This window comes from Desulfoferrobacter suflitae, assembly GCF_022603395.1.
Lineage (GTDB): Bacteria > Desulfobacterota > Syntrophobacteria > Syntrophobacterales > Syntrophobacteraceae > Desulfoferrobacter > Desulfoferrobacter suflitae.
Genome location: NZ_JAIBKA010000005.1, coordinates 173015 through 230685, shown reverse-complemented (window position 1 = coordinate 230685; position 57671 = coordinate 173015). Strand labels below are relative to the sequence as shown.

54 protein-coding genes are annotated in these 57671 nt (G+C 53.6%); 24 read left to right on the top strand and 30 right to left on the bottom strand.

The window, feature by feature from the left end; translation table 11 throughout:
* Positions 1–98 precede the first annotated feature (98 nt).
* From K1V27_RS10775 to K1V27_RS10765, 3 genes are all read left to right on the top strand, one after another.
* Positions 99–1022, top strand: a complete 924-nt coding sequence (locus tag K1V27_RS10775) for a GGDEF domain-containing response regulator (protein WP_258929998.1) — start codon at positions 99–101, stop codon at positions 1020–1022.
* A gap of 126 nt (positions 1023–1148) precedes the next feature.
* Positions 1149–1880 (top strand): SIMPL domain-containing protein, encoded by a 732-nt coding sequence (locus tag K1V27_RS10770; RefSeq protein ID WP_258929997.1) that lies wholly within the window; start codon positions 1149–1151, stop codon positions 1878–1880.
* Positions 1881–2125: 245 nt separating this feature from the next.
* On the top strand, positions 2126–2473 hold the full coding sequence (locus K1V27_RS10765) for a YMGG-like glycine zipper-containing protein (protein ID WP_258929996.1): 348 nt from the start codon (positions 2126–2128) through the stop codon (positions 2471–2473).
* A 117-nt stretch (positions 2474–2590) separates the two neighbouring features.
* On the opposite strand, the gene K1V27_RS10760 is transcribed toward K1V27_RS10765, so the two are convergent.
* The 3 genes from K1V27_RS10760 to K1V27_RS10750 all read right to left on the bottom strand — a co-directional run bounded on the left by K1V27_RS10760 (position 2591) and on the right by K1V27_RS10750 (position 4622).
* A complete protein-coding gene (locus K1V27_RS10760) occupies positions 2591–3211 on the bottom strand; it encodes an MliC family protein (RefSeq protein ID WP_258929995.1) in 621 nt (206 codons plus the stop codon).
* A gap of 110 nt (positions 3212–3321) precedes the next feature.
* Complete coding sequence (locus K1V27_RS10755; protein WP_258929994.1) at positions 3322–3693, bottom strand: DUF2304 domain-containing protein; 372 nt, start codon at positions 3691–3693, stop codon at positions 3322–3324.
* Between the two features lie 77 nt (positions 3694–3770).
* Positions 3771–4622 carry a glycosyltransferase family 2 protein gene (locus tag K1V27_RS10750; RefSeq protein WP_258929993.1) on the bottom strand — a complete coding sequence of 284 codons (852 nt, stop codon included), beginning with the start codon at positions 4620–4622 and terminating at the stop codon, positions 3771–3773.
* Positions 4623–4705: 83 nt separating this feature from the next.
* Here K1V27_RS10750 and K1V27_RS10745 point away from each other — a divergent pair, with 83 nt between their 5' ends.
* From K1V27_RS10745 to K1V27_RS10710, 8 genes are all read left to right on the top strand, one after another.
* Entirely contained in the window at positions 4706–5491 is a 786-nt protein-coding gene (locus K1V27_RS10745) for an ABC transporter permease (RefSeq protein ID WP_258929992.1), read from the top strand.
* 20 nt (positions 5492–5511) lie between these two features.
* Positions 5512–6756, top strand: coding sequence for an ATP-binding cassette domain-containing protein (locus K1V27_RS10740; RefSeq protein WP_258929991.1), 1245 nt, complete (start codon positions 5512–5514; stop codon positions 6754–6756).
* A gap of 88 nt (positions 6757–6844) precedes the next feature.
* On the top strand, positions 6845–9637 hold the full coding sequence (locus tag K1V27_RS10735; RefSeq protein WP_258929990.1) for a polysaccharide pyruvyl transferase family protein: 2793 nt from the start codon (positions 6845–6847) through the stop codon (positions 9635–9637).
* On the top strand, positions 9634–10692 hold the full coding sequence (locus K1V27_RS10730) for a glycosyltransferase family 4 protein (RefSeq protein ID WP_258929989.1): 1059 nt from the start codon (positions 9634–9636) through the stop codon (positions 10690–10692). The genes K1V27_RS10735 and K1V27_RS10730 overlap by 4 nt, the downstream gene beginning before the upstream one ends.
* Positions 10693–10769: 77 nt before the next feature.
* Complete coding sequence (gene wecB, locus K1V27_RS10725; protein ID WP_258929988.1) at positions 10770–11885, top strand: non-hydrolyzing UDP-N-acetylglucosamine 2-epimerase; 1116 nt, start codon at positions 10770–10772, stop codon at positions 11883–11885.
* Between the two features lie 37 nt (positions 11886–11922).
* Positions 11923–12843 (top strand): glycosyltransferase family 4 protein, encoded by a 921-nt coding sequence (locus K1V27_RS10720; RefSeq protein ID WP_258929987.1) that lies wholly within the window; start codon positions 11923–11925, stop codon positions 12841–12843.
* Positions 12836–13939 (top strand): glycosyltransferase family protein, encoded by a 1104-nt coding sequence (locus K1V27_RS10715; RefSeq protein ID WP_258929986.1) that lies wholly within the window; start codon positions 12836–12838, stop codon positions 13937–13939. Before K1V27_RS10720 ends, K1V27_RS10715 begins: the two co-directional genes overlap by 8 nt.
* Before the next feature lie 9 nt (positions 13940–13948).
* Complete coding sequence (locus K1V27_RS10710; RefSeq protein ID WP_258929985.1) at positions 13949–15070, top strand: glycosyltransferase family 4 protein; 1122 nt, start codon at positions 13949–13951, stop codon at positions 15068–15070.
* A 119-nt stretch (positions 15071–15189) separates the two neighbouring features.
* Here K1V27_RS10710 and K1V27_RS10705 read toward each other — a convergent pair whose 3' ends face one another.
* The 22 genes from K1V27_RS10705 to K1V27_RS10600 all read right to left on the bottom strand — a co-directional run bounded on the left by K1V27_RS10705 (position 15190) and on the right by K1V27_RS10600 (position 36892).
* Positions 15190–17136 (bottom strand): S-layer homology domain-containing protein, encoded by a 1947-nt coding sequence (locus K1V27_RS10705; RefSeq protein ID WP_258929984.1) that lies wholly within the window; start codon positions 17134–17136, stop codon positions 15190–15192.
* Positions 17137–17236: 100 nt separating this feature from the next.
* The gene (locus K1V27_RS10700) at positions 17237–17662 is read right to left on the bottom strand and encodes an OsmC family protein (RefSeq protein WP_258929983.1); all 426 of its coding nucleotides are present in this window, start codon (positions 17660–17662) and stop codon (positions 17237–17239) included.
* Positions 17663–17842: 180 nt separating this feature from the next.
* Positions 17843–18451: a dihydropteroate synthase gene (locus tag K1V27_RS10695; protein ID WP_258929982.1), complete on the bottom strand. Its 609-nt coding sequence runs from the start codon at positions 18449–18451 to the stop codon at positions 17843–17845.
* A gap of 171 nt (positions 18452–18622) precedes the next feature.
* Complete coding sequence (locus K1V27_RS10690; protein WP_309574012.1) at positions 18623–19381, bottom strand: amino acid ABC transporter ATP-binding protein; 759 nt, start codon at positions 19379–19381, stop codon at positions 18623–18625.
* A 100-nt stretch (positions 19382–19481) separates the two neighbouring features.
* The gene (locus tag K1V27_RS10685; protein ID WP_258929981.1) at positions 19482–20570 is read right to left on the bottom strand and encodes an amino acid ABC transporter permease; all 1089 of its coding nucleotides are present in this window, start codon (positions 20568–20570) and stop codon (positions 19482–19484) included.
* Between the two features lie 4 nt (positions 20571–20574).
* Positions 20575–21771, bottom strand: coding sequence for an amino acid ABC transporter permease (locus K1V27_RS10680; RefSeq protein WP_258930114.1), 1197 nt, complete (start codon positions 21769–21771; stop codon positions 20575–20577).
* 250 nt (positions 21772–22021) lie between these two features.
* Complete coding sequence (locus K1V27_RS10675; RefSeq protein ID WP_353740563.1) at positions 22022–23038, bottom strand: amino acid ABC transporter substrate-binding protein; 1017 nt, start codon at positions 23036–23038, stop codon at positions 22022–22024.
* A gap of 181 nt (positions 23039–23219) precedes the next feature.
* Complete coding sequence (gene ybgF, locus K1V27_RS10670; protein WP_258929979.1) at positions 23220–23996, bottom strand: tol-pal system protein YbgF; 777 nt, start codon at positions 23994–23996, stop codon at positions 23220–23222.
* A 79-nt stretch (positions 23997–24075) separates the two neighbouring features.
* Positions 24076–24642, bottom strand: a complete 567-nt coding sequence (gene pal, locus K1V27_RS10665; RefSeq protein ID WP_258929978.1) for a peptidoglycan-associated lipoprotein Pal — start codon at positions 24640–24642, stop codon at positions 24076–24078.
* A 136-nt stretch (positions 24643–24778) separates the two neighbouring features.
* Positions 24779–26113, bottom strand: a complete 1335-nt coding sequence (gene tolB, locus K1V27_RS10660; protein ID WP_258929977.1) for a Tol-Pal system beta propeller repeat protein TolB — start codon at positions 26111–26113, stop codon at positions 24779–24781.
* A gap of 201 nt (positions 26114–26314) precedes the next feature.
* On the bottom strand, positions 26315–27253 hold the full coding sequence (gene tolA / locus K1V27_RS10655) for a cell envelope integrity protein TolA (RefSeq protein ID WP_258929976.1): 939 nt from the start codon (positions 27251–27253) through the stop codon (positions 26315–26317).
* An 80-nt stretch (positions 27254–27333) separates the two neighbouring features.
* The gene (gene tolR, locus K1V27_RS10650; RefSeq protein WP_258929975.1) at positions 27334–27777 is read right to left on the bottom strand and encodes a protein TolR; all 444 of its coding nucleotides are present in this window, start codon (positions 27775–27777) and stop codon (positions 27334–27336) included.
* A gap of 7 nt (positions 27778–27784) precedes the next feature.
* A complete protein-coding gene (tolQ, locus tag K1V27_RS10645) occupies positions 27785–28588 on the bottom strand; it encodes a protein TolQ (protein ID WP_309574011.1) in 804 nt (267 codons plus the stop codon).
* Positions 28582–29343, bottom strand: a complete 762-nt coding sequence (locus K1V27_RS10640; RefSeq protein ID WP_258929974.1) for an SIR2 family NAD-dependent protein deacylase — start codon at positions 29341–29343, stop codon at positions 28582–28584. Before K1V27_RS10640 ends, tolQ begins: the two co-directional genes overlap by 7 nt.
* A 99-nt stretch (positions 29344–29442) precedes the next feature.
* Complete coding sequence (locus tag K1V27_RS10635) at positions 29443–30564, bottom strand: lytic transglycosylase domain-containing protein (protein ID WP_258929973.1); 1122 nt, start codon at positions 30562–30564, stop codon at positions 29443–29445.
* 125 nt (positions 30565–30689) lie between these two features.
* Positions 30690–31106 (bottom strand): nucleoside-diphosphate kinase, encoded by a 417-nt coding sequence (gene ndk / locus K1V27_RS10630; RefSeq protein WP_258929972.1) that lies wholly within the window; start codon positions 31104–31106, stop codon positions 30690–30692.
* Positions 31107–31762: 656 nt separating this feature from the next.
* Positions 31763–32065 (bottom strand): cytochrome c3 family protein, encoded by a 303-nt coding sequence (locus K1V27_RS22785; protein WP_353740562.1) that lies wholly within the window; start codon positions 32063–32065, stop codon positions 31763–31765.
* Between the two features lie 198 nt (positions 32066–32263).
* Positions 32264–33583, bottom strand: a complete 1320-nt coding sequence (locus tag K1V27_RS10620) for a (Fe-S)-binding protein (protein ID WP_258929970.1) — start codon at positions 33581–33583, stop codon at positions 32264–32266.
* 78 nt (positions 33584–33661) lie between these two features.
* On the bottom strand, positions 33662–34321 hold the full coding sequence (gene tmcC, locus K1V27_RS10615) for a TmcC family electron transfer complex membrane anchor subunit (RefSeq protein WP_258929969.1): 660 nt from the start codon (positions 34319–34321) through the stop codon (positions 33662–33664).
* Between the two features lie 153 nt (positions 34322–34474).
* Positions 34475–35578 carry a tRNA guanosine(34) transglycosylase Tgt gene (tgt, locus tag K1V27_RS10610; protein WP_258929968.1) on the bottom strand — a complete coding sequence of 368 codons (1104 nt, stop codon included), beginning with the start codon at positions 35576–35578 and terminating at the stop codon, positions 34475–34477.
* Positions 35579–35622: 44 nt separating this feature from the next.
* Complete coding sequence (gene queA / locus K1V27_RS10605) at positions 35623–36702, bottom strand: tRNA preQ1(34) S-adenosylmethionine ribosyltransferase-isomerase QueA (RefSeq protein ID WP_258929967.1); 1080 nt, start codon at positions 36700–36702, stop codon at positions 35623–35625.
* Entirely contained in the window at positions 36692–36892 is a 201-nt protein-coding gene (locus K1V27_RS10600; protein ID WP_258929966.1) for a DUF2065 domain-containing protein, read from the bottom strand. The genes queA and K1V27_RS10600 overlap by 11 nt, the downstream gene beginning before the upstream one ends.
* A 113-nt stretch (positions 36893–37005) precedes the next feature.
* On the opposite strand from K1V27_RS10600, the gene alr reads away from it, so the two are divergent.
* The 11 genes from alr (at position 37006) to K1V27_RS10545 (ending at position 48259) form a co-directional block, all read left to right on the top strand.
* The gene (gene alr, locus K1V27_RS10595; RefSeq protein ID WP_258929965.1) at positions 37006–38133 is read left to right on the top strand and encodes an alanine racemase; all 1128 of its coding nucleotides are present in this window, start codon (positions 37006–37008) and stop codon (positions 38131–38133) included.
* 280 nt (positions 38134–38413) lie between these two features.
* The gene (gene argS / locus K1V27_RS10590) at positions 38414–40087 is read left to right on the top strand and encodes an arginine--tRNA ligase (RefSeq protein ID WP_435051667.1); all 1674 of its coding nucleotides are present in this window, start codon (positions 38414–38416) and stop codon (positions 40085–40087) included.
* Positions 40088–40190: 103 nt separating this feature from the next.
* Positions 40191–40979 carry an SPOR domain-containing protein gene (locus K1V27_RS10585; protein WP_258929963.1) on the top strand — a complete coding sequence of 263 codons (789 nt, stop codon included), beginning with the start codon at positions 40191–40193 and terminating at the stop codon, positions 40977–40979.
* Positions 40980–41084: 105 nt separating this feature from the next.
* The gene (locus tag K1V27_RS10580) at positions 41085–41525 is read left to right on the top strand and encodes a Crp/Fnr family transcriptional regulator (RefSeq protein ID WP_258929962.1); all 441 of its coding nucleotides are present in this window, start codon (positions 41085–41087) and stop codon (positions 41523–41525) included.
* A gap of 15 nt (positions 41526–41540) precedes the next feature.
* Positions 41541–42032 carry a hypothetical protein gene (locus tag K1V27_RS10575; protein ID WP_258929961.1) on the top strand — a complete coding sequence of 164 codons (492 nt, stop codon included), beginning with the start codon at positions 41541–41543 and terminating at the stop codon, positions 42030–42032.
* A gap of 74 nt (positions 42033–42106) precedes the next feature.
* Complete coding sequence (locus K1V27_RS10570; RefSeq protein ID WP_258929960.1) at positions 42107–43231, top strand: sodium ion-translocating decarboxylase subunit beta; 1125 nt, start codon at positions 42107–42109, stop codon at positions 43229–43231.
* A gap of 407 nt (positions 43232–43638) precedes the next feature.
* Positions 43639–44835, top strand: a complete 1197-nt coding sequence (locus K1V27_RS10565; RefSeq protein WP_258929959.1) for an ABC transporter substrate-binding protein — start codon at positions 43639–43641, stop codon at positions 44833–44835.
* A 129-nt stretch (positions 44836–44964) separates the two neighbouring features.
* Positions 44965–45840, top strand: a complete 876-nt coding sequence (locus K1V27_RS10560) for a branched-chain amino acid ABC transporter permease (protein WP_258929958.1) — start codon at positions 44965–44967, stop codon at positions 45838–45840.
* Positions 45841–45854: 14 nt separating this feature from the next.
* Positions 45855–46835 (top strand): branched-chain amino acid ABC transporter permease, encoded by a 981-nt coding sequence (locus tag K1V27_RS10555; RefSeq protein ID WP_258929957.1) that lies wholly within the window; start codon positions 45855–45857, stop codon positions 46833–46835.
* Between the two features lie 2 nt (positions 46836–46837).
* Positions 46838–47551 carry an ABC transporter ATP-binding protein gene (locus tag K1V27_RS10550; protein WP_258929956.1) on the top strand — a complete coding sequence of 238 codons (714 nt, stop codon included), beginning with the start codon at positions 46838–46840 and terminating at the stop codon, positions 47549–47551.
* Positions 47552–47554: 3 nt separating this feature from the next.
* Positions 47555–48259, top strand: a complete 705-nt coding sequence (locus K1V27_RS10545; RefSeq protein ID WP_258929955.1) for an ABC transporter ATP-binding protein — start codon at positions 47555–47557, stop codon at positions 48257–48259.
* A gap of 108 nt (positions 48260–48367) precedes the next feature.
* Here K1V27_RS10545 and K1V27_RS10540 read toward each other — a convergent pair whose 3' ends face one another.
* Both K1V27_RS10540 and K1V27_RS10535 read right to left on the bottom strand, forming a co-directional pair.
* A complete protein-coding gene (locus K1V27_RS10540; protein ID WP_258929954.1) occupies positions 48368–49060 on the bottom strand; it encodes a CBS and ACT domain-containing protein in 693 nt (230 codons plus the stop codon).
* Positions 49061–49202: 142 nt separating this feature from the next.
* On the bottom strand, positions 49203–50525 hold the full coding sequence (locus tag K1V27_RS10535) for a CCA tRNA nucleotidyltransferase (protein ID WP_258929953.1): 1323 nt from the start codon (positions 50523–50525) through the stop codon (positions 49203–49205).
* Between the two features lie 159 nt (positions 50526–50684).
* Between K1V27_RS10535 and K1V27_RS10530 the strand changes: the two genes are divergently transcribed.
* Together K1V27_RS10530 and K1V27_RS10525 are read left to right on the top strand one after the other, a co-directional pair.
* Positions 50685–50828 (top strand): hypothetical protein, encoded by a 144-nt coding sequence (locus tag K1V27_RS10530; RefSeq protein WP_258929952.1) that lies wholly within the window; start codon positions 50685–50687, stop codon positions 50826–50828.
* A gap of 360 nt (positions 50829–51188) precedes the next feature.
* Entirely contained in the window at positions 51189–52700 is a 1512-nt protein-coding gene (locus tag K1V27_RS10525) for a 2-isopropylmalate synthase (protein ID WP_258929951.1), read from the top strand.
* Between the two features lie 775 nt (positions 52701–53475).
* Here K1V27_RS10525 and K1V27_RS10520 read toward each other — a convergent pair.
* The 3 genes from K1V27_RS10520 to K1V27_RS10510 form a co-directional block, all read right to left on the bottom strand.
* Positions 53476–54621 (bottom strand): AI-2E family transporter, encoded by a 1146-nt coding sequence (locus K1V27_RS10520; protein WP_258929950.1) that lies wholly within the window; start codon positions 54619–54621, stop codon positions 53476–53478.
* A gap of 25 nt (positions 54622–54646) precedes the next feature.
* Complete coding sequence (locus tag K1V27_RS10515) at positions 54647–55051, bottom strand: tetratricopeptide repeat protein (protein ID WP_258929949.1); 405 nt, start codon at positions 55049–55051, stop codon at positions 54647–54649.
* A 281-nt stretch (positions 55052–55332) separates the two neighbouring features.
* Complete coding sequence (locus K1V27_RS10510) at positions 55333–57600, bottom strand: PBP1A family penicillin-binding protein (RefSeq protein WP_258929948.1); 2268 nt, start codon at positions 57598–57600, stop codon at positions 55333–55335.
* Positions 57601–57671 lie beyond the last annotated feature (71 nt).

The following is a 57671-nucleotide window of genomic DNA, read 5'->3' as shown; positions in this document are numbered from 1 at the left end:
TTTCAGCCTGGTTTTCGTTGTGGAAAAATGCAAATGGAGATTCCAGGAAATACCTCACCGGAGTGGCGTTGTGGAGTTATCCGAGGGAGTACCCAGATGTGAAGCAGCAATCTGTCAAAGTCTTACTCGTCGAGGACAACCCGGAGGACGCTCTCCTGGTCGAGGAAATGCTGGTCGAGAGCCCCTTCGTTCAATTTGAGATTGCGCGGGTCGAGAGGCTTGCGGAGGCATTTGATGTGTTGCAGCGACGCAGCTTTGATGTCCTTCTCCTGGATCTCAATCTGCCCGACAGTCACGGTCGAGACACGGCAAGGTCTGTGCACATCCGCGTGCCCAACGTACCGATCGTTGTGCTCGGCGAAATGAATGATGAAGAACTGGGTGCCAAAGCAGTCAAGGACGGCGCGCAGGATTTCTTGATCAAAGGGGAGATCAACAGCCCCAAGCTGGTTCGCTCGATACGCTATGCCATTGAAAGACAGGCATTGCGCACAGAGCTCATCACTTTGTCGTTGATTGATGAATTGACAGGCCTGCACAATCGGCGCAGCTTCATGGCACTCGCCACGCAGCACCTGCATTTGGCGCGGCGAATGGCAGCCGAATTTCTGATCCTGTTTGCCGATGTCGATAACATGAAAGAGATCAACGATAATTTTGGGCACCTTGCGGGCGATGAGGCATTGAGAAGAATTGCCGATATCCTTCGCAATACGTTCCGCAAATCGGATATCATCGCGCGCGTGGGCGGAGACGAATTCATCATCCTCGCGAGCGGAGCCTCATATCTGCATGTGGCAGATATCTTGAAACGGCTGCTGATCAAGTTTGAAGAGGAAAACGCGAGGGGCGAGCTACCCTGCCGGCTCTCAGTGAGCCTGGGGATAGCGCGCTACGATCCGAACCAGAATCAAACCCTGGAGGATCTCATAGAGCAGGCGGATCGCTCTCTGTACCAAAACAAACGCAGCAGGAAGCTAAGCCCATGGGAGTCTGAGGACAACACCATTCACCTGAAATGAATGCATTTGTTGCCTCTAATCCTGTTTGAACGAAGCCATTGGCTCAATAGTCCCATGGCGAGGCATTGGGATGTCGTTACGATTTCATGACCACAGACACACCTGGCCTGAAAGGGAGTTGTTCAGATGAGTAAGCTGCCGTATCTGTTTGCGCTGTTGTTCCTTTGTCCGGTCGCTGTCCCGGCCCAGGAGGGCGGGAAGGGAGACGCTGCCAATCCGACCTTGGCCGTGACGGGTCACGGTGAGATCCTCGCCGCTCCGGACCAAGCCATCGTAAGGCTGGGAGCCGTTATTCAGGCAAGAGAAGCAGCCGACGCTCAGCGCGAAGCGAACAAAATAGTTGCTCAAGCGCTTGCCAAGCTCAAGCAATTGGATATCCCGGCGGAGCGCATTACAACCGTTGGGCTGTCACTTTCCCCGGTATTCTCGAGGCCGCCTCAGAATGCGGTTGAGGAGCCGCAGGAGCCACGTATTGCAGGCTATCGGGCGCACAACAGCATCCAAATAGTGATCGACGCTATCAACCAGGTGGGCGCGGTGATCGATGCCGGGGTGAGTGCCGGCGCCAATCAATTGGAGGGGCTTTCATTTGAAATTAAAGAAGACGGCGAATACAGAGAGCGGGCACTGCGTCTGGCGGTTGCCGAGGCCAGGAGAAAGGCGAACGTTATCGCCGAAGCGGCTGGCGTGAACATTGTCGGTGTGAATGAAATATCTGAAGGGGGTGTCCATCTCGTTCGGCCGCAAATGCACATGGCAAGAACCTTTTCAGACGAGGCGGCAACCCCTGTACAACCTGGACAGGTGAGCGTCCAGGCAAGTGTTACGGTGCGCTTCCATATTACCCCGGCCGATTAGCCGAACGAGAAGCCATCGGCAACATAGTGCATACGGTGTTCACTGAAATCCTGTTTCTACTGATTCCCAGGCTCCAGCCTGGGATCCCCCCCCTCACCCCGACCCTCATGAGAAAAATCCTTATTCTTCCCACATTCTCTTCATAATTTTTCCACAATCGTAGGCTACCTTACGGTCAACAGCGGAACCAAACGAACAAATTGACTCAATAGGCTGACGATAGATCGGCCGGTGGAGGTTTTGCGATGAAGAAGGAACGTGGAGCACATGGTTTTGTGGTCTTGGGTTTCCTGATGCTTTTTCTTGTGGCAGGGTGTGCCGGTATGAATCATACGGAGCGCCACGTTTTAACCGGTGCTGCCATAGGCGCGGGCACCGGTGCGGTGGTGGGAGAGGTCGCCGGTGGCATGCCCGGTACAGGTGCTTTACTCGGCGGGGCGGCGGGAGCACTGGGAGGTTACATTTATGACCAGTCTTACAGGGGCGATGGGCGCTACTACCACAATGGATATCGCTACGATAATCGTAATTATGGCAATCGTTACCGTGGCAAGTACGACAGGTACCAGTATCAGCGCCCTTACCGGTATTAGGCGGGTGGACCTTATGCGTTTGCGACGGATTGGTGATGCAGCCTCCTGCAAATGCTCGTCGGGGAAAACCCCAGGGGATCGGTTCGATAAGCGTCGCTCACCAATCCGTCAAAAACCTCAATTCAACGCTTTTCCACACCCCCTGAAATCCTTGCCATTCAGCGTAACGGTCACAGCTGCCTCGAATGTTTGACCACTCTCGGGATCGCGGCATTGCTGCTCGGCGATTGAGACAGTCAGAGTCTGATCAGCCGTTTTGGTTTGATAGGTGGCTGCCGCAACACCAGCACCCGTGCTGCAGGGGGGGACATACGGAAACTCGATCCATTTGTGGTGATCACCTGTGGAGAAGGCCACTCTTTCATGGTCTCTTATTTCAAGGAGCCATTGGGGATTGTGGCCAACCGCTCTAAAGCTGACTCCTTCCAATTTTGCCTGTTCCCAAGCCGCTTCTCTTGGGTTGTTGACGCAGTTCCCCAGGGGCTTGCCCCCCAAATTCAAAATGGCCTGTTCCCCTCTGCGCCAGACCGTGGACTTGCCGTCGCTGTATTTGGCTCCGGAAACGCTCGGAACATGCGGAAGTGCAACAAACCCCATGGGCAGGAAAACCTGTGCGCTGTTATGTTCAATGCGCACGGTGTATTTTTCTTTATTGAGGCACTCAAAAACATAGGTTTTTGAGGACGGGATTGAAACACCCGTCTGCTTGGTGTTCTTCGCACAGGAACAAGGGAGCATGAGACAACTCATTGTGATGAGCAGCAATGAGAACCTGTGAGTCATGGACATGGAATCCCTCCGCCAAGGATTGAACCATTTATTGGTGGAATTCTGGACTGGCAGCCGCCTCATCCCAGTTGCTTTTCGGATATATTCGATCCCGCCTGATCCAAAAGTGCCCGTTTTTCGTTGATAGAAATGGCTCGAACGAGGTTGGTGAGGTCCTGCCGCGTTTCCTCCAGCTTGACATAAAGCCGGAAGCACAAATAGCTTAGCAGCAGGATTGCGCCAAAAAGAAAAAAATCCGCCCCGCGCCCGATGCCAAAGAACAGAGAAATGCTGCTGGTCCAGTTCTTGAAAAAGACGGCGCCGACGATAACAATCCAGAGACCGACCCAAAAGATTGCGATGGGCAGCGTCAGCAGTCTTTCTCTATATCTCAGGTAGCTCCTGCTGACCGCAAAAGCTCCAAACAGCATGATGATGATTTCTAATACCATCGCCAGTTCCTTATGAACAGCGGCAACGCCCTGCCTTGCCGATAACGCAACTCAAAACGGTGCCGCACGGCAGGCTTCTAGTGGATCAACCTCGAAACGAGGAACCTGAGGGCAAGAGAGAAAGCCGAACTGGTCTTCTGCCCCTTCCTGAGGGAATGCTCCGTATAAATGACCTTGACCGGGACCTCTGTGTACTTCAGTTTTTCACGGGCAATCTCGTCAAGTATTTCCGATGCGTGGGCCATACGGTCCTGTTTGATCTGGATGCTTCGCGCAGCCTTTCGGGAAAGGGCCCTCAATCCATTCTGACAGTCCGAAACCCGGATTCCCGACACCAGCCAGGTGAATATTGCCCCCAGCTTCAGAATCAGGTAGCGGTCCTTGCGAATTCCTTCGGGCTTGTACTTGAGAAAACGATTGCCCAGTACGACATCTGTTGACCCCAGGATGATCGGTTTTGCCAGCTCAAGGATATCGGTGGCGCGATGCTGGCCATCCGCATCGAAGGTGACGATGATGTCCGCTCCAAGCTCCAGCGCCAACTCGATTCCCGTGGCGATTGCCGCCCCCTGGCCGCGGTTGATGAAATGCCGGAGCACGATTGCCCCGGTCTGTTGAGCGACGAGATAAGTGGCATCGGAAGATCCGTCGTCGATCACGATAATGTGCTGTGCCGGCACCACCCTTGCCAAATCAGCAATCACTCCCGCAATAGCCGACTCTTCATTATAGGCGGGAACGACCACGTAAATCGTAGCGGCTTCGTTACAACCGTTTTCCTCTCCCCCGGAGTGCAGGGCCAGTCGGTTCATGCAACTCTTTTCGGCGCTTTCGGTCATATCATTTTCTTGCCTGGAAAAAATCGCCAAATTCAGGTAAAAAGTATGTCTAATTTTTTTGCATTCTTCAAGCAGTGTTTTTGCTGCCATGGCAACGATCTTCCTGCATCATAAAGGGATCATATTTGAACGGGTGCGCGGGACTAAAATCGATTCTGCCTTCGGGCAAACAAATGGGTGAGTCCGTCAGGGAGCTTAAAGAACTGGCAAGATACCAGGATCTCTTTAAGAATCTTGTAAGCAGAGATCTCAAGGTGCGGTACAGACGGTCCGTGCTGGGGTTCCTGTGGGTCATTCTCAACCCCCTCTTTATGATGATCATTCTCTATATGGTCTTTTCCGGGTTGTTTCATTTCACTACGGAAAACTATGTTGCCTACCTTCTATCCGGCATCATATTCTGGAACTTCTATGCTCAGAGCACCAGTACATCGATGCTGAGCTTTGTGAGCAACAGCGATCTCATCCGCAAGATCTACTTGCCCAAAGCGATCTTTCCCCTTTCTGTCATTGCTTCCGCCCTCGTTAATTTTGCATTCTCATTAATTCCTCTTTTTGCAGTGTTCCTCCTCACGGGCACGCATCCTGGCTCTTATGTAGTATTCCTGCCCTTGTTTCTGATACAGGCCGCCTTATTTTCATTTGGCGTAGCCCTAATGCTTTCAACGCTTATGGTCTTCTTTCGTGACACGCAATACATCTATGAAGTGCTGCTGTTGGGATGGATGTACACAACACCTATATTTTATCCGGAATCCATCATTCCCCATCACTTCAAATTCATACTGTACCTTAATCCCTTATACTATTTTTTGACGCTCTTTCGCACCCTGGTGTTCACCCACGATGCAGCCCTGGCAGCCAATATCGTCATTGTCACGGGCTTGTCTGTGCTGTCATTCAGTGGGGGGTGGTTGTTCTATAACCGCTATAAGGACCGATTGATTTTTCATCTTTGATATTTGAAGCAGGAATCTGCGTGGAAGAATTGCTGGAGCTGACCAACGTATCCGTGAAATACCGCCTCACAGCGGAGGCCCCCAAGACTCTGCAGGAAGTGATTGTCCGGCGGCTCAAAGGCAAAAAGGCGCAATTCAAGGATTTTTGGGCATTGAGAAATGTCTCGCTCAGCCTTTCCAAGGGAGCGAAGCTTGGCATCATTGGTGTCAACGGTTCGGGCAAAAGCACGTTGCTCAAGGTGATCGCCGGCATCATTAAGCCGACCGAAGGGGAAGCCAGGGTCAATGGCATCATTGCACCCCTCATCGAGTTGGGAGCGGGATTCGACTTCGAGTTGACGGGTACTGAAAACGTCTATCTCAATGGATCCATACTGGGTCTCAGCCGCAAACAGATTGACAGCAAGATGGATAATATCCTGGAGTTTTCCGGACTGGGCCCGTTCATACATGCCCCTCTCAGAAGCTATTCCTCGGGAATGATCGCACGCTTGGCTTTTTCCATTGCAGTAGAAGTGAATGCGGACATTCTCATTGTCGATGAAGTCCTTTCGGTGGGAGATGAAGGCTTCCGCAAGAAGTGTCGCGAAAAAATCGATGAGATCATCGCTGCGGGAACCAATCTTTTGTTTGTGTCACACAGCCTCGCCGATGTGCAGCGGCTATGCAACACCGCACTTTGGCTCGATAAAGGCCGGGTGGTTGAATTCGGCGACGCCGACCGAATCTGCCGCAGATACCTGGTCTATTTTGATGAAACGGTTTTTGCCGACATCCCCCAGGAGCATCCTTCAAGAGAAGCGATTGACGCCATGTTCATGCATGGTGTGACCAATGGTTATGAGGTCAACGGAAGGAGGGTTTTCAATCCTGATAACAGTGTGAGTCGTGCCGAGTTGGCCGTTTTTCTGAGTCGCGTTCTGAAGCTGGAAATGCCTCATAGTCTGACAGGTGGACCTTTCAAGGACGTTTCGTCTTCCCATTGGGCGGCCGGGTCGATTGCTGCGCTGCACGATTGCGGGCTGGTCGCCGGGACGTCAGATGGCGAAGGCAACAGGTTCTTTTTCCCACACGATTACGTCAGAGCCTCAGATCTTGCGGAGATATTGTCCCGCATCGATGAGGAAAAGTTGCGCGCAACCCTGCCGGTTGTTTCCGACGAATTATTGACACGCGGAGCGACTGCTGAAATATTCTACCGCTTTTTCTCCTTGTCAAACGATCAGAACATTGTGGGCGGGGAGTGCCATGGAGCTTCGGCTTGATTGAGTGTCAGCCATACATTCCGCATCCGATAACCAGCGTTAAACTATAACGGCGCAACCACCCTGGGCCGTGGACGGAAAGAGGTCGATGAAAATTGTTGTAACCGGTTATTTCGGGCACCAAAATTTAGGGGATGAGAGCATCCTCTTTGCGGTAGCCAGTGCCTTGAAGGGGCATGAAGTGACCGTGGTATCGCTCGATCCACCAAGAACAGAACGCCTTCACGGACTTCCGGCGGTCGCTTTTTTCGACGTGGAAGCCCTTGAGCACACCATAGCTGCCTGCGATATGGTGATTGCAGCGGCCGGCGGCGCCTATCAGGAAATCCCCGGAATTGCCTATTATCACGTTACCGCAGCACAGTTTTTTAGCAATCCCTACGGATATCCCGAGGGCAAGGTCAGCGCGTATGGAATCGTTCCCCTGCTGGCTTCTTTCTACCACAAAGTCCTGGTGTTCCTGGCCAATGGTCTGGGACCCTTTTATTCCCAAGCCATGAAGCATTTCTGTTCGTTTCTTTTGACGTCAGCCGATCTCATCACTGTGCGCGATCACTATTCCTTGAAATGGGCACAACATCTGGCTCCCCATTCGAATGTTCACCTGGCGGCGGACGCTGCCTTTGTTATGCGACCGCAGCAAAATCAGGAAGTCCTGCGTCTGTTAAGCAAATATGGTTTGAAGTCCAAACAATTCCTGGTGCTCTCTTTACGAGAGCTGGTGGATGCCGGCCGGCAAGACAAAACCGTTAGCGAGATGGCTGCAGTGCTTTCAAACATGCCGGTTGAACTCAAGGATCTCAAGATTTTATTCGTTCCTTTTCAAAACCTGGAATCGGATTATCCCGTCACCGATTCCAACCTGGCGGTGGAGCTGCTCGAAAAAATCGAGGGGGGCATGCGAGACAGATTGGTTGTCTGCGATGATCAACTCACCCCGCAAACCGCACTGGATCTCATCGGACATGCTCGTTTCGGAATAGGCATGCGATATCACTTCCTTTTGTTCTGTATCCTGAATGAAATCCCGGTGATCTCCATTTCCTATGACAACAAGTGCACCAGTCTCATGAACGACGCAGGTATTCCGGACCTGGCGGCGGATATCCCCGACCTCGATGCCGCTCTTATTGGTTCTGCGATGCGCAGCGTGGTGAATGGCTATGCTCACTATTGCGAACTGATCCGGAGCAGGAAGATCGACCTGCAGAAACGCGCCCGGTTATCCTTTGACCTGCTGGATGATTTGCTTGAAAAGTCAAGTGCCCAAAGGCTTCCGCACCAGGCTGCGAGGAAACAAGAGAGGCAAGGATTTCTCTGTGAGGAGGGGCCCTATGCAAGCCTGGACGTGAAGTCTCTGGTAGCGGGCCTGCAACGGGAAAGGGAACAATCGGAGCATAAACAGCAGAGAATTGAAATTCTGGAACGTGAGATCGAGGAGATTGCCTCGGTCCTGCAGACCGACCTGAATGACAACAAAGCGGCTGTTGCCAGGCTGCATGTCGAAGTTGAAGGCATGAAGCAGGAGAATAACGAGCTCAAAGGGACCATCCAAAAACTGCACAACGAGCTGGTGTCCGCGAAAAACGAACTGAACCTGATACATCGGTCGATGACATGGCGGCTGGGGCAGATGTATGGAAAGTTCCTTTTCAACACCTCAGCCAACCGATTCATCGAAAATCTGTTCAATAGATTGCTCTCCTTCAGGAGTCACGCAGACCGCCATGACCGCGACTCAAACCCGCAGGAACAGGGCAGGGTGGCAAGCCGGCTCAAGGCATTGAGCCAGTTGATTCAGAGCAGGGTGCAGAAAGGCATATTCATTGTTGCGTCTACCTTTCCCTTCGATGAATTCTATAACCAAAGGGCTATCAACCTGTCCAAGTGTCTTGCAAAGCAAGGCAACTGTGTGATCTACATCGCCTGGCGGTGGTCACCATCCGACCAGCTGCCGGGCACATGCGAGGAGGTATATGAAAACATTTTCCAGGTGCCGATGGATTATTTTCTCGAACACCCGGTTGCCTTAACCAATCTATCCCATGCGCACAAATGGTTCATCATAGAATTCCCGCATCCCAGCTTTTATCCCATCATGCTTCAGATGAAACACAACGGCTATGGAATACTCTACGACATCATAGACCATTGGAAAGAATTCAACGCAACGGGCCAGGCTCCATGGTTTCGCCCCGAGCATGAGCGAGCCATACTGATGAATGCAGATGTTGTAACGGCCGTCTCTCCTCCTTTGATAAAATACTTTTCCGACCTGAGAGAAGACATTCAACTGATGCGCAATGGCTTTTCGCAGGATCTGATAGGCATGAAGCCGGAACTGGTCAGCAAAAAACCCGATGAGCCGATCTGCATCGGCTATTTTGGTCACCTCACCGAATCCTGGTTCGACTGGGACTTCATTTTCAAAATGGCGCAGCGGGTTTCGGACTTTCACTTTCACCTCATCGGTTATGGGGAATCGGCCGAAACGAGGTCCAAAGCCGCCCGGTTTTTCAACATCGAGCTTATCGGCAGAGTCCATCCCTCCAGCCTCAGTCAACATGTAACCGGCTGGGACGTGGCCATCATACCATTCCTGCCGACCCTCCTGAGTGAGTCGGTAGATCCCATCAAGATTTACGAATACCTGTATTTTGGACTGCCGGTCATGGTAAGGGGCATCAGCCACCTGGAAGGTTTCCCCTACGTGGATGTTGGTTCGAGTGTGACGGAAGCCGAACAGGCCGTCAGGCGTCTGGCCTGTCTGAAACGAAGTGGGGGGATGAACCGTTCGATCCTGGACGATTTCCTCACACAGTGCACATGGGAAGAACGTTTCAAGCTTCTGCCGGACCAGCTGAGGTGCGGACCGCTATGAAAATCCTTTATGTATACAGCTATTGCACATTTGGCGGAGTGGAAAGAGTGATCTTGAACCGCGCCGAGGCTTTCAGGGAATACCAGATGGATATCCACATCGACGTCCTGTTTTTACATGACGTCGGAGCTTTCCAGGACCTGGTCGTGTACCTCGAGCGCAATGACCTGACCCACTATCTGCACGCAATGGTGCCGGAAAAGAAAGACCAGGACATGGCTTCGTTCGTCGATTTAGCTCAGTACGACATGGTTTTCAACATTGACACGCCTTCCTGCTTCGAAGCTCTGGAAAAGGTGAATAATTTCTTTGTCGAGTGCCACACTCCCTATGTCCAAAACAGGAGATACTTGAGCTCCTTGAGCGACAAAGTAAAAGCGATCATCGTGCCTTCGAAAACTTTCGCCCGCACCATCGAGCATGAATTGAGAAATGACATTCCTCTGCAGGTTCTTCCCAACAGTGTGCCGAGAATTTTTTTTGATTGTGCACGACAAGAGAGTGCGAAGATCTATGCCAAAAGACCCATTGCCTACATGGCAAGGCTCGATTCGTTGAAAAACATCGATGAAGCCTTGAAGGTTTTTACCCGCCTTAAAGGCAGGGATGACGTGTTTTACGTAATCGTTGGGGCTGGTGCCACCGAGGATCAATTCATTCAACTGATCGAAGAATCGGGCATCATCGATCGGACCATTGTCAGATCGAAAATAAGCTACGATAAGGTCACTGACTTTTTTGCCTTTCTGCGTGCACACAGGGGAATGTTTTTTGCCCCGTCCAAGGCTGAGTCATTTGGAATGGTGGTTGCCGAGGGCATCGTGAGCGGAGTTCCAGTGCTGGCGTCGGACATTCCCGAACACCGGGCCCTGCTGCAGGGAGATGCGGATTGCCTGTATTCTCTCACCAACATAAAGGAAGCTGCGGATAAGATGCTGCAGTTGCTTGCCCGGTGGGATGAAAAGCAGGATCACATGCATGCGTATGCGAGGGAGATGGGGCACGCGGGCTTCATCAGGGGATGGCAGGAGCTGACCGAAAGATACCTCCCTTGAACAGCTCATGAGCTCACCTTGAAGCACGCGTGGGCGCGTATCCCGCCACCGGTTCCACCTGATATTGCGGAGACTGCATGAAAATTCTTTTCTTTTTCGGCACACGGCCCGAGGCCATCAAGATGGCCCCATTGATTCATGAACTCAAACGCGATCGACATTCATTTGACGTGAAGATCTGCGTTTCCGCTCAGCACCGGGAAATGCTCGACCAGGTGCTAAATTTCTTCGGGATCAAGCCGGATTTTGACCTGAACCTCATGCAGCCGAACCAAAATCTATCGCAAATCACCGAGGCCGTGTTGCGCGGGGTGCAAGAAATCCTTGTTGCGTGTAAACCGGACTGGCTTGTGGTGCAGGGGGACACCACCACCACCTTTGCCGGGGCACTGGCGGCATTTTACCAGCGCGTGAAGGTGGCCCACCTCGAGGCCGGCCTGCGCAGCTTTAACAAGGAATCCCCATTTCCGGAAGAGATGAACAGGGTCTTGACCACCCATCTGTCAGACCTCCATTTGGCACCCACCGATCGGGCAAGAGAAAACCTGTTGCGTGAAAATATTGCTGAAAAGAACATTTTTGTGGTTGGAAACACGAGCATTGATGCCCTGTTTCTTTGCCTGGACAAGTTGACGGGTAAGACCATAAGGGATTTTCCAGCGCTCGCCGGCATAGACTTCAGCAAGCGCATCATAACGGTAACGGGTCACCGTCGCGAGAGCTTCGGCAAGCCGTTTGAAAACATTTGCCGAGCACTGCGGAGAATATCCGAGAGTGCTGATGTGGAGCTGGTCTATCCGGTGCATCTCAATCCCAATGTACGCAAACCGGTGTTTGATATGCTGCAGGGTCGCTCCAATGTTCACCTGATAGAACCCCTCGACTATGCGGCTTTTGTGTGGCTGATGAACCAAAGCCACATCATCCTCACGGATTCCGGCGGCGTTCAGGAAGAAGCCCCCTCCCTGGGCAAACCGGTTTTGGTGATGCGCGATGTGACCGAAAGAGTCGAGGGGATAGCCGCCGGCACCGCAAAGCTGGTCGGCACCGAGACGGATAAGATCATAGCCGAGACCGTAAAACTCTTGACCGATCCCCAAGTCTATGAAGCCATGGCCAAAGCCGTCAACCCCTATGGGGACGGTGAAGCCAGCCGGAGAATCTGCGCGATCTGGCAACGGCACCCCCGGTGACCATGCACGATAACGGGCAGTAGAGCAGGAATTTCCATTGACCATAACACCCCACAATTTTGCGGTCAGCCTGTATGCTCCTTTGCGCGCCGGAGGCCCCAAGATTTGGGCCTGCAACCTGGCGCGGGAGCTGGAGAAAAACGGCGTTGGTGCAGCGGTCAAGGACACTCTCAGGGATTATTTCCGGGAACCGTTGGACCGCTTCATCGTACATTCCAGCCTGCCGTTTGTCAGCCGCCCGCGTTCGCGGAAGTATGTTCTGACGATCCACGGAGATTTTAGAAGTGAAGCCAATCCGTGGGGGAAATTCTATCCTCTTGCCATAAGGAGAGCCACCGTCACCACCGTTCCGAACAATTTTCTCAAAGAAACCCTGGGACTTGGGGCCGCTTGTGTTGTGGAAAACGGGATTGAACGGCCGACGTTCATCAAACAAGACTTCCGATTGGGAACTCTCCCTCGGTTGGGCCTATTGTCCAATTTCAACTTCAGGCAAAAGGCTGAAGGGATATTGGAGCTGGCCAGGATCGCCAGGAACATCTCCTTTCGAGGACAGGTAGTGATTGGGGGAGACGGGAAACTGTTCACCGAGTATGTCGGCAAGGCGAAGGAAATTTTTCCCGAGACCGTATTCCTTGGTTTTGTCCCAAAAGAAGAGTTTTTTGAGCAGATCGATATCTTTTGTTACTACTCGCAGCAAGACGTCCAACCCATAGCTTTGCTGGATGCAATGGCAAGCGGTTTGCCCGTGTTGACCAACGGTGTCGGAGGCATCCCTGAAATTGTCCCGGCTGAACTGCTGGCAAATAATCATCGCACTTATGGCGAGAAATTGGAGCAATTGCTTGCCGCCCCGGCATCCCGAATAGCCAATTCTGAACTGGCCCGCAAGGCTGCAGCGCCATTCTTTTTCGACCGAGTGGTGCAGAAATGGATTTCAATCTACCAAAATGTCTAACCGACCCAAAATCATCATCCTCAGGTCCAACCCCGTCGATCCCGACCCGAGAGTTGAAAAAGAGGCGGCCGCTCTCTGTTCCATGGCAGATGTCCTGATTCTTGCCCGCGACCGGACGGGTCGGAGCAGACCTGAGGAAACCATGCCTTTCGGGAGAGTCAAGAGAGTTTTATTGCCCGGAGCGGACAGTCCGATTGTCTTGACGATTACTCTACTGATATGGTGGGTGTACCTGTTTGGTTATCTCTTGTTTCACCCATTCCACATCGTTCATGCATGCGATTTTGACACCTATCCGCCCGCCCTTCTGGCAGCCAGGCTCAAGCGTCGTCAAGTGGTCTACGACATTTTTGATTTTTACGCGGACACATTTGCGCAGAATTCCACCATCCATGGACTTGTCTCCCGCATCGACAAGACGCTTATCGGCCTGGCCGATCTGGTGATTCTGGTGGACCGAGTTCGAATGGCTCAGATCAGGCCGGCAAAGCCCAAGAATGTTCTCTATCTGTACAACATTCCAAATGTTGAGGTGACTGCAGCAGGAGCGGTGGACCCTAATTACTTCTTCTATGCCGGCATGCTCTCCCGGGAGAGAATGATCGAGGCTCTTCTCAACGTATTTGCACGCCATCCCGCGTGGACTCTTGAGCTGGCCGGCTGGGGACCACTCGAACGGCTGATCGTGGACCATTGCCAAGCTTTTTCGAACATCCGCTTTGCGGGAAGAATTGAGTACAGGAAAGTCATCGAGAACGAGCAGAAGTCACTGCTCATTCTCGCTTTTTACGATCCGGCGATTGCCAATCACAGGTTCGCCAGTCCCAACAAATTGTTCGAAGCCATAACGCTCGAAAAACCTATCATTTCCAATGTCGGCACCAGCATGGCTGACTTTATCCAAGCGCACCGCATAGGTGAACTGATCAGCTACGGAGACGAACGACAGCTGGAGAAAGCCCTGGTTCTCCTCCAACAGGATGCTCGTCGCTACCACGAGTATTGTAGAAATTGCCGCAACTTGGCTCGAAGTGAATTCAACTGGCCATGCATGGCCGACCGGCTGGTTTCGAGCTATCGATCATTAATGAGATGAAAATCTTCGATGAAAATACTTCAGCTGATTTATGAAAGCTTTGGAAGTCCTTTTGGGTTTGGTGGCGCGGGAGTAAGAGCCTACGAGCTGTATGAGCGCCTGGCTCGCAAGCACGAGATCACGTTGCTGTGCATGAAATACCCGGGGGCAAGGGACGGAATCATCAAAGGCTTGCAGCATCGGTTTGTGGGAATCGAGCACCCCGGTCTCATCAAAAGTGTTGCCGCATATACTTTTCGGGCGGCACAATACCTCAGCAGTGAGGCACATCGCTACAGTATTGTCGTGGAAAACTTTTTGCCGGCCACCCCTTTTTTCAGTATGCTTTTTACCCACCGGCCCGTTGTGCTGCAAATGCAGGGTCTCATGGGGGTCCATGCCCACCAGAAATTTCCCGCCTACCTGAGTTTGCCGATGCATCTCGTGGAAAATCTTTATCCAAGGCTCTTCAGCAACTTCATTTTTGTGACCGGACTGCATAGCCTCAAGGGACCGTTCAATTCATGCAGGCACGCGGTCATCCCCAATGGAATTGATGCCAGGCTATTGGATGTTGCCGTCAGGGAAGACGACTATATCCTCTTTTTCAGTCGCATCGACTCCTATACCAAAGGCCTGGATCTCCTGTTGCGAGCTTTTGGCTCAGTGGCGGACAGATTCCCTCGGACCAGGCTGGTGCTCGCCGGGCACGAGGCAACTCGAGTGGATGATCTGCTGGCTCTCATTCCCTGCCGATTGAGGAAAAGGGTGCTTTATGCCGGCTTTGTTACAGGCCGGCAAAGGACAAGGCTGCTGGCTGACGCCAAATTATTCGTGCTGCCCTCCCGGCATGAGGCGCACCCTGTGAGTCTTATGGAAGCCCATGCCTGCTGCAAACCGGTTATTGTGAGCGACATTCCCGAGCTGCAGTACGTGACGCGTGAAGGGCTGGGGCTGGCTTTTGCGAGGGGATCCGCCGACGATTTAGCCAGGAAAATTTGCTCGGCAATGGAAGACCCGGGACTGAGAAAAGTATTTGGGGAGAGGGGAAGGAAATACGCGTCCAACTTCACCTGGGATGACCTTGCCCGGCAATTTGACTCATTTCTGTCGAGCATTGTCCGTGAAACGGAGGCAGGCCACGATGGTTGAGGATTTTGAGGTCACTTTGTACACTCGGCCGGGCCGTTTCTGAATAGGTGATTTGAACCGCTTGGCACCTGCAGCACCAGGGTGTTTTGCGCGGGATGGTGTGGGTTCGCCGGACCGGTTCAGGGAATATCCAGGAAGGCCCTGGCCAGAAATGCCGCCATTTGATCGCGACTGACCAAGTCCGCCGGGCAATAATCGGTTGTCGTGCAGCCAGTGGTGACCCCCAGCTCCTTTAATCGCTGAATGTATGCAAAGGCCCAGTGACCTGCGGGTACATCAGAAAAATAAGGGTGGGGAGAACAGGTAGGATCATTTCCCTCAATGGCTCGGATTAGAAAAGAGGCCATTTGCTCTCGAGTGACCAGATCCTCGGGGCCGTACCGGCCGTCCGGGTAGCCGGTGGTGATCTCCAGCTCTCGCAGTCTCTGAATGTATCCAAAAGCCCAAGAGCTGGATGTGACGTCGGAAAAGTATGGATCCGAAGAGCTCGCGAAATCTTCACCGTCCATTGCTCTGACAATGAAAACGGCCATCTGAGCTCGGGTCACCGGTTCTCCGGGACAGTAACGGGCCGCATCGCAGCCTTTGGTGATGCCCGAATAGAATAGGGAACGCAGATACTTGTCCGCCCAATCCTCGGGTGCCACATCGGCAAAAATCTGCATGAATTCGTCTGCGCCCATATCATAGGCTGCCGCCCAGGGTCTCGATTCCCCGTCAATGTCGTGGGCGGGAGCGCCCGTTGGGGTAGCGACATCAATGCAGGGAGAATCGGCGGACAAATGGTAATCCTCCCCACCCAAAAATTGCGGATCCGCGCTTATGTTGCCGTTGCCCGGATAACCGCCCTGCACGTTCGAAAAGGAAACGGCGGGTTGAGCACCATCGGAACTGATTTGAACGGGATCATTTCCCCACAGGATTGCATTGGTCACGAGCGCGGTCGCATGGTCGCGCAGGCAGATTCCTGCTCCGTCCTGGCCGGCGGTTGTCACCAGAGCGTTGGCATTGTATGCGATGGTACAGTTGACAACCGTTGGCGACGAATCTTCCCGGCAGTAAAGACCTCCTCCGTGTCCCGGAGTGTAGCTTCCGCTGTCAGGTTGCAGCCATCCGATGGCCAGGTTGTTGGCAATGACGCTGTTCACAATGGTTGGCGACGACCCGCTGCGGCAGCCTATGCCGCCGCCGCGGCCCTGGCTGCCTGGAGCTCCAACGGCCAGGTTGCCGATTATGGTGCACTTGGAAATGGTGGGCGAAGAGTGTCGGCAGTACATGCCGCCGCCCCGCCCGGGATCATCGATTTCATCACCCGAAGCCATATTTTCAGCGATCAGGCAGTTTTCTATGGTGGGCTGGGATGCTGCTGCGTAAGAACTGGTGTAAATGCCTCCCCCCCGGCCGCTCCCCGGCAGGGCTGCAGCGGCCACGGCCAGGTTCCCGATAATTCGGCAGCTTCTGATCACTGCGAAAGAGTTCCTCAGATATACCCCCCCGCCATGACCTCCGCCGCCTGCCGTGTTTTCTCGTATCAAACAATCTTCCACGATGGCCCCTGACTGATCCAGGTAGATGCCACCGCCGCCGGAATCGTCTCCTTCCTGGCGAAGTGCATTGTTTTCCGCAATGATGCAGTTTCTTATTGTGGGCGAGGCAAGCCTGCAGTAAATACCGCCGCCGCGGGGGGAGGATCCGCCGGTGAGGGTCAAGCCTTCCAGAGTGGAACTATGACCTTCGTTGTTGACGAAACTGAACACCGGCCTGGAGTGATCCCGCCCATAAACGATACAGTGCCGTGGACCGTTTTCGGACCGGACCGTCACTGCTTTTCCTTTGAATTCTACATTCTCGGAATAGGTTCCATCCTTGACGATGATTGTGTCGCCCTGGGAGGCCGCATCCACAGCTCCTTGAATGAGAGCAAAGTCATCCGGCACATGGATCTCCACACCGGCTGCTACAGGAGCATGGTAAAGTGCCACGACCATGCTGAAAAGAACGGCGGTCTCCCAAAAGCAGCAGTGTCGCTGAGTCTTCGTCCTGGATCTTCTCCCCGGTTCCATCATGCCTGTTTTCCTGCGCCTCAATCTGTCGTCGAAGTTTTCAAAGACCGTGTACCTTGCGGAAGACCGCAACTGGAAAATTTTCGGTGAGAGAGTCTCGATGCTAGGTTTGCAGTTTGGCGTCCATGGTGATTTGAGCCTTGAAAAGGCGTGAGACCGGGCAGTTTTCTTTGGCATTGAGGGCGGCCTTATGGAACGCTCCCTCGGCAGCGCCGGGTATTTTGGCAGAAACATCGAGGTGGATCTTGGTTATGGCGAAACCCTGCTCGACCTTCTCCAACGTAACCGTTGCCGTTGTGTTGATGCTCTCCGGTGTCAAGCCCGCCTCGCCCAGCTGAGCCGCAAGGGCCATCGAGAAGCAGCCCGCATGGGCGGCGCCGATCAGTTCCTCCGGATTGGTGCCTTTGCCCTCCTCAAATCGAGTTTTGAAGGAGTACTGGGTTGCGTTCAAAACCTGGCTTTGGGTCGAGATCGTGCCCTTGCCGTCCTTGAGACTTCCCTGCCAATGTGCAGAAGCTTTGCGATTCATAACATTTCCTCCTTGTTGACATGCCAATTGTCATTAAAAAACGTGAACCGCACCGGGAAATATTCTAAGGAGACTTGGGCGGAATACAAGGGTTTGCAGTATACAAACTGCACAGGAGCAATCGTAACTGCTGCACGTCGGCCGAAGGAGAGCCTGCCCGCAGTTGCCGTGCGTTTTTCTTCAGCTTCCTCGACTCCGGCTGATCTGATTGATAAGCCGCCAGGTTTGAACCAGCTCGTCATCCAGTGCATCTGCCAGCACCCATTCCAGTTCTGCGCCGGCAAACATTGCCAGGCAAACCTGTTCCAGGTGAGAGGAATAGTATTTTTTGAGACCGCTGCGCAGGTTCGAAAGACCTATTATGGTGCGCACCGGCTCCTGGAAAATCGCTCCGCTCGCCAGCATTCTCACTGTCTTGACCGCCTCTGACACGCGCAAGTGTGCATCGTGCCAGCTGAGATTGGGCAGCAGGGGATCAAAAATGAGGTCGTCCGGTTCCATGCCTGCCTCCAGGGCGATTTGCCGCAACTGGATGGCCAGGGCGAGTTTCTCTTCCATGCCGGCGGGAGAGACGGAGTTTTCATCCAGCAGCAGCACAATCAATTGAGTTTTGTGTTGGACCGCCAGGGGAAGAATTTCCGCTATTCTATGGTCTTCCAGCGTCAGACCGTTGAGTACAGGGGGCTTGGAGCATAGTTCCAGGCCTCTCGCCAGAATCCGGGCATGGGGGCTGTCCAGGATCATTCCCATACTGGTCGCTTCCTGGGTTGCTTCGACCATAAAGGCCATACGGTCTTCGTGGCGTGGCGCCAAAAAAACCGGGGTTCAGGTCGATCCAGCGCGCCCCCCTTTGTTCACAGCGAAGCGCCAGGTCCTGCAAGGGGCCGGCATCCAGTTTCTTCAAAGCGTTGGATACCGTCGGGTTAAGCACATGCAGATTGTCTGCGGCGAGCAACATCGTCAGTGAAGAATCTGGCTCAGGAAAAGCTTGCTTCGATCGTGCCCGGGATTGTTGAAAAATTCCTCAGGACTGTTCTGCTCAAGAATTTGACCATAATCCATGAACAGCACACGGTGCGCAACACTCCTGGCAAAACCCATCTCATGCGATACCACGAGCATGGTCATTCCTTCCTGGGCGAGATCAATCATAACATCCAGCACTTCCTTGACCATCTCCGGATCAAGTGCACTGGTCGGCTCATCAAACAGCATCACTTTGGGCTTCATGCACAGGCTGCGGGCAATAGCCACACGCTGCTGCTGCCCTCCCGAAAGCTGTCCCGGATACTTGTGCGCCTGCTCGGCGATGTGCACCTTCTCCAAATAATACATGGCGATCTCTTCGGCTTCAGCGCGGGCCGTTTTGCGCACCCAGATGGGGCCCAAAGTCAAATTTTCCAGGATCGTCAAGTGTGGAAAGAGATTGAAATGTTGAAAAACCATCCCCACTTCCGTTCTAATTTTCTCGATGTTTTTTATGTCCTTGGTCAACTCAATATTATCCACGACAATCTTGCCGCGCTGATGCTCTTCAAGACGGTTAATGCAGCGGATGAGGGTGGATTTGCCCGATCCGGAAGGGCCGCAGATCACAATCCGTTCTCCCCGGTTGACCTGCAGGTTGATGTCTTTGAGCACATGAAAGTCGCCGAACCATTTATGCAACCCGACGATTTCTATGATTGTCTCCGAGGCTGATGCGGTTGATTGAACCATGAAATGAGTTTCCTTTTAAACGCGACGACTCGTTGGGAGAACCACGAGCCCCACGGTTTGAACGCAAATTACTTACATGGGTGACCCGTATGGAGCGCTCTCAGGTGCGCAGCTCATCTTCCAGCCGGCGGCTGAAATTGGACATCGAAAAGCAACCCGCAAAGTAAACCAGAGAGATGAAGAGATAAGCCTCTGCACTGAAACCCATCCACTCGGGGTTGGACAGGGTGACCTGGGTCGTTTTCAGCAAATCGAACAAACCGATGATGACAACCAGGGAAGTGTCCTTAAAGGCCGAGATTAAAATGCTTACCGTTGGCGGTATAACGATCTTGAGGGCCTGAGGCAGGATGATGAGCCGCATCTTTTGATAATAATCGAGCCCCAGCGATTCTGCAGCTTCGTACTGCCCTTTGGGAATAGCCTGTAAGCCTCCGCGAACCACTTCGGCGATGTAGGCCGCAGTGAAAAGAATGATCGCTACCTGTGCGCGCAATATTTTGTCCACCGTGATCCCTTCGGGCAGAAACAAGGGAAACATAACCGAAGCCATGAACAGCAGACTGATCAGGGGCACCCCGCGGATGAGCTCGATGTAGATTACACTGAGCATCTTTATGGCGGGCAATTGGGAGCGGCGCCCGAGCGCGAGCAGCACACCGAGCGGATAGGCCGCTGTGAGGCCGAATATAGCGAGCAGCAGAGTCAGGATAATGCCGCTCCATTTGGTCGTTTCCACCACGGGCAGTCCGAAGATGCCGCCCCGCATGATGAATCCCATGACGGCCAGCCCTAGCGGCCAGGCGACCAACAATTTCCGATTCCAATGGCGTCTCTCGCGGCTGTAAAGCAGGAACCCGATGAGCAAAACGATGGCGACGGCAGGCCGCCACTGTTGTTCGTAGGGATAGAAGCCGAACAGAATAAAGCGCAAATTCTGTGTAACCACCGACCAGCAGGCCCCCTCCGCCACCTTGCACTGTGCTCCATTGGTGAACCAGACGCCCCCCAGGAAAGCCCATTTGATGAAGGGCGGCACAGTCTTATAGAGGCACAACAAGATCAAGAGGGTCAGAAAGGAATTGAATGGGGTGTTGAACAGGTTGGTCTTGATCCACCCGAGAGCACCAACGTCGCTCGCAGGCGGTTTAAGATCAACGCTGCCGACGGTTTCTGCTGACTTTTCCATGGCGCTATCTCTCGACCAGTGCCTTCTTCTTGTTGTACCAGTTCATGTAAGCCGAAGTCGCCAGGCTGAAAAAGAGATAAACGATCATGATCATCAGTACCCCTTCAATAGCCTGGCCGGTCTGATTGATGGTGGTGTTGGCGACCGAGACAAAGTCCGGATAGCCGATGGCTACCGCGAGGGAGCTGTTCTTCGTCAGGTTCAGCATCTGGCTGGTCAGCGGTGGAATGATGACCCTCAAGGCCTGCGGCAAGATAATGAGGGTGAGCACCAGCCCCGGCCGTAACCCAAGGCTCATCGCCGCCTCGGTTTGACCGCGGGAGATGGCCTGGATACCTGCCCGAACGATCTCAGCCACAAACGCCGAGGTATACAGTACCAGTCCAAGCAGCAAGGCGGCAAATTCGGGGCTGACGGAGATACCCCCTGCAAAGTTAAAGCCTCGCAGGTGCGGCATATTCATGTGTGTTGGAGCACCTCCCGTTGTCCATACCACGAGAGGAAAGGCGACAATCATGGCAAAAGCAACGGGCAGAGCCGGGAATCTCTTCCCGGTTTTATCCTGGCGTTTTTTAGCCCAGCGGCGCATCAACCAGCTCGCTGCCAAAGCCGCCAAAAGAGCAGCTCCCATCCAGGGATAAACCGGATCGGAAGCCGGCACGGGAAAATAAAAGCCGCGGTTGTTGACAAACACCCCGGGCAACGGATTGAAGGACTGTCTCGGCAAGGGCAGGGAATCATGGAAAATAGCGTACCAGAAGAAGAGTTGCAGGAGCACCGGGATATTCTGCAACACTTCGATGTATGCGGCTGCCAGTCGTGATACCAGCCAATTGGTTGAAAGGCGGGCAATGCCGACAATGATTCCCAGAAAAACAGTGAGCACGATACCGGCAAAAGCCACCCGCAACGTGTTCAAAACTCCAACGAACAGCGCTCTTGCATAGGTGTTGGCAGCGGAATAGCTGATCATCGACTCACCTATGGCAAAGCCCGCCTCTCGCTGGAGAAAGCCAAAACCCGTTGCAATGGATTGGCGGCGCAGGTTGGCCTGGGTATTGCTGAAAATGTAGTACCCGGCAAGGAATACCAACACCAGGGCAACCGCCTGGTAGACAACGGAACGTTTGGCGGGGTCATGCCAAAAGGGTATGCCGGCGGAATGCGTCAATTGTGAGGGATCTTTGGGGTCCGGCGTCACCGCACTCAAAACCTGTTCTCTACTCTCGGGGAATCTTGAAGAATCACCGTCTCAGGTGCCGTCCCCCCTCTCCGATGAGCCGTTCGCGGCCCGTTCGGAGAAGGGGGGCCCATAGAGACAGAATAGCCTGTACCGCTCCCATCGGCGATTCCGTTCATCATCAGCCGACATGGCGGAATTGCGCCGGAATGACGCTTGCCCCCAGGCGCTTGGCACGAATCGCCAAAGTCAGGCTGCCGTCACGCGGCGATTATTTGAAAGGTGGAGAATACATGAGACCGCCGTCTTTCCACTGAGCATTCAGTCCGCGCTCGATCTTCAGTTTGCTCTCCATGCCCACATTGCGTTCAAAAACTTCAGCGTAATTGCCCACCTTCTTGACGATATTGTAGGCCCATTTCTCGTCCAGGCCAAGCGCTTTGCCATTGCCCGGATTCTCGCCGAGAAAGCGTTTCACATTGGGATCTTCGTTTTTCAGCATCTCATCCACATTCTTGGAGCTTATGCCGAGATCCTCGGCATTGATCATGGCCAACACAGAGAAATCTACAATGTCGCGCCACTGGTCATCGCCGTGCCGCACTGCCGGCGCGAGGGGCTCCTTGGAAATGATTTCCGGCAGCACCACATAGTCCTCCGGGTTGGGAGCCACCGCGCGGATGCCGGCGAGTTGGGAAGCATCTGAGGTCAGCACATCGCAGCGTCCGGAAAAGAACGCTTGATTCAGCTCGGTGTTTTGCTCGATGACGACCGGCTTCATCTCCATCTTATTGGCCCTGAAATAATCCGCCACATTCTGTTCCGTGGTTGTTCCGGGCAGCACGCAAACGCTCGCCCCGTTGAGCTCGGTAGCACTCTTGATGCCCAGTTTCCTGGGAACCAGGAAGCCCTGCCCATCGTAATAGTTGACCGTCACGAAGTTCAGCCCCAGGTCCGTCTCGCGGCTTAGAGTGCGGGTGGCATTGCGGCACAGGACATCGATTTCTTTCGACTGCAGGGCCGTAAAGCGCGTCTGGGTGGTCAATGTAACAAATTTGATCTTGTCCGGATCGCCGAAAACAGCCGTCGCGATGGCCCTTCCGGTATCCACGTCCAGCCCCCTCCAGACTCCCTTCTCGTCAGGCATTCCAAAGCCGTAGAGCGCCCCATTGACACCAACGATCACGTATCCGCGGGCCTTTACGGCATCCAGCGTTTCACCGGCGCCGGCTGCGACAGGAGCCATCAAGAGCAGTGTTACCAGAAGTGTCACAGCAGTAACTTTCATTCTTTTCATGCCATTCTCCTTTTGACCTTGAAGTTGCCTCAATCGGGATCTCGGTTCGATGCTGCGCAATCCCGAGTCTGCCAGGCCGAGGCCCCATGAGGACCTGCGGCATCCTAATGCCTCTTGGGAATACCGGATGGCAACGCGCTCACTCGGTCGTGTCGCACTCGCTGAAGTGTCATCAGGGCAGCTGCTTCAGCTCTTTGGCAGCGAGTTGCGCTTGGGGCGTGCCGGGATAGCTTTCCGCGATACGTTCATAAAGAATTCTCGCTGCTGTGGCGTCTCCGAGTTTTTGAAAGGAGCCCGCCTGTTTAAGCAGTGCCGACGGAACCTTATTGCCTTTGGGGTACCGATCCAACAGCTGTTGATAGCTTTCTATCGCTTCTTTGTAACTCTTTTCCGAATAATACGCCTCTCCTATGAGGAACAGTGCATTGTCCGCCAGGTCGGATTTGGGATATTTGTCGACGAAGTTTTTCGCTTCTTTTCTTGCCTCCAAAAATTTGCCCTGCTGATAAAGTTGCAGTGCATTGTCATACATGGCCTTCTCAGGATTTTTCTCTTCCTTGATAACAATCTTGGGAGTTGCAGCAGGCTCGGTGGCCGCTGATGGGGCGGCGGCGTAGGACGGGCCAGGGGCGGCACTGGATGAAGGAGGCGCAGCGGCAGGTGCAGCCGTCCCCAGCCTGCTGATCTGCCGTTGTTGCTCTTCGAGCTGGCCGGTGAGACTGCCGATTTTTACCTGCAACTCTTCCATGCGTGCGTAAAGATCCGCTTTCTGTTCCGTTCCTTGCATGCCCTGAACCTGATTTTCCAGCTTTTGTACCCGGTCGAACAATATATTGATGCTCTGTTGCAGATTGGCCGTCTCCTGGGGCGTGGCACAGCCCCAACAGAGAGTCGCGGCCAGCAGGAGTAGACAAATCTGTCCTGTCCTCTGGTGGTATTTGCGCTTCATGGGCATCCATCCTTTCATCTGGGCGTCGGGGACATACCTGGTCGCCGAAAGATTTTCGGAAGAGCCGCAAAGGCCTGCGTTAGTAATTGATCACAAAATGATCTCTACGGTTTCTTGCCCAGGCCTCCTCATTCTGCCCCATGGCTATCGGCCGCTCTTCTCCATAGCTGATTGTAGTCATGCGCTGTGCTTCAATTCCCAGGTTATTCAGGTACTGGTAGGCACTATGGGCGCGCTTCTCTCCCAAAGCGAGATTGTATTCGCTGGTTCCACGGTCATCGCAATGCCCTTCGATATGGATCCTCACTTTAGGGTAGCGTTTCAGGAATTCGGCTTTGCTGGCCAGAACCGCCTTGGCGTCCTCGGTGAGGACATAAGCGTCGAATCCAAAATAAATATCTTGATTTTCAAATACTTGTGCCTTTTCCTGAAATTCTATTCGCTCGGGCTCACTATAGAGTCCCAATTCGCGCCATTTCGCTTCATCCGCCGGAATACTTTCGCCGGATATCCCCGCGGTCCCCTCACCCGCCGGGCCCGCTCCCGGTTCCACCGGGACAGCCTTCTTGGAGCATGCTCCCAGGCCCATGAGCCAAACAAACAGCAACACCATGCCGGTAAAACTGACAGTACGCCATCTCATCATCTGTGCCCTCCTCGGTTGTTCAAGTTATTATAATTTTTGTAGGATTTAATCAACTCAAAGCCTATCGCAACCGCTCCCCCCGTGCCGCTTTCCAAAAGCTGATTTTCGGTGGGTAAAGCAGCCCCTGTTCGCGGGCCTAGCGCGTGCCCAGACGGGGTGACCATTCCGGCATTTCCTGGCTGCCCCCGAGATTGGTGAGACGCCTTACGCCGGTACCATTCATCAGCAGCACCCAAATGGAGGAATTTCCCTGGCGTGTTGAACTGAAGGCCAGCATGCGCCCATCCGGCGACCAGGTGGGTGATTCATTATCCCCTTCGCCGTGGGTGAGCTGGCGTACCTGACTTCCGTCGGGACGGATTACGAAGATGTTGTGACGTCCTCCGGATAAGCCGCTGTATGCGATCCAATCCCCCTTCGGTGACCAGGCCGGCGAGGTATTGTAGTCACCGCTGAAGGTAATGCGCTGTCGGTTGCCGCTGCCCAGATCAAGCACATACACCTGGGGCTTGCCGGTTTCGCTCGAAACATACGCCAGTTTAGTGCCGTCCGGCGACCAGCTTGGCGAGACATTGATCGAGTAACTTTGAACAAGCTTGCGGATCACCGCACCCGTTGACGACACCAAATAGATGTCCGGATTGCCGTCTTTGGAGAGAGTAACCGCTAGATCCTGGCTGTTTGGCCGCCAGGCGGGTGACATATTCAGCCCCGGATACCCACAAAGCAGGTGCTGAGCCCCGCTCAGGAGGTTCGTAATAAAAATCTTGGGTCCCCCTTCCTTGTAGCTCACATAGGCCAGCCGGCTTCCGTCGGAGCTCCAGGCGGGCCCCAGTGCCAGGCTGTCATCGCGGGTCACCTGCACAGGATTGCTGCCGTCAAAGTCGATCAGGTAGATTTCTTTATTCTCGCCCTGAGCTTGCACGAAGGCGATCCTGGTGCCGAACGCTCCCCGCTCCCCCGTTAGAGCCAGCAGGATTTCATCGGCGAATCGATGTATCATGGCACGCCAGTCCTGGGTCGGCCCTTCATACACCTTGCCGATTATCATGCGGTCTGCGACCACGTCGAACAGGCGCATCTCCATTTTCAGTGAAGAACCCTGTACCTGGTAAGCTCCCCTCACCAGGAATTCGGCACCCAATCTGCGCCATTCACTGAATTGAATGTCGCTTTGAGTCAGACCTATCTCCTGGGAATTCTGCAGAAATCCGCGCGGATCGAGCGCTCGGAAGATCCCGGAATAGTCCAGATCATCCGCCAGGGTCTTGGCCGTCTGAGCGGCCAGTTCCGTTTGGGCCGGCGTCAGATACTTGAAGTCGGGAATAGCAATCGGCAATCTCTCAAAGCTCGGCTGTGTGATGTCTATGTAAACGGTCTGAGCATGAGCGTGTGCGACGGGATACAAGAATGCCAGAAGAACCAGTATGGTGCTCATTGTGACGCGGGGAATTGCGTATCTACCTTTCATTCGCTCACTACTTCCTTTCAGTTCATACCAGTCGGCCACGCCCGGGAGGATCTCCGAACATGCCGGATCAGCGTCGTTCCTACACAAGGCGTGATCCAGGGGACCGCGTGATTGCCGCACTCCGGCGCCTGCTCCGGATTTCGATTTGGGACTCGTCGGAAGGTCTGAAAAGCATCCCCATGCAACCTTCGGACAGACCCCCTATAAATCCTCGGGTTTGAAACGAACCCCGATTTGTTCTTCGGGTGGACTGTAGATGGCAGGGAAGGGAGGCAAAGGATCGGCCTTCTTCACCGCTCTCTCGACGGACTCGTCATACATTGCATTGCCGGACTTTTTTTCAAACCTAATAGTCAAAATTTTGCCGTCACGCCTGACCGTTACTACCAGCACCGCCTCCAGGTCCTTGTCCTGCAAAAAATCGGGCAGAACCCATTTGCTCCGGATTGCATTCCATACCTCGGTGTAATAAAGGCGCCGAGCCAGTCCGACTTGCGCTCCCCCGGCATTCGCCTGGCTGGACCCATTGGCGCTCCCTTGTGCAGTGCCGGCAGTATCGCTACTGCCACTACCGGATGACCCTTCACCGCCACCGGCCTCCTGCGAGGGTTTCTCTGCAGGGGAAGAAGCGGCGGCTTCCTGTGAAGTATCCACTGCCGGGCTTGGAGGAGCGGCGGTTTTCGGTTTCTTGGTCAGTTTTTCAAGATCCTTTTCCAATGACTTGGAGGGAGCAGCCTTGCTTTCCAGCTTTGGCAAATCGGCGGCTTCCATTTTCTTCAAACCGCTTGCGGACTTGCGGGGAGAATCGTCGAACCGCAGACGCTTAACCGGGACCAGCGGCGAAGAGGAGGAGGATGTTGTTCGCGCGGCGCTGGCCTTCGGCGGGCTGCTTTTGGCTTCCCGGCTCCTGGCCTGTGAGGTTTTTCCTCCCTTCAAGGGCGGTGCAGCCGGTCCCTTCAATTCGTCCATGGTGACCAGGTCTACGGTATAAAAGGAGATCGGCGTTGTCTTGCGGGGCATCAGCTGAGGCAAGAACAACGCCAAAAATACAATTGCCGCGTGTGCCAGAAGAGACAATCCAATGGCTATCGACAGATCGCCTCCAGACAATTTGCGGGGTGCCAGAGACAAAGCTTCCATGAGACAAATCCTTCAAGGTCTTTCCATGGCTGCATTTTCCGCATTGGGCAACGCTGCGCGCCAGCGGGTAGATCGCATCGTCACTTTTCGGTCAAATCACCCGTCGTCAGGCCGGTGAGCGGTTCCGTAACCATGCCAATCTGGTCTATTCCGGCCTCGCGTATCGTTCCCATAACCCTGACGACAAAGCCATAGGGCAGGCTTTCGTCCGCTCGTAAAAAAACACCCTGTTGGCCCTGCTGGTTTTGATAGATTGCCGCAATTTTCGGCCCCAGTGATTCCAGGTCGACTGCATAATCGTCGATGTAAACCTTGCGGTCCTTGGAAACGGTGACCATAAGCCGTTCTTTCTCTGAAGGAATGGCCGGTGCCGCCGTCTCGGGCAATTTGACGTCGATCCCCTGGGTCATCAGGGGTGCCGTCACCATGAATATGATGAGCAGCACCAGCATGACATCGACAAACGGAGTCACGTTGATTTCACTGACCATCCTGCTTCTCGAATGGGTACCGTTCACTTGCATAGTGACTTCACTCCTGAACCACGAGCCGCTGACCGATGTGCATTTCCTCCTGCCTGGTGCGCCGCATCATATCGCGCTTGAGAATGTTGAGAAAATCAGCGGCGAAGTGGTTCATCTCACTTTCCAGCGAACGAATTCGATTGGAGAAGTGATTGTAGGCAACTACAGCGGGAATGGCGGCTGCCAGACCCATGGCGGTGGCCACCAGGGCTTCCGAAATCCCCGGCGCAACCACGGCGAGATTGGCTGCCCCCTTCAATCCAATCTCCTGAAAGCTGCTCATGATTCCCCAGACCGTTCCAAACAGACCGATGAAAGGTGCAGTGCTGCCGGTGGTGGCGAGCAGCGGCAAAAATCGATCGAAGCGCTGAGACTCGGACATGATGCTTCCCTGCATTGCCCTGTCCACATTTTCCAGAAGCATCTCAGGATTCATGCGAGCGTCCTGCAGGTTCCTTGCTTCCAGGGATTTGCTCAAACGGTTCAGTTCAGCGTAGCCCACCCGGAATACTTGAGCGAGATGGCTGTCCTCGAGGAGTTGCACATCGCGATAGAGCACCCCGTAGTTCTTGCGTTGTCGAAACAGCTCGATAAATTGGTCGGATTCCCTGCGCGCTCTGCGCAGCAACCGTACCTTCAGCGCGATAACGCACCAGCAGCCGATTGACAGGACCAGCAAGGCGATCAAAACAAATTTTACCATGGGCCCTGCATGGCCGATCATATCCAGCACGCCGTTTCCGCCCCGTTGATAGGGAGCGCCTACTGACTCGACGGCAGCGTGGGCCAGGGGCAATAAACCGTTCAGCATGACTTTGTTTCCTCAGATCCCAGTTGATCTAACTCCTCAATGATTGCCGGCAGTGCCTTCCCGGCGGGTTCCGCTATGTGCAAATCACTCAGGTGAAAAGAAAGTTCCGTTTGATCGGGGTTGATCTCAAGCAAATAAGCGCCCCCGCGCTTGGCTGATGTGGGTAAGAATGACGCCGGGGCAACGCTTGCAGAAGTTCCGATGATCAACATCATGTCACAGTTCTCTGCCGCCAGCATGGCTTCCCCATGGGCTGTCGCGGGAATACTTTCTCCGAAAAAAACGAAGTCCGGCCGCAATGGGAGCCCACACCGGCAACACGGGGGCATGACCGCCAGCAGCACATCCTTGCGGCTGTATCGCTTGCCGCATGAATCGCAGCGAAGCGAGCGATTGTGGCCGTGAAATTCGATCACGTTCACACTTCCCGCCCGCTGATGCAAACTGTCCACATTCTGAGTGATGACGGTTTTCAGTAAACCGCGCTTTTCCAGATCAGCCAGGGCAAAATGAGCCGGGTTTGGATCGGCACCCAGCAGCAACCCATCCATTTCCAGGAGCATCTGCCAAACCCTCTGCGGATTCCTTCTGAACGATTCGATGTGCCCGTATTCCATTGGGTCGTACTTTGACCAAAGTCCTCCGGGACTTCTGAAGTCCGGGATGCCGCTTTCTACAGAAATTCCGGCACCGGTAAGAGCGATCAAATGACGGCTGCGCGCGATACGTTCCGCTGCGATCTTGTATAGAGTCATCATGCCACCAAAAAACTATTGAATTATTAACATGTTAGAAAACATCCGGATGCTAGTTCCAGCGACCGCCGTTGTCAAGACAATTCATTGGGCCGCGAGTCACTTGATTATCTTGAGAACCTGCCCAATTTGGATGCTGTTCTTCGTCATTTTATTCCACGTCTTAATGTCCTTTAAAGTGACGTTGTAGCGCTTGGCTACGCCGATCAGGGTTTCGCCGCGTTTCACTTTATGCTGAATGACCTTTTGCCTGGGCTCTCTGGGTGGTTCATACAATGGTTTCAGCGCAGCCACCCGCTCTTGCAGACCCGTTCCTTTGCCTTCAGGGACCTTCAATGCATAGGTACCTGCAGGAATTCTGTCCGATTTGAAGGCAGGATTGAGTATCTTAAATTTCCGGTAGGTGGTACCCACCGCTTCTGCAACCGACTGAATCGATACTGCATTGGCAAAATTGATCGTCACCTGGTCGACCGCAAGCTCAGGGTAGCCGGCTCCCTCGGGAAACATGTAACCGTAGCGTTCGGGATGACTCAGAACCTCCTTGATGGCAACGATCCTCAAAATGTATCTTTCGGTTTCCAGCGGCAGTTTCAGCGAATAATAATCGGCCACTTTTTGATTGCCCATCTCCCGTTTGACTCGTCCTTCCCCGCAGTTATAGGCGGCAATGGCGAGAGTCCAGTTGTCAAACATGCCGTACAGGTCTTTCAGGTAATTGAAGGCACTTTGCGTGGCCATCTCGAAGTCATGCCGTTCATCGATGTGGGTAGACTGGGCCAGACCATATCGCAGGCCGGTACTTGAGATGAATTGCCAGGGTCCGGCAGCACCTGCCGGAGAATGGGCGGTGTAGAGCAGATCACTCTCGGCAACGGCAACCCACTTGAGATCGTCGGGCAGATTCTGTGCAGCAAGCTGCCGTTCAATCCATGGAAAGTAACGTTCCATGCGTTTCAGCCACAGATAGACTTGCGCATGGCCGTAAACCACAATGGCAAACTCCCGGTCCAAGCGTTCGCGCACGTCGGGACGATGCAGGGGGACGGGTTCTCCACACAGATTCGCATGTTCTGGAGGTTCGTAATAAGGAACAATCATCGGTGGTGCGGTCAAACCGGACGTCGCATCGGTTCGGGCAGCAGTCTGAAAACATCCCCCGCTCAAAAAAAATACGAGTGTCGCCAGAGCAACCTTCTGCTGCAATTTATGGATTCTCATAGATTTCCCCCCAACGAAAAAACCTGCATATACGAACTGACCCAACACCCCAGAGGCGGTGAAGACAAGCCGGGAACCACCGGGCTGCTGTCCGCCGTCCGCAGCCCGGTCGGATTTTAGAACGTTCACCGGCAGATCTCGAGCTCACTGAAAAAGTAGGCTATTTCCGTTGCTGCAGTTGCCGGGCTGTCGGATCCATGGACCACGTTCTTTTCAATATCGGTAGCAAAATCATGGCGGATGGTTCCCTCGGCAGCCTCCTTATAATTAGTGGCGCCCATCAGATCGCGATTCTTTTGAATGACGTCCCCGCCCTCAAGCACCATCACGACCACCGGCCCGGAAGACATGAAATCGGTCAAGCTTTCGAAAAAGGGTCTTTCCTGGTGTACCTTATAAAATCCCATTGCTTGCTGTTTGGTCAACCGTAACATTTTCATGGCAGCGATTCTAATTCCGGCTTTTTCGAAGCGCTTGACCACTTCCCCTATCAGATTTCTTTGCACGCCGTCCGGTTTGATGATGGACAATGTCCTTTCCATTAAAAGCTCCTTATACTTGTTAATCTTCAAGCTAACATAGGTGGAGGTTATCTTCCCGTTGCAGACGTCCGTCTGGAGACTGTCCGAGAATCGGGCCGGCAGCCTGCCCGGTCCTTCGCAAGAATCGCGGTGCGGATTTCGGGCAAGGCGCAGGCATCCCGGAATGCAGCACATCCCTGGATTTCTGCCGCCTTGGCGGCATTGTTTGGGAATGATGTCGAACCAGCATTGTTAATCAGACTCCTATGGGCAAGGTGTGCATTACCCTGGAAAAATTATCCGCAAACTCGCTCTCCACATAAAGATGGAATTGAGGTGATGGCGGGGACTGCCTTGCAGTCCCCGCCATCAATCTAGCAAACAAACGAAAATAAACACAACTCAGAGAACTAACTCAAGCCCAAATTTTGCGATTTTGTCGGGCCAGACCTGTATTATCATGCCTCTTCAATACCCCCTTGGCGTTAATGGGGAAGCATGACGGATGCTTAGGGGGGGAGATCAGCAAAATCGAGACAGGGGAATATGGGTTTGAGGCCGGTGGTCTCATCCGGCAGGTGTTGTCGCCGGGTATTTTGGGGATGTCTGGTGCCTGGATATGGTGGGCTTGCTGTCTCAAGCTGCCTGACTTGGCGCGTAAAACTCTTCAATTCATTTCATTTATTCTTGTGACATTCGCCGCACATGAGCGGTCCGCCCGGAGTTCCTCTGGCCAGCAATTGGTCGTGGCAGGATTTGCACTGCATGTGGAAGGCTTTCTGGAGAGGCACCGGGTTCTTGCCGGGATTGCCGGTATGACAGTCGGAACAGGGCTGTCCTTCCGAACCCAGATTGTTTCCATAGTTATCAAGGTCATGGTGGCACCGCAGGCATTCAATAACCGCTGCATGCTGCTCGTGGGTAAACTGAACGAACGGTCGCTGGTGAATTCCCAGTTCTTCACTATTCAGCTCTATCATTTCGTCTTGAGAAACAACAGGAGACACGAATAGAAAAATCAACATCAGAGCACACGCAAAACCTCTAGCACACCTCATGGGTCGTCCCCCTCCAGCAATGTCTCTGCAACCGCCGCGGATCGCGTGTCTTCTCATCAGTGCCCGCCGCCCTGCACAGAGTCGTTCAGTTCAGTTCCCCCGGCCGGTTCGGGATGATCGTTACTCATCATCACCCGCTTCTTCTTCGTCCACTGGCTGGAACTTTTCCGGAACAATCATAATTTCCGTAATGATTTCCTTAAAGCTCAACACTCTGACGTTCAGATCATATTCTTTATTCAGGTCATTGACCTGATCGAAACAATTATGGCACGGGGTGATCACTATTTTGGCCCCTGTATTGCGTATCTGCTCGGCCTTGACCCGTCCGGAAAGCATCCTGCGCTTTTTAAATTCAGGGCCCATGGGGATGTATCCTCCTCCACCTCCGCAACAATGGTTGTGCTCTCGGTTGGGACTCATGTCCCTGAAATCTTCTGCCAGAAATTGTATGATCTTGCGGCCTTCCTCCCAAAGGCCGCCATTGCGCGAAACATTGCAGGGATCCTGGTAGGTCACCGGCTCCGTCAAAATTTTGTCGGGATCGATTTTGATTCGCCCGTCCCGCAAATATTCATAGAAAAGTCTTACCGAATGCACTATTTCCACGGGCGGTTTGCCGCCGGTGCACCCGGCAAAATAGGGGCCTTCAAAAGCTGCTGAGCGATAAGCATGTCCGCATTCTGTTATGAGGATTTTCTCCACACCCAGTTGCAGCGCTTTATCGTACATCAGTTTGACGACATGCCCGGCGAGCGCCTTATCCCCGGCGAACATCGCCAGGTTCGTACAATCCCATCCGCTGCTGGGAATTGTCCAATCTTCTTCCGCTACCGTGAATATTTGCGCTGCCATCGCCAAGTCCTGTGGATAGAACATGGGCTCTCGGGCATTGACGGTGTACATGTACTTGGCGCCGGGTTTGTCGATCGGGATTGTCAGGCCGCGAATCTCCTCGGCCGTTTCTTCCGCCATCCATTGACACGTCTCGAGAAAATCCTCAGTGCTCATGCCCATTTGATTTCCGGTCTCGCGGTAGTTCGCCGAAGTCCTCGCCAGTCCTTCGGGTACAATCCCCTGGGAAAAACAAATGGATCTGGCGGTAGCGATTAAAGTGGCAATATCGATTCCAAACGGGCAATACATGGAGCAGCGTTTACAGGTGGTGCATTCCCCCCAGATGATGTCATAGCATTTCTTGAGAAATTCGCGATCGACATTGCCTTTTTTGCGATACATTAATCCCAGCGTGTTCTTGAACTTATAGGCGGGACTGAGGCGTGGATCTCGGTCATTGGCCAGGTAAAAAAAACAACTCTCGGCGCAAAGGCCGCATCGGGAACAAATACTCAACCATGTTTTGATGCGTGCCCCATTGTTTGCTTCCAATAATGTTTTGATCTGCTGCACATCAACAGGCTTGTCGATCGATTCACTCATATTCTATTAAGCTCCTTTTGATGCATGAGCCGTAGAAAATCTTGCACAATCACCTCGCCATCAGCGCCCTGCGAAATCTCACCAGGAACGCGCGCCGCGGCGCTCTCCCATCTCAAATCCGATAAAAGAACGGGAAAAGAACCACAAAAGGACATGGCTCAGTTTGCTGAACGGTATCACCCACAGTAGAATTTCTCCGCATAATATGTGCAAAACGAGCATGAGCCGATACGGTCCCCATTGATGATAAGCCAAAAAACCGGTCAAAAACGGTAACAATGTCATCGTCAGCAGAACATAGTCCCACGCCGTTGTGAGGATCCGAACTTCGGGCCGGACCAGGCGCCTCAAGAATAAGAAAAGTACCGTGACCATCAGCGCGATGGTCAGCGCGTCTGCCACTCTATCGGGCAGAGTCCACAGGCTCCATCCTACCCACTCTTCCAGCAATAGATTGTGCGCCGAGAGAAATATGGGAACTGCAAACAGGCAGACATGGAACAGGAAGAAAGCAAACGTGAAAATCGGTTGCTTGCGCATGGAAACGCTCCCCCAGGGTATGATCCAGTGTCCTATGGAGCGCCACGCCCAGCTCCAGTTCATGTGGTTGTAAAAAACCTTGTCCCTTTCTCTGCTTAACCCATAAAGATAAAAGATGCGGCACATCAATCCTCCTGCAAAAACAGCAAGAGTCACCCAAAGGGCCGGTCCTATAAGAAAAGTGTATAAACCATCCATAGTGATGTGATCCCTCCTTTGGCAGAATCCGCACCGCACCTTTAACAATGTTATTTATTATTTAACAGTTGAACGATAAGCGCATGGACTTTAACACAAATCTGTGAATTCATAAAGCCAAGAGGTGAACGTTTAATAATTTTTAACAGATGTTCAGAGGCGTCGTTGACTGTAAAAACTTTTCCTCCACTCGCTGAAACGATTTTCCTCGATGGCCGTGCGCATGTTTTGCATAAGATTCAAATAATAGAAAAGATTGTGTATGGTGTTCAAGCGGTATGCGAGAAGTTCCCGCGACATGTATAGATGACGCAGGTAGGCCCGCGAGAAGCGCCTGCAGGTGTAGCAGCCGCAGTCTGCGGCAATGGGTTGGTCGTCGTCCACGTAACAACTGTTCTTGATTTGAATGCTCCCCCACGATGTAAAAAGCATTCCGTTTCTCGCATTCCGGGTTGGCATGACACAGTCGAACATATCCACCCCGTGGCTCACTCCCTCGACCAAATCTTCCGGAGTGCCGACACCCATCAGATAGCGCGGTCGGGAAACCGGCATGGTTTCCGTGAGGGCTTCCAAAACGGCCTGCATTTGCTCCTTGGGTTCTCCCACGGACAAGCTTCCCAATGCATATCCGTCAAAGTCGATCTTCATGAGCTCCTCAAGACAGGCCAATCTGAGATCCGCAAACACACTGCCCTGCACAATGCCAAACAACGCCTGCTGAGACGCATGATGCGCTGCTTTGCAGCGTTTCGCCCAGCGCACCGTCAACTGCATGGATTCCTGTGCATACTGGCGGGTGACCGGATACGGGGTGCACTCGTCGAAGCACATGGCAATGTCCGCCCCCAGCCACATCTGAGCCTGCATGGCGATTTCCGGTGATATCATGTGGCGCGAGCCGTCGATATGCGATTGAAAGAGCACTCCATCTTCCTGCAACTTGCGCATTCCGGCAAGACTGAAAACCTGGTACCCGCCACTGTCGGTCAAAATGGAGCGATTCCAATGCATGAAGGAATGCAGGCCCCCCAGTCGATGAATCCTCTCGACGCCGGGGCGCAAATAGAGATGATACGTATTGCCGAGTATGATCCGGGCCCCGAGCTCTTCCAGCTCATCCGGCGTCAGGCTCTTGACCGAGCCCAGGGTTCCCACGGGCATAAAGACCGGAGTTTCGATTACCCCGTGAGCGGTTGTCATGCGGCCACGACGAGCCCGGCTGCTGCCATCACAAGCGATAATGCCAAATTCCATTTGCTGTGCACACGATCCTTGAGCTGCTGGTTAGTTAACTCTCTTCACAAAATCAGCATGGCATCGCCGTAGCTGAAAAACCGATAGCCCAGCCCGATCGCCTCTTGATATGCGGAGAGAATCTGCGACCGACCTGCAAAGGCCGACACCAGAAGCAACAGGCTCGACCCGGGCAAATGAAAGTTGGTGACCATTGCGTCGATTACCCGAAACGAATAACCTGGATAAATGTAGTGCCGACACCAATCCGCATAAGAAACCACTTCACCGAATTCGCTGGCGACCCATTCAAGAGTCCGAACCACTGTCGTGCCCACGGCGATAACCCGTCTGCGTTGCGCTCTCGCCGACCTTATCCGTTCCGCCGAATCTGCGGGAATCTCTGCATATTCGGAATGCATGCGATGCTCGCGGATATCCGCAACACGCAGCGGAGCAAAGGTGCCGTAACCCACATGAAGGGTCACCGTAACAATCTCTACGCCCTGGTTCTGTAATTTGTCCAACAGTTCGGCGGTGAAGTGGAGACCCGCCGTCGGGGCTGCCACTGCGCCGGGTTTCAAGGCGTATACGGTCTGGTAGCAGTGCCTGTCCGCAGCATTGACCTCATCCCTATTGCGATCAATGTAGGGGGGAAGCGGTACGGAGCCGATCTCTTCCAGGATTTGCGGCAAAGGTTGCGAAGTCAAGAAGCGAACAATCGCCGTACCGTCCTTGGGGTCGCTCTGGATCCTTGCTCGAAGGCCCTTCGGCAGAAAGATCAGGCTATCCCGGCGAGGCCTTTTGGCACACTTGAGAAGGCATGTGTAACCCTCCCGCCTTCCCTCCTCCGGTGCCTTGTGCGGATCCAGAACGAGCAGTTCGATGAATCCGCCCGTTTCTTTGTTCCCGTAGAGCCTGGCGGGAACAACGCGAGTGTCGTTCACCACCAGCACATCCCCCCGTTGAAAAAAGTCACAGATGCTGTCAAACTGCAGGTGAGCCCGTTTGCCGCTGCGGCGCTGCATCACCAGCAAGCGCGATTCATCTCTCTTTTCGAGGGGATGCTGGGCGATCAAGCCAGTGGGGAGATGGTATTGGTATGCCTGCAGATCAAAGGAAGCAGCTTGATTGTCACCGGACATGGTGTTGACCCCAATACACCAGGAGCAGACCCAAAATCATCAGCGCCGCGCCCATCACGCGCAGGATGCGGCTGGGAGTTCGGATCATCTGCTGCATGACCTTCTTCAAACCATCCGGGAAAGCCAGGTAAGGCAACCCTTCAAAGAAGCAAATCAACCCGATTACGGTCAGAATAGTTCCGGCAAACATACCATCCAGATCCCACCTAAGGATTTTCTTGGCATTCGGTCTTGCATCGCCTAACATATTTTTTGGTCATTGCAAAGCATTCACTGTTTTGCCCGCAGGAATGGAGAGGAACAATGCCGTTAAGTTGGGTTGAAATTGATCTCGCGGCGCTGCGCCACAATCTGTTGCAGGTGCGCAAGCGCATGTCGGCGCGTACCCAGATCATCGGTGTGGTCAAGTCGGATGCCTACGGCCATGGCATGTTGCCGATCGCTCGAGAACTGGTCTCGGGTGGGGTTCATTTTCTGGCTGTGAGTAAGTTCTGGGAGGCTCAGGAACTGCTGGTCGCCGGCATACGCCACCCCATTCTGGTCTTGTCGGGCATTGAGCCGTGTGACATGGAGGAGGCCATAAGGCAGCAGGTGCGACCTGCCCTGTTCCGTTTGGACCACGCCGAACTGATGAGTAGAACAGCCTGTCGATTGGACACGGAAGCAAAGATCCACCTCAAAGTCGATACCGGCATGGGACGGTTGGGTGTTCCCTATGAAAGAGCCCCGGCATTCCTTGATAAGCTGCTGGCTTTGCCGGGCATCAAACTGGAAGGGATTCTATCCCATTTTGCTGCAGCTGACGAATCGGACAAGAGTTACAGTGAGCTTCAGCTGAGTCGGTTTAGAGAGGTGTTGGGCGAACTTGCAGGGCGTGGTCATGCCGTTCAGTTTATCCACATTGCCAACAGCGCCGGCCTGCTTGATCTGCCGCATGCGCATTTTCAACTGATCAGACCGGGAATCATGCTTTACGGTTCTCCTCCCTCCCAGGAGCTTCATTTTCCCGCCCGGCTGAAGCCGGTCATGAGCCTTAAAGCAAAGATTTTGCAGCTTAAGGATGTGCCGGCCGGACAACCCATAGGATACGGCAGGACCTTCCTCCCTGAAAAGCCCAGCCGCATTGCCACCATCCCCGTGGGTTACGACGACGGCTATCCACGGTTGCTCTCCAACCAGGGGCAGGTATTGGTTTGCGGTCAGCGGGCGGCGGTTGTGGGCAGGGTGTCGATGAATTTGATCACCATCGATGTCACCCATGTCCGGCAGGCAAAGGAAGACGATGAGGTGGTATTGCTGGGGGAGCAGATGGACGACCGCATCAGCGCAGAAGAAATTGCCCAGACGTGTGCCACCATCAGTTATGAAATCTATTGCAGTATCGGGCGGCATCGTTTCAAATATTTCCTCAATGGAGCAGCTGATCTGTGACGTCGCCGGAGACTGGATGGGCATTGTCGGTCTCGTTTCCTCAACGTGAAAACATAAAGATCAAAGCCACTTGACCGTGTTCCAGGCACTGGTTATAAGTCGTGTTCGAGATTTCTGCACTTTATTGAAACCTTAGCTGGTCTCCGTCGGGAAACGGCAGCTCTTTGGAGGAAGAGGGTCGGGGTGTCTGCTGACTTCTCGCTCACAGGGTAAGAGGCACTATGGAGCTTCCAGATGGACGTCAGCTGAAAGTTAAGGAGAATTGTCTTCTATGGCGCTCATGCGGAACCGCATCCTGGAAATCCTGAATAAAGCGATTGTGCCCATCTGTCACTCAGGTGGACTATCCGACCAATCCCCACCTTGCGTTGAACTTGAAATTCCCAAAATATCTCAACACGGCGATTACGCCAGTAACATAGCCCTTTCTCTGACCCGCTGTCTGAAACGGAATCCAAGGGAGATCGCCAAGGAAATCGTGAAGCACATGGAAATGAGCGAAGGCCTCATTAGCAAAGTGGAGATCGCAGGGCCGGGCTTTCTCAATTTTTTTATTGAACCCGGGGCGTGGCATCAAGAGCTGGTCGAGGTCCATGCACAAGCGGAAAAATACGGCTATCAGGAGATTGGCAAGGGCAAACGAGTGCAGGTGGAGTTTGTCAGTGCCAATCCTACCGGACCGTTGCATATCGGGCATGGGCGCGGCGCCGCCACGGGCGATGTTATGGCCGCCATCCTGGCCTTCTGCGGCTACGCGGTGGAGCGTGAATACTACATCAACGATGCCGGCAATCAGATGGACACCCTTGGGCGCAGCCTTTACTACCGTTATCAAGAGGCTCTGGGAGAGCCGGTTGATTTTCCCGACGGTCATTATCAGGGCGACTACATTATGGAGCTTGCCCGGGACCTGACAGAAGAGGTGGGGACCCGTTACCACAAGGTGCCGCTGGATGAGGTATTGCCTGACTTCACACGCTATGCGGGCGACCGCATTTTGGCCGGCATTCGAGAAGATCTGGACAATTTTGGGGTGCGTTTCGATCAGTGGTTCAGCGAAACCACCCTGCACAGTCAAAACGCCATTCAACGCACCATCGAGACCCTCAAAGCCAACCGCTACATCTACGAGCAGGAGGGCGCTCTGTGGTTTCGAAGTACGGCGTTCGGCGATGAAAAGGACCGGGTTGTGGTTCGGGCAAACGGTCTGAGCACCTACTTTGCGGCCGATCTCGCCTACCACAAGGACAAGTTCGAGAGAGGCTTCGACACGGTGATCGACATCTGGGGCGCCGATCATCATGGATATGTGGAACGGATGCTTGCCGGGATTGAAGCACTCGGTCGTAAACGGTCGGATCTGCAAATCATTCTTGTGCAGTTGGTTAACCTGCTGAGAGCTGGAAAGCCGGTTGCCATGTCCACCCGCGCCGGTGAGTTCGTGACCTTGCGTGAGGTGATCGATGAAGTGGGCAAAGATGCTGCCCGTTACATTTTCCTTACGCGCCGCTCGGACAGTCCGCTCGATTTTGATCTGGAAGTTGCCAAAATGCAGAGCAATGACAACCCCGTCTATTACGTGCAATATGCGCACGCCCGTCTGTGCAGCATCTTTGAGGTCGCGAGGGAACGGGGGGTGCCGTGCGAGTGGCTCAATGGAGGAGCAAATCCTGATCTCGCACCCCTTGTTCTGCCCCAGGAGCTGGAGATCATCAAAATGCTGGGGGAATATCCGGAGATCCTGGCAAGTGCGGCCAAGACCCTGGAACCTCATCGAATCTCTTACTATCTGAACGAACTGGTTGCACTCTTTCACAGTTACTACAATCAGAATCGCATCTTGGGGGACGATCCGGATCTGACACAGGCACGGCTTTATTTGGCCGCCGCATTGCGCATCGTGCTGGCCAATGCTTTGTCCCTGTTGGGTGTGAATGCCCCCGAGAAGATGTGATAAAATTGGTTGACACAACCAGTCAGAACTGTTTCAAAGGGATTAAGCAGACGCCGTCTGAAGTGGTTGAAACTGTTGAAAAGGTCGCCGATAGAGCCGACGCATGAAATCCTCGAGAGAGAGCAGCGGTTTGACCCAATCCGCCAAAGGCAACAAATCGAAAGCTTTTCGTTTCGAATTGGGGCTGATGCAGCTTCTGCTCTATTCATTCGGCCTGGTCCTCATCCTTGCCTGGATGTTTGTCTTCGGCGTTCTGGTTGGCCGGGGGCTGCCCCTGGTGGCGGCAGACGAGACTTCGCTGAGGGCTCAAATCCTTCGTTTTATGGGGCTCGGCAGGGAGGCTCCGCAACCGCCTGCAAACGCTGCAGAAAGTTGGGAGGATTCCAAAAAGATGCTCGGGTCCCTCAACTATTTTCAGTCATTGACCAATCAGATCGATCCCATTTCGGGAAAACCTCTGGTCAATTCGCCTATGCCTTCCACTCCAGAGACCAAAGAGGCACCTCCGAAAGATCCAATCCCGAAAAAATCGAGGCCCTCTGTTAGACCCTCAACAGAGCCGACAGCGGCAGATAAATCCAGCCCCCTGGAACCCGAGGAGCCCGATGCTGCTGCCGATCCCAAAAAGGGTCTTGGTGCCGGCGGCGGAACCGAACAGTTTACCTTACTGGCTGCTTCACTCAAGGATTCCAGCAATGCAGAGCGATTTATGAAACAACTGCAAGCCAAAGGTTACTCCCCCAACATGGAAACGATCGACATGCCGGAAACTGGACGCTGGACTAGGGTACTTGTCGGTTCCTTCGACAGCCGGGAGGAGGCACTGAAGTTTGCCGCCGAGTTCAACCGCAAGGAAAAGGTTCAAGGACTGGTTATTCGCGTTGATCGATGAGGCTGCGCGCTGCAGGTCAGAATGGGTATGATGAATTTGCTGCTGGCAGGACGGGTGATCGCGATGATTGGCGGGGCTTGCTACAGCTAAACGACGGGAGACCACATGGTATCGACCAGAGAACTCAGGGAAACGGAGTTCTTGAGAGATTTTCACGAGTCCGAGCTGTCTGATCTGGCAGGTATTGCTGCGCATACGCGCTGGAAAGAAGGAGAAACCATATTTCACGCGGGTGCGCCCGCGGCTGCGCTCTATCTACTGCGTGTCGGCACCATCCTTTTGTGCTTTCCCAATGGCCGTTCCATGCCGTTGAGGGATGAAGGGCATGCGGTCGGCTGGTCTTCTCTGGTGAGCCCATTTCGTTATACCGCTACGGCGGTATGTCTCTCCGACGTCCGACTTTATGAGTTTTCCGGTCGGGAGCTGTATCGGTTGATCCAGATGAATGCTCTTTTCGGGCAGAGACTGATGCAGAAGATCGCCCAAATAATGGAACAACGTGATCGCTATCGGCGCGGCACACCAGTCAGTTTTGGCCGGGACTAGTCGGAGGATGATGGGATGTACGGGTTGAAAGCAATCAGCGCGGCTAACGGGTGGACAATCACCTTCACCGGATTAGCCATCGTCTTCACCGGTTTAGTGGTTTTGGCGGCTATCATGGCCAATATGGAGAGGTTTTTGGCACTGTGGGACCGGCGCGGCGAGCTTCTGGCAGGTTTCAAGCATCCACCGCGGAAACAGCCTTTCCTGGTTCAGGAACCCCGCACGGATCGCCCGGAAGCCCCAACGACAGATAAAACCCGGGTGCATTTGCCACTCGATCAGATAGAAGTGGCAGACCATTTTCATCTGATCACTAACAGGCTCGGCGAACCCTTTTCACTGGCACAACTTCTTGAAAAGGCCAGCAAACATGGCCTGTCAAGCCCGCACCGTCATCTCGATACATTTCTAAAGCTAGGAATCATCGTTGAGGATTCAGGCGATCGGCAAGGATTTTACACATGGGCCAACGACGTGGAGATTGTCCGTTCCAGTGCAGAGGAATAGCAATCGAGGTCCATTCTCATTGTTGACAGAACAGGGAGCTGCAATAGTGCACAGCAAGCGGAGTTGACCGGTTCATGGAGTATCTTCTGGATTTTTGGGGAAATACCGGATTCGGGCTGGCGGATTATCGCCACTTCATCATGATCGCCGTTGGAATCGTTTTCATCTACCTGGGAATAGTCAAACACTACGAGCCCCTGTTACTGGTTCCCATCGGTTTTGGAATTCTCATGGGCAACGTGCCGGTTTTCAAAGGGCTGGGGCTGGGGATCTACGAATCGGGAAGTGTGCTGAGTTATCTGTACTTTGGAGTGCATCAGGGGATCTACCCGCCTCTCATCTTCCTGGGCATCGGAGCCATGACGGACTTTTCCTACATGCTGGCGCAACCCAGACTGATGCTTCTCGGTGCCGCTGCTCAAGTGGGGATTTTCCTGACTTTTTTGGCCGCTCTGGCAATGGGATTTTTGCCCAGGGAAGCTGCTTCCATTGGAATCATCGGGGGGGCGGACGGCCCTACCGCCATTTTTCTGTCGGCAAAGCTCGCGCCTCATTTGGTGGGGCCCATTGCTATCGCCGCCTACTCCTATATGGCGCTGGTACCGGTCATTCAGCCTCCCATCATGTATCTTTTGACAACCAGGGAGGAGAGATTGATTCGGATGCCGGATCCGAGGCCAGTCAGCAGGAGAGAAAAGATCATCTTCCCCGTCATCGGTTTTCTTTCCTGCTGTTTTCTCGCACCGGCGGCACTGCCGCTTTTGGGCATGTTGTTTTTTGGTAACCTGTTGAAGGAATGCCTGGTTGCGGATCGGCTGGCGTTAACCGCTCGCACGGCTCTAATCGATATCGTGACTATTTTGCTGGGCATCACGGTCGGAGCCTCAACCCAGGCCGATGTTTTTCTTACCGCCAAGTCGGTGGGGATTTTCCTGTTGGGAGCCGCCTCATTTATGGTGGCAACCGCCAGTGGAATTCTTTTTGCCAAACTGGTGAACGTTTTTGCCACGAACAAGATCAATCCCATACTGGGAGCCGCCGGGGTATCCGCGGTGCCGGACTCGGCTCGGGTCGTCCAGCTGGTTGGAAACCGGGAAGATCCGGGCAATTATCTGCTGATGCATGCCATGGCACCCAATATAGCGGGGGTCATTGGATCTGCCATAGGAGCCGGCGTTCTTTGGTCCTTTATGATGTAGCCGTATGGCAAAATGAGCTTTCAGGATGGATATCGGAAGGTTCTAGATCAATCAGCCCAACCTGACGCTATGATTATTGGATCGTTGCAGAACAGGCCGGCAGGGGGTTTCGCCCAGCTTGACTTTGCACAAACCCTATAATACCCTAAGAGGGCCGAATCAAATGGGTTGCCGCACTGGAGAATCACCCCATCCGGCCTGTCTGGTGCGCACTTCTAATGCTGCTCTCCCGCTTGCTCAAGTTCCCACTTGGAGCGTAGTTGACAGTGGTTCTCGCGTTCCTCGCAGTCGTTGGCCGGCCTTGTCACGACGGCGTTAACCCATAAATGTGTGCAGGAGCGGTTTACATGGAGCAAAACGGCGTCCGGAGTTCAACCACCATAACCTACAGAACAGGAGGAGCAAACATGAGGAAACTTTTGGTACTGTTGACATTGGTCTTGGCATTTGCCGTGGTGTTTTCGACCACCCCGGCATGGTCTGAGGAAACCGTGAAGGTCGGCATCATCCTGCCTCTCACGGGAGCCCAGGCAGCCTTTGGGGAGATCGAAAGAAATTCTTTTGTGATGGCCGCGGAAAAAGTCAACGCAGCCGGCGGCATCAATGGTAAACAGCTGGAATTGCTGTTCGAGGACGATACCGGCAAGCCGGAGGTGGCCAGATCTGCTGCCGAGAAGCTTATCAGCAAAGACAAGGTGGTCATGCTCGGCGGCGGCTATGGGAGTTCAGAGACCTTCGCCATTGCAGGTGTGGCTCAACAGAACGGCATGCCGTTTCTGGTCAACACCGGTTCTGCCGACAAAATCACAGAGCAAGGCTGGGACTATGTGTTCCGTTTGAACCCCCCGGTGAGCGCCTACCCTGCGGCACTGGAAAGCTTCCTCACCGAAGTGGTGAAACCTGAATCCTGTGCCATTCTGTATGAAGACAGCGCCTTCGGCACCAGTGGGTCCAAGAATTTTGCCGAGACTGCCGAGCGGCTTGGCATCAAAGTTGTCATGATGGAGGGCTACTCCAAGGGCGGTGTGGATTTTAAACCGCTTCTGGTTAAGGTCAAGCAGGCCAATCCAGATCTTGTTTACATGATTTCCTATGTTATGGACGCCTCTTTGCTCATGACCCAGTCCATGGAATTGCGCGTCATGCCCAAGCTTTTTGTGGGGGGCGCCGCGGGTTTTACCCTGCCGGAATTTGTCAAAAACGCCGGCAATGCCGCCAATATGGTTTACTCGGCTACCCTCTGGTATGAGACCCTGCCTTATCCCGGTGCATCCGAATATTATGAGGAATATGTCAAACGATTCAACAAGCCCACCGAGTATCATGGAGCAGAAGCCTATGCGGCATGCCAGGTCATCGCCGATACACTGAAGCGCGCCAAGTCCTTCTCGGCGGAAGATGTGAAGACGGCCCTGGCGGAAACCGATATGGAAACCGTATTCGGTCCGGTCAAGTTTGTTTCCTATGACAAGAAGATCAATCAGAACAAACTGCCCACCTATCTCGTCCAATGGATCGACGGAAAACTGGAGCTCGTCTGGCCCAAGGACGTGGCAAGCAAACCCTACGTTTACCCAATCGATTGGGAAAAAGTTTGGCAATAGAGCAGGATATCACTGATCAGAGTCCGTCCCGCAATCCGGCGGGTAATCCATCCCCTCGACGGTCGTGTTTGCGGGACGGATGCTGACAACCCATTTCCCCAAATCACCTCTCCTACAGGATCTTGATCCATGGACGTTTTTCTCCAGACGCTGGTGGCCGGTCTGCTGATCGGCGGAATTTACGCCCTCATAGGCATTGGCATGACGCTCATCATGGGGGTGATGAAAATTATCAATCTTGCCCACGGCCAACTGATGATGGTCGCCATGTACATCACCTATGTCCTTTTCGAACAGTTTCACCTGGATCCGTATTTTGCTCTCCTGGTGGCCATGCCATGTCTTTTCGTCATTGGCGCGCTGCTGCAGAAATATTTACTGAATCCGTTGCTCAAGGTCGATTCCATACTGCCGGAAAACCAGGTGCTGATGACCGTCGGCATCGCGATGGTACTGACCGAAATCATTCGCTTCATATTTCGCTCCGATTATAGATCGGTCAAAACCGGCTACAGTACCGCAACCTTCTATATTGGGGGCATTTCCTTCAACATTGCCATGTTCATTGCTTTTGGCATTGCCGTGCTGCTTACCGTAGCGCTTTTTTTCTTCCTGCTCAAAACCGATGTTGGCAAGTCTGTTAGAGCCACTGCGCAGAACAAGGAAGCGGCACTGTTGATGGGCATCAACGCCGAATGGATCACCGTCCTGACCTACGGGTTGGGTTCGGCCCTGGCAGCTGCCGCCGGTACGTTGCTCCTGCCGATCTATTATCTGTTTCCGGATATCGGCGGGCCGTTCACGCTGAAAGCGTTTGTCATCACCATGCTGGGCGGTATGGGGAGCACCATTGGGGCCATTCTCGGAGGGGTGGTTTTGGGTGTGGCTGAATCCCTGGGAGCCACTTATATCTCGATGGCACTGAAAGATGCGGTGGCCATGGTCATCTTTCTGTTGGTTCTCATTTTCTTGCCGGGCGGTCTCAAGACATTGACCAAAATATAACATAAGGTACTGCTATGAAACGTATCAGCTGGCCAACGATCGTCGTCATTGCACTGCTTGTGCTGTTTCCCCTGGTGGTTCAATCCGACTACTATCGGCACATTTTCATCCTATCGCTCATGTGGGTGGTCATCGGCTCCGCCTGGAATCTTTTGGCCGGATACACCGGGCAGGTTTCATTCGGCCACGCCATCTTTTTCGGAACCGGAGCCTATACAGCCGGCCTGGGCGTGACCAAGCTGGGCATTTCCGCCTGGTGGGGAATGCTGCTGGGAGGCCCTGTGGCCTTGCTGGTGGGCCTCATTATCGGCTGGATTTGCTTTCGCCTGCGCGGACCCTACTTTGCCCTTGCCACCATCGCCATTGGGGAAATCTTTCGGCTGGTCGCCATCGATTGGCGAAGTATGACCGATGGCATGGATGGTATCCTGATCATTCAGTCTTTTCGCAGCAAGCTGCCCTACTATTATCTAGCCCTGGCCCTGGCGATAGCCTGTGTATTCGCCGTCTATCTGGTGCTCAGGTCCAAATGGGGCTACTATTTCGTGGCCATCAGGGAAGACCAGGACGTGGCCGAAACAATCGGGATAAGTTCTTTTCGCTACAAGAGTCTGTCGCTCATGATCAGTTCATATTTTACCGGCATGGCCGGGGCGTTCTACATGAACTACATGGCCTTCATCGATCCGCATGTGGTGTTTTCCCTGCACGATATTTCCATCATGGCCATCCTGGTGGCCATCATCGGCGGAGTGGGGACTCTCTGGGGGCCGGCCGTGGGAGCCTTTATCATGGTTTGGCTGCAGGAGATTTTTCGCAGTGCCTTCTTTGGCCTGCTGCCGCAATGGGTGAGTGAGGCGCACGTGTTGGTGTTTGGACTGCTGGTCATTTTTGTGATTCGCTACCTGGCCAACGGCATTGTGGGCGACTGGTCCAAAATCACCGGAGACTGGTTCAAGAAGAAACAACTTTCGTACTCGAGCAGCGGGAACTGAGCATGAACTTTTTCGAAACACAACACCTTACCAAGAGGTTTGGCGGTCTTATCGCCGTCAATGACCTGAGCTTCGGGGTGGAAGAAGGGGAGATTTTTGGCCTGATCGGTCCCAACGGGTCGGGCAAAACGACCGTGTTCAATCTGATCACGGGGTCTTATCCCATCACTTCGGGCACCATCCAGTTCAAGAATCACAGGTTGAATGGCTTGGCGACCTGGAAAATCTGTAAATTGGGAGTGGGCAGAACTTTCCAGGTGGTTAAGCCGCTGCGGCGCATGACGGTGTTGGATAATGTGATCGCTTCCGCCTTCAACCATACCGGTTCGCTCCACGAAGCCCGGGATAAGGCGCTGCAAGCTCTGGAGTTCTGTGATCTTATCGAGAAAAAAGACTATCCCGCCAAGGGACTGACCATCGGTGATCGCAAGCGCCTCGAAATCACCCGCGCACTGGCTACCGAACCGGCTCTTCTGCTGCTGGACGAGACTATGGCGGGGCTTACGCCGCAGGAGCAAACCGAGGGTGTGGAGCTGATTCGCAAAATTCGCGATGCGGGCATCACCATCATTATTGTCGAACACATCATGCATGTCATCATGAGCATCTGCGATCGAATTCTTTGCATCAACTACGGGCAGGAAATAGCCAGTGGCCTCCCGGCGGAGGTCGCCAACAATCAGGATGTGATCGAAGCATACCTTGGAAAGGACTAGAGCATGTTGCGGCTGGAACGGGTTGACGCGGGATACGGGGACATTCAGGTACTCTGGGATGTTTCGTTTCATGTCGATCGGAATGAGTTTGTGGTCCTGGTGGGTGCCAACGGCGCTGGCAAGAGCACGATCATGAAATGTATCTCGAGCCTCATCCAACCCACCCGCGGCGAAATTTGGTTGGAAGACCAGCGGTTGGACAGGGTTGCCCCCTATCGCATCAGTGAATTGGGAATCGCCCATGTGCCGGAGGGGCGCCAGCTTTTCCCGGAAATGAGCGTGCGTGAAAACCTGGAGATGGGGTCTTTGCCTGCCGCAGCCAAGGCCCACCGACAGGAGACGCTCGAGTGGGTGTTGGAGCTCTTTCCACGACTCCGTGAACGCCGCAGGCAAATGGCCGGAACCCTGTCAGGCGGCGAGCAGCAAATGTGCGCCATTGCCCGTGGACTCATGCTGCGACCAAAGGTGATGTTGTTTGATGAACCGTCCCTGGGGCTGTCGCCCCTCCTCACGCAGGAAATTTTCCGCCTGGTGCGCAAGATTCACCAGGAGGGAATGACGATTTTAATGGTTGAACAGAACGTCAAACAGACCCTGGCAATCTGCGACCGGGCCTATGTACTGGAAAACGGACGAGTCATAATGGAAGGCAAGGGGCGGGAACTCCTTGAAAACGAGGAAGTCAAGCAGGCTTTTCTGGGGATTTAATGATTCAGCCTGCCGCTGCTTGTCCACTGGGACAGCAAAGTGAGCCTTGTGCCGCTGCTTTGCTGCCCCGTCAAAATCCCTGCACTGTCTTGATGCGCTCCCGCCGCTCTATTCTCCCAGGTCGTGGAAGATCTGCCGCTTGTCGTCGCGATGATCCACCATGTAGAGGATCAAAGCCTTCCGGTTCAATTCTTCTATGATCTGCGGCATTTCTTCACGCTTGAGATCATACGCCCGCATGTAAACAACTCGGAATCCCGCCGGAACGCGTGCGTAGCTGCCCAAGATGCTGGCGATGCGGCCGCCGTGGCGGCGGATGATATCGGTGAGCTCCTTGATGGAGCCCGGTTTGTCTTCCAATTTGAAAGCGAACTGGATGCCCCTTTTCCCCAGACCGCTCAGGGAAATCAGCACGTTGAACAGATCATCGCGCGTAATTATGCCGACAACGTCGCCGCCCCTGTCCACCACTGGAACGCCGGAAATCTTGTGCTGCATGAGCACCTCGGCGGTTTCTTCCACGGTGTAGTCAGGCGGAACCGTGATGGGGTCCTTGGACATGATGTCTTTTACCTTCACTTTGGATATGAGGTAGAGCAATTCATGCACATCCAGGGTCGTCGCATCCGAAGCGGAGGCCCTCTTGATATCCGAATCCGAGACAACACCGACGAGCTTACCTTTTTTCAGAACGGGAAGCATCCGCACCTGGTGTTCCTTCAACAACCTCACGGCATGGGACATGGAATCTTCCACATCGATGGTGACAACTTTTTTACTCATCCAGTTCTTGACCAGCATCTTCGATCCTCCCTTGATTCACTCTTTTCAACAACCCCCGATCTTCACGTTGATGAGCAAGCTCGCCACCAGTTTATAACGGTTTCATCAATACTACAAGCAGGCTGTATTTTCCTTTCGGCACGATTCCTGACGGAGTTGGTCAACCGCCCTGAAACTCGTCATTTCGCATCAGCTCCCGCGCGTGGTCGAGCAAAATGAGTCGATCATTCAGGGTCGGCTCGTTCAACACAACCTTGTGAAGTTCCCGCAGGATTTTTCCCACTACAGGTCCTGGAGCGAGATTCAGCTCACCGATCAAGTCATGGCCGTTGACGACAAGATCTCTTATTTGCAGGGCCGCATCGGCTTTCATCTGGGAATGAACCCGGCGCCGCAACAATTCGATTTCTTGCAGCGAGTCCGACGGCACGCCCTTGGATAAACGGTCGGCATAGGCTAGATCGAGCAAGTCAGTCGTAAGCCCGATTCCCAGTTTGGCCAGCCAATGCCGTATTTGTGCGTCACTCCACGCGTGCCGGTGGGTTGAAATGTGGCTTTCAACCAGTTTGCTCACCTGCAGGGCCATTTTCTTGGGTGCCCGCCAGCGCATCAACACCTGTGCGGCGATCCGGGCGCTCAGTGATGCCTCGTCACGCAAAGAACCGGCGTTAAGAAGCTCCGGTTGCACGAGGACTGCGATATCGTGAAACAGGGCCGCCAGCCGCAGCCTGACGCGCTTTGGTGCGAACTGAACAGAGCGAAGCAGATGCTCGCAGGTCCTTTGATGTGCAGCCGCCTTGGCATGGTGTGGCGGACCTTGTGCAATTTCCGGCAGGATAATGCCGATGACTCCCGCTCGCCTCATCCATTCAAACGCTTCCAGGAAGGAATCGCCCACCAGCAATTTGAACATTTCCTCGCGTATTCGTTCGATGGCGACTGTTTTAAGGCCTTCCACTGCATTTTTCAACGCATCAAAAGTACGTGTCTCCAGGGAAAATCCATACACGCTCACGAAACGTCCAGCTCGCAGGGTGCGGATTGGGTCCTCCCGGAAGCGATCCGTTGCATCGCCAACCCCTCTCAATAATCCGGCTGCCACATCCTCCCTGCCGCCAAACGGATCGATCAGCTCCAGGGTCGGATAAGCCAGAGCGATTGCATTGACCGTAAAGTCGCGCCGCCCGAGCTCGGCAAGAATGCCCTCATGGCCTCTGCCGGCGTATGACGTCACTTCCACAGAGCGTTCTTCGGTAAGCACCTGCACCGTGCCGTGCCGAATCCCAACCGGGATCACTCGCTGGAACAGAGAGATAACGTCCCCGGGCAAGGCATTGGTTGCCAGATCCCAGTCTCTAGCCGGGACTCCCAGTAAGTAATCACGCACTGCACCACCGACCACCCACACGTCAAAGCCCGCATGGCGGATCTTGTCCAACAGTACCCGTACATCTGAGGGAATTGAGATTTGCTTTCGCTGCATGGCCACCATCCATTCACTGGCCCCGTTTACGAACCAACCGAAAAACGCGCTGCCATCTACTTTAGGCTTGATCTTTTTCCTCTCATCTTTATAATTTACCCTGAGTTTTCGACGGAAAGAAGCGAGCACACTTCTCAGTATAGTCACGAGGGGGTTGAAATGGAACCGAGTCAAGCTACTCATGTAATGGAAGAAGCCAATAGAATCATTGAAGATTTTCCCACGCAAAAATACCTTCTTTATGCAGCTCTTTTCACCATTGAAATCATACTTTGCTTCTGGGTTGCTTTGAAGCTCCTGTAGATCCAGAAGAAACCTGATAATCAGTAACCGAAACATCTTCACCCGATTGAGCAGCGGCATGATGAATCTCCTCCTTTTATTATTACTTCTTAGCCTGACCGGTCAGGTGCGGGGAATCCATGCCTTAAGTATGCGAGCGCCGTAGAAAAAGCGACAGAGTGATGCTGCAAAGGCCATGGGTTCCCGCCCATGGCCTTTTTGTTTCGTGCGCCCGGCGACTTCTTACAAAGAAAGGGGGTGATGGACATGGGGTTGGGTGGTCCAGCGGATTTGTCTAACGGCGAGACTCCAACGGACTTGGCCGGCTTGCGAGTTTTTCATGAAGGCGTGAAGAATCAGGACAATAGAGAGGAACAGACAATGAGTCGCAAAATACATATTTTTGACACCACCTTGAGGGATGGAGAACAGGTCCCTGGAGCCAAGCTGAACAAACGGCAAAAGATAGAGATTGCCCAGCAGCTGGCAAAATTGAACGTGGATGTGATTGAAGCCGGATTCCCCTGTTCGTCACCCGAGGACATGCAGGCGGTCAAAGCGGTGGCGGAACAGACCCAGGGGCCTGTCATCGCCGGGCTGGCCCGAGCGGTGCAACAGGACATTGATATCGCCTGGCAGGCGCTTCAGTTTGCTGAGCGTCCGCGCATTCATGTTTTTTTGGGTTCTTCCGACATTCACTTGCAGAAGAAGCTGCGGCGCGATCGGGAAGCCGGGTTGCAGATGTGTGTCGATTCGGTGCGCTATGCCAAGAAGTTGTGTGAGGATGTCGAATACTCGACGGAGGATGCGTCCAGGACCGACTTTGAATATCTCTGTCGCGTCATTGAGGCGGCCGTCAAGGCAGGGGCTACTGTAATCAACGTGCCCGATACGGTCGGCTATGCCATCCCTGAGGAATATGGGGAGACCATCAGAAAATTGCGCGAGAGCGTTCCCGCATTGGACAAAGTCATCCTCAGTGTGCACTGTCACAACGATTTGGGCCTGGCGGTTGCCAACAGCCTGGCCGCCATTCGAAACGGCGCCGATCAAGTGGAATGCACCATCAATGGTGTCGGAGAAAGGGCCGGCAACGCTTCCCTGGAAGAGATTGTGATGGTGCTGAAGACCAGGCACGCTGCCTTCGAGGCGCATACCGATCTGAACACGGAGGAAATCTATCGCACCAGCAGAATGGTCAGCAGGCTCATGAATATTCCGGTGCAGCCCAATAAGGCCGTTATCGGCTCGAATGCTTTTGCCCACTCGTCCGGTGTCCACCAGGACGGCATTCTAAAGGACAGAAGCACTTATGAAATCATGCGGCCCGAAGACGTTGGCATACGCAAACATGAATTGGTGCTGACCGCCCGCTCCGGGCGCGCTGCCCTGCGCCATAAACTGGGTGAACTGGGGTACGAACTGGATAAGGACAAGTTTGAAAGGGTCTACAATCGTTTCATCAACGTGGCGGATCGCAAGAAAGAGATCACCAGTGAAGATCTGACCAGTATTGTTGAAATAGAGCTCACCAAGGTCCCCGAAACTTTTTCCTTCCAGAGTCTGCAGATCATGAGTGGAAACACCATGGTGCCGCTTGCGTCGGTGACGCTGATCAAAGACGGCAGGGATTTGACCGATGCTGCCGCAGGAAACGGTCCGGTTGATGCGGTATTCAACTGTATCGAGCGAATCGTTGAACAGCAGGGAAAGCTGCGCGATTACGACCTCAAAGCCGTAACCATGGGACGTGATGCTCTGGGTGAAGCGATGGTGAGAGTGGAAATCGAAGGGGTACTGTATTCGGGCATCGGGACCAGTCCGGATGTTATCGAGGCAAGTGCCCGGGCTTACCTGAACGCCTTCAACCGTTTTTTTGCCAATTCGCATTGAGCTCCATCCTCTGAGGCGATTGCCTTCGGGCAGGTTGAATCGATCGGTGCATTTGGCGTGGCAAGATCCAGCGCCCATGCTGCCGGGTTTCATCACAGGCTTGGCGTGATGAAACCCGGCCTGCCAGGTTTTTCGTGTCACGGCGTTGCCCTTACTCCCGCGGCGACCGACGGGATTTATTCTGCCCGGTAAGCCCCCCTTACCCCTTGAGTGCAGTTCCACACAACAGAGTGTCTAAAAGGCAGCGGACTTACGAGCGTGTAGATTGGGTTTCGCGGCGCTGCACCCGACAAAATTCGGCCACGTAATGGTGTGGCGCTGTACTTGATGAGAGGGGGAGGGTCTCGCGCGTGATGCGGGGCCATGCGGGTCACTGTCAGCTGGGCGAGGAAAGGACGCAAGCCCTGCGGCAGGGTTAGGCACAACCAACCTGTGCGCAGGAATTGATGCAATGTGCTGGGATTGCCGGTTGGGCTTGCCTTCGTACCGAGGTTTTTCTATATTTGCGCCATGACAAGCTTGATACGAATATCATTGGGATTTTTATTTATTTTACTCGGGCTGGCCGGATTGCTGTTGCCTGTGCTGCAGGGAGGCCTTTTTCTTGTCATTGGCATACTGCTCCTGGCTTGCGACATTCCTCTGTTTGCCAGACTGCTCTGCTGGATTGAAAATCGCCATCCACGACTACAAAAGCCATTTAATAGACTCCGCAGTTTTTCAGCTCGTACGGGCAAGGAAGTTCCGCCCTGTGAATCGAGTGAGGATTAATCATCTAACGCTGCTCATCTTCCAGTTCCTCTGCCATGAAGGGCAGAGGCGAATGTTTCATATCATTTAAAAAATCCTGATATTCGACGCTGTAGATATAGAGCATCACCATAGCAAAGGTTAAAATGAGCGGCCCGTACAGGATCCCCGACAGCCCAAAATATTGAACGCCGCCTATGATGGCGAGAAAGATATAGAAAGGAGACAGATTATTTTCTCCACGCATAAGGAACGGCCGCAGAAAATTATCGATGGATCCAACCAGGACCACTGACCACACGAGCAGAAAAATTCCCGACTTCCATGAGCCAAGCAGGAGCAGATAGATGACGGCCGGGCCCCAGACTAGAGCCGTGCCGATCACTGGTATGAGGGAAGAAAACCCCATCACTGTTCCCCAAAAAAGACCCGGTATCCCTACGATGGCCAGTCCGATCCCACCGGCCAGCCCCTGACAAAGTGCGGTCAGAAAACTGCCCAGCAGGACGGAACGTGCCACCAGCCTTACCCCTTCAAAGATCTTGTCTTCCTGCTCTTCCCTCAAGGGAGAAAGATACTTTATCTTTTCGATCATTCCTCCGCCGTCTCGAACCACATAGAAGACCACAAAAATCATGACGAAAAAGTGTGATATCTTGCCGGCAACATTTTCCAGAATGCCGGCTGCGTTTATTAGGGCAAACTGACCAAAGCCTCTGGTGAAATCAAGAAAGCCGGACTGCAGATCAATCTTTTGCAGATCCACAAATGACAAATGCCGTTTTGTCCATTGCTCAAGCTGCAACACGTCCATTTTTTCCAACAGCTTGTTGAGATTTCCTTCGCTTACCCAGGCGTTCAACCGGCTCATTGTTTCAAGACCCTGATTGACCAGGGCGGAGATGAAAAAAAAGACGGGCAGGGCAATCAAAAAGGTGAGCACGAACACAACGGTTAATGCCGCCAGATTTTTTCTCCCGCCATAAAGACGCACCAGCCGAACGTGCAGAGGATGCAGCAGGGAAGCAAAAACCACGGCAAAGATGAGAGTCTCGAGAAACGGACGGAGTGTCAGGTAGGCCAGAAATAGTGAGAAGAAAAGCAGAACCAGCAGGAAGGGACGATGTCCGGTATTGTCAGATTTGGTTTTAGGTCCGTCCGAACCGATCATATTTTACTTCTCTTTCCCGCAACGATCAATTGAGTCGAGCGGCTTTGTTCAGATAGTATTCCGCCTTGGAACCGTCCTGCAGCTCTTTGAAGAGTTCTGCTTTTAACAGGTAGACTTCTCTTAATTTTCTGGGATTGTCCTGGAACAGGATTTCGGCCTTGTTGGCGAATTCCAGGGCCTTACTGTGGGAGCCCTTCATCTTCCAGGCACGGGCCAAACCGAAAAACGCTTCGCCGTTATAGACATCCACTTGAATGGCCTGTTCCAATGGAGCAATCGCATTGTCGGGGTCTCCCTGGCTGAGGGCCCTTTGGGCCTGATCCACCAGATGCATTGAAGCCAGATACTGTGGATCATCGGTCACTCCGGCGGGCTTGGCGGCGGAGGGGCGTGCGGCGTCCATTGCGGCTTCAGTTGATTTTCGCGGCATATCGGCTTCCCTGATTTCTGCCGGAGCTCTAAGGATGGGATGTTGCGAGGGGGCCGGCCGCGGCGCTTCGTGTCCGGTTGGTTGGGGAATTGTGCTGGGAGGCGGCGGGGTTTGCCCTTCAGGAGGGATATAGATCGCTCGTGAGGGTGCACAGGCCACAAGCCAGCCAGCTATGAGTGACAACAGGAGCCATTTCAGACAGGGACCATAATGATCTGCAAACGTATGAATTCTTCTCATCCGGCTTGTTCCTTCCTCAGCGTGCGCCCGGCAGCGACGATTCAATATTGGGCGTGGAGCGTGCAATAAGCCTCTGGAACGCGATTGTCCAGAAAGTATTCCGGCCTCCTATCGGGGCAGGCTTTGGTCGCCAGCATTTCACTCTGGGTACAGACATATCGTTCCACAACTCCCGGGGGAATGTGGAACTGCTGATGACGAATCCGGGGGCGAATTTCATTCACGAATCTGGCCCAGATTCTGGCAGCGCCTTGTGCCCCGCTCAAATGTGTTGAACGGTTGTCATCAAAACCGACCCAGACCAGCACCAGCAGGTCCGTGGTATACCCGGCAAACCAGGAGTCTCTGTAATCGCTGGTAGTTCCTGTTTTTCCGGCACATGGAAAGTTCACTCCAAGACGCTTCAGAATCGTTGCAGTACCGTCCTGCACCACTCCCTGCAGGATGTTGGTAATGATAAAACATCGAGCCGGGGTCGTCACGGTGATCAAGTCGACGTTTCTGCGCTGCTGGATCTCCCCCGCTTCGCTCACCACCTCTTTTACAGTCAACAGGTGCGGTTTCTGCCCATCATTATCGAGGGTGGCGTACGCACCTGCCAGTTCGAGGGGAGTGATCTCGAAGGCACCCAGCGCCAGAGAAGGGTAGGGCTTCAACGGTGATTGGATACCCAAGCTGCGCAGGGTCTGAATGATGTTATCCAGGCCTGTTGCCATCGCCAGGCTGACCGTTGCTGCATTCAACGAGTCTTCAAGGGCCGTGCGAAAGGTGACCCGTCCACGATAGCGGCCGTTGTAATTTTTGGGCGCCCAGGCGGTCCCACCGATGGAATAGGTCTTCAACTCGTCGGGCAGCCAGCTCACCGGCGTGAATTCATCCAGGGCGCGCAAGTAAACAAAGGGTTTAATTGCGGAGCCTGGCTGCCGATGTGCATAGAGGGCCCGATTGAAACTGCTTTCCGCGTAATCTCGACCTCCGATCAACGACAACACCGTGCCGGTCTTGGGCTGGACGGCGATGAGCACCGCCTGCAGAGCTTCCTTGGGGGAATTGGATGTCAGCTTGGGATGCGTTTTCTCAAGCTCGGCCAGGCCCTCGCTCACGGCTTTTTCCGCAGCCAGAGAAATTTCCGGAACCAGCGTCGTGTAGATGTTCAGCCCGGTAGTTTCAAGCACCGTGGGTGAGTAGAGCTCCTGCAGTTGCTGACGGACGTAATCGACAAAATAGGGGGAAAACTTGAGGGGAAGATGAGATTTGGCAATTCGCAAAGGCTGGCTGCGTGCCGATCGATATTGTTCGGAGGAAATCTTACCCAAATCCAGCATGCGCTTCAGTACCACATTGCGGCGTTCCTTGGCGGATTCCGGGTTTTTTGTCGGCGAATAGCGGTTCGGCGCACGAATCAATCCGGCCAGAGTGGCAGCTTCGGCCAGGTTCAAGTCCTGCACATCGCGGCCGAAATAATAGCGTGCCGCTTCTCCCATGCCGTGAATGGCGACACTCCCCCTCTGCCCCAGATAAATTTCATTCATATACATCTCAAGTATTTCGTCCTTCTGGTAGAGTGCCTCTATAATGAGAGCCATGCTGGCTTCTAGAACTTTTCGTTTGATGCTTCGCTCGGGTTCGAGGAAATAGTTTTTCACCAGTTGCTGGGTTATGGTAGAGCCGCCCTGGACGACCCTGCCGGCCGCCAAATCAGCCCATAAGGCACGCGATATCCCCCACCAGTCTATGCCCGGGTGTGCGTAAAAGCGGTGATCCTCGATGGCTACCACCGCCTCGGTCAGTTCCGGTGGAACCTGCTTGATGTTGATCAGCAGGCGACTTTCCCGCTCTGGTCCATAAAGTCTTGCGATCTCCGTTGGTTCCAATTCGATGATGGCAATATTGCCGCGCTCCCCCTCGATGCGGGCCAGGTTGTCATTGGCAAAGACAAACCTGACCCGCTGTTGAGGCAGCGTTCGCCCGGGAAAACGAAATGCCCGCAAATGGACCGCAAGATTGTTCTGACGGACCTTGTATTCGCCTGGCTGTAACGGCTCCCTGTAAGCCTCCTGATAGCGGCGCAGATCCAGCATCGCCTTCAGATCGGAAAGGGCAAGGGTGTGTCCCGGGTAGATTGGGAGGGCCGCCGAAAACACTCTGGATGGTACGCTCCACTTACGCGTTGCAAAGCGGTTTTGTACCTCCATGTAGAGGTACAAAAAGTAGCCGGTCGCCACAACGCTCATGATGAAGGCGGCAAGAGTAAGAAGTTTCCACCAAAAGAGCTTCTTTGTTTTCTTCTTTTTTCTGGTTCTGACCATTCCTGCAGAAATACCTTCAGTGATCGTTAAGGTGCGCTGACTTATACACGGAAACACTCATGGACGGATAA

Bases quoted from the DNA above. Each gene is read 5' to 3' on its own strand.
- K1V27_RS10565 (WP_258929959.1), top strand. From the start codon at position 43,639: ATGAGGAAACTTTTGGTACTGTTGACATTGGTCTTGGCATTTGCCGTG.
- K1V27_RS10585 (WP_258929963.1), top strand. From the start codon at position 40,191: ATGAAATCCTCGAGAGAGAGCAGCGGTTTGACCCAATCCGCCAAAGGC.
- K1V27_RS10540 (WP_258929954.1), bottom strand. From the start codon at position 49,060: ATGCTGGTCAAGAACTGGATGAGTAAAAAAGTTGTCACCATCGATGTG.
- K1V27_RS10570 (WP_258929960.1), top strand. From the start codon at position 42,107: ATGGAGTATCTTCTGGATTTTTGGGGAAATACCGGATTCGGGCTGGCG.
- K1V27_RS10525 (WP_258929951.1), top strand. From the start codon at position 51,189: ATGAGTCGCAAAATACATATTTTTGACACCACCTTGAGGGATGGAGAA.
- tolQ (WP_309574011.1), bottom strand. From the start codon at position 28,588: ATGCTGAACGGTTTATTGCCCCTGGCCCACGCTGCCGTCGAGTCAGTA.
- K1V27_RS10715 (WP_258929986.1), top strand. From the start codon at position 12,836: ATGTCTAACCGACCCAAAATCATCATCCTCAGGTCCAACCCCGTCGAT.
- K1V27_RS10620 (WP_258929970.1), bottom strand. From the start codon at position 33,583: ATGAGTGAATCGATCGACAAGCCTGTTGATGTGCAGCAGATCAAAACA.
- K1V27_RS10705 (WP_258929984.1), bottom strand. From the start codon at position 17,136: ATGATGGAACCGGGGAGAAGATCCAGGACGAAGACTCAGCGACACTGC.
- K1V27_RS10515 (WP_258929949.1), bottom strand. From the start codon at position 55,051: ATGCCGCGAAAATCAACTGAAGCCGCAATGGACGCCGCACGCCCCTCC.
- K1V27_RS10535 (WP_258929953.1), bottom strand. From the start codon at position 50,525: ATGCAGCGAAAGCAAATCTCAATTCCCTCAGATGTACGGGTACTGTTG.
- wecB (WP_258929988.1), top strand. From the start codon at position 10,770: ATGAAAATTCTTTTCTTTTTCGGCACACGGCCCGAGGCCATCAAGATG.
- argS (WP_435051667.1), top strand. From the start codon at position 38,414: ATGCGGAACCGCATCCTGGAAATCCTGAATAAAGCGATTGTGCCCATC.
- K1V27_RS10735 (WP_258929990.1), top strand. From the start codon at position 6,845: ATGAAAATTGTTGTAACCGGTTATTTCGGGCACCAAAATTTAGGGGAT.
- K1V27_RS10755 (WP_258929994.1), bottom strand. From the start codon at position 3,693: ATGGTATTAGAAATCATCATCATGCTGTTTGGAGCTTTTGCGGTCAGC.
- K1V27_RS10765 (WP_258929996.1), top strand. From the start codon at position 2,126: ATGAAGAAGGAACGTGGAGCACATGGTTTTGTGGTCTTGGGTTTCCTG.
- ybgF (WP_258929979.1), bottom strand. From the start codon at position 23,996: ATGAAGCGCAAATACCACCAGAGGACAGGACAGATTTGTCTACTCCTG.
- K1V27_RS10545 (WP_258929955.1), top strand. From the start codon at position 47,555: ATGTTGCGGCTGGAACGGGTTGACGCGGGATACGGGGACATTCAGGTA.
- K1V27_RS10685 (WP_258929981.1), bottom strand. From the start codon at position 20,570: ATGGAAAAGTCAGCAGAAACCGTCGGCAGCGTTGATCTTAAACCGCCT.
- K1V27_RS10695 (WP_258929982.1), bottom strand. From the start codon at position 18,451: ATGGCCTTTATGGTCGAAGCAACCCAGGAAGCGACCAGTATGGGAATG.
- K1V27_RS10600 (WP_258929966.1), bottom strand. From the start codon at position 36,892: ATGTTTGCCGGAACTATTCTGACCGTAATCGGGTTGATTTGCTTCTTT.
- K1V27_RS10520 (WP_258929950.1), bottom strand. From the start codon at position 54,621: ATGATCGGTTCGGACGGACCTAAAACCAAATCTGACAATACCGGACAT.
- K1V27_RS10730 (WP_258929989.1), top strand. From the start codon at position 9,634: ATGAAAATCCTTTATGTATACAGCTATTGCACATTTGGCGGAGTGGAA.
- K1V27_RS10575 (WP_258929961.1), top strand. From the start codon at position 41,541: ATGTACGGGTTGAAAGCAATCAGCGCGGCTAACGGGTGGACAATCACC.
- K1V27_RS10510 (WP_258929948.1), bottom strand. From the start codon at position 57,600: ATGGTCAGAACCAGAAAAAAGAAGAAAACAAAGAAGCTCTTTTGGTGG.
- tolR (WP_258929975.1), bottom strand. From the start codon at position 27,777: ATGCAAGTGAACGGTACCCATTCGAGAAGCAGGATGGTCAGTGAAATC.
- queA (WP_258929967.1), bottom strand. From the start codon at position 36,702: ATGTCCGGTGACAATCAAGCTGCTTCCTTTGATCTGCAGGCATACCAA.
- ndk (WP_258929972.1), bottom strand. From the start codon at position 31,106: ATGGAAAGGACATTGTCCATCATCAAACCGGACGGCGTGCAAAGAAAT.
- K1V27_RS10700 (WP_258929983.1), bottom strand. From the start codon at position 17,662: ATGAATCGCAAAGCTTCTGCACATTGGCAGGGAAGTCTCAAGGACGGC.
- tolB (WP_258929977.1), bottom strand. From the start codon at position 26,113: ATGAAAGGTAGATACGCAATTCCCCGCGTCACAATGAGCACCATACTG.
- K1V27_RS10760 (WP_258929995.1), bottom strand. From the start codon at position 3,211: ATGCTCCCTTGTTCCTGTGCGAAGAACACCAAGCAGACGGGTGTTTCA.
- K1V27_RS22785 (WP_353740562.1), bottom strand. From the start codon at position 32,065: ATGATAGAGCTGAATAGTGAAGAACTGGGAATTCACCAGCGACCGTTC.
- K1V27_RS10555 (WP_258929957.1), top strand. From the start codon at position 45,855: ATGAAACGTATCAGCTGGCCAACGATCGTCGTCATTGCACTGCTTGTG.
- pal (WP_258929978.1), bottom strand. From the start codon at position 24,642: ATGATGAGATGGCGTACTGTCAGTTTTACCGGCATGGTGTTGCTGTTT.
- K1V27_RS10675 (WP_353740563.1), bottom strand. From the start codon at position 23,038: ATGAAAGTTACTGCTGTGACACTTCTGGTAACACTGCTCTTGATGGCT.
- K1V27_RS10770 (WP_258929997.1), top strand. From the start codon at position 1,149: ATGAGTAAGCTGCCGTATCTGTTTGCGCTGTTGTTCCTTTGTCCGGTC.
- tgt (WP_258929968.1), bottom strand. From the start codon at position 35,578: ATGGAATTTGGCATTATCGCTTGTGATGGCAGCAGCCGGGCTCGTCGT.
- alr (WP_258929965.1), top strand. From the start codon at position 37,006: ATGCCGTTAAGTTGGGTTGAAATTGATCTCGCGGCGCTGCGCCACAAT.
- K1V27_RS10640 (WP_258929974.1), bottom strand. From the start codon at position 29,343: ATGACTCTATACAAGATCGCAGCGGAACGTATCGCGCGCAGCCGTCAT.
- K1V27_RS10710 (WP_258929985.1), top strand. From the start codon at position 13,949: ATGAAAATACTTCAGCTGATTTATGAAAGCTTTGGAAGTCCTTTTGGG.
- K1V27_RS10690 (WP_309574012.1), bottom strand. From the start codon at position 19,381: ATGGTTCAATCAACCGCATCAGCCTCGGAGACAATCATAGAAATCGTC.
- K1V27_RS10635 (WP_258929973.1), bottom strand. From the start codon at position 30,564: ATGAGAATCCATAAATTGCAGCAGAAGGTTGCTCTGGCGACACTCGTA.
- K1V27_RS10745 (WP_258929992.1), top strand. From the start codon at position 4,706: ATGGGTGAGTCCGTCAGGGAGCTTAAAGAACTGGCAAGATACCAGGAT.
- tmcC (WP_258929969.1), bottom strand. From the start codon at position 34,321: ATGGATGGTTTATACACTTTTCTTATAGGACCGGCCCTTTGGGTGACT.
- K1V27_RS10580 (WP_258929962.1), top strand. From the start codon at position 41,085: ATGGTATCGACCAGAGAACTCAGGGAAACGGAGTTCTTGAGAGATTTT.
- K1V27_RS10750 (WP_258929993.1), bottom strand. From the start codon at position 4,622: ATGGCAGCAAAAACACTGCTTGAAGAATGCAAAAAAATTAGACATACT.
- K1V27_RS10560 (WP_258929958.1), top strand. From the start codon at position 44,965: ATGGACGTTTTTCTCCAGACGCTGGTGGCCGGTCTGCTGATCGGCGGA.
- tolA (WP_258929976.1), bottom strand. From the start codon at position 27,253: ATGGAAGCTTTGTCTCTGGCACCCCGCAAATTGTCTGGAGGCGATCTG.
- K1V27_RS10550 (WP_258929956.1), top strand. From the start codon at position 46,838: ATGAACTTTTTCGAAACACAACACCTTACCAAGAGGTTTGGCGGTCTT.
- K1V27_RS10530 (WP_258929952.1), top strand. From the start codon at position 50,685: ATGGAACCGAGTCAAGCTACTCATGTAATGGAAGAAGCCAATAGAATC.